General features: G+C 73.2%; 44 protein-coding genes and 2 pseudogenes (1 of these 46 running past the window's edge). 23 read left to right on the forward strand and 23 right to left on the reverse strand.

Going from position 1 to position 57,671, the window contains the following annotated elements; genetic code table 11:
- Window positions 1-111, reverse strand: a pseudogene (locus AB0P03_RS30040) (transposase); the annotation flags it as partial.
- The gene (locus AB0P03_RS30045; protein WP_363631868.1) at window positions 78-416 is read right to left on the reverse strand and encodes a hypothetical protein; all 339 of its coding nucleotides are present in this window, start codon (window positions 414-416) and stop codon (window positions 78-80) included. The pseudogene AB0P03_RS30040 and the gene AB0P03_RS30045, both read right to left, overlap by 34 nt.
- A gap of 297 nt (window positions 417-713) precedes the next feature.
- Between AB0P03_RS30045 and AB0P03_RS30050 the strand changes: the two are divergent.
- A pseudogene (locus tag AB0P03_RS30050) lies at window positions 714-887 on the forward strand (alcohol dehydrogenase); the annotation flags it as partial.
- Window positions 888-965: 78 nt separating this feature from the next.
- Here AB0P03_RS30050 and AB0P03_RS30055 read toward each other — a convergent pair.
- Together AB0P03_RS30055 and AB0P03_RS30060 are read right to left on the reverse strand one after the other, a co-directional pair.
- On the reverse strand, window positions 966-1,544 hold the full coding sequence (locus AB0P03_RS30055) for a hypothetical protein (RefSeq protein WP_363586223.1): 579 nt from the start codon (window positions 1,542-1,544) through the stop codon (window positions 966-968).
- A 294-nt stretch (window positions 1,545-1,838) separates the two neighbouring features.
- A complete protein-coding gene (locus tag AB0P03_RS30060) occupies window positions 1,839-2,702 on the reverse strand; it encodes a helix-turn-helix transcriptional regulator (protein WP_363586222.1) in 864 nt (287 codons plus the stop codon).
- A 173-nt stretch (window positions 2,703-2,875) separates the two neighbouring features.
- Here AB0P03_RS30060 and AB0P03_RS30065 point away from each other — a divergent pair, with 173 nt between their 5' ends.
- Window positions 2,876-3,877, forward strand: coding sequence for an alpha/beta hydrolase (locus AB0P03_RS30065; protein WP_363631816.1), 1,002 nt, complete (start codon window positions 2,876-2,878; stop codon window positions 3,875-3,877).
- Between the two features lie 88 nt (window positions 3,878-3,965).
- On the opposite strand, the gene AB0P03_RS30070 is transcribed toward AB0P03_RS30065, so the two are convergent.
- Complete coding sequence (locus AB0P03_RS30070; RefSeq protein ID WP_363631817.1) at window positions 3,966-4,211, reverse strand: hypothetical protein; 246 nt, start codon at window positions 4,209-4,211, stop codon at window positions 3,966-3,968.
- Window positions 4,208-5,338 (reverse strand): inorganic phosphate transporter, encoded by a 1,131-nt coding sequence (locus AB0P03_RS30075; protein ID WP_363631863.1) that lies wholly within the window; start codon window positions 5,336-5,338, stop codon window positions 4,208-4,210. Before AB0P03_RS30075 ends, AB0P03_RS30070 begins: the two co-directional genes overlap by 4 nt.
- A gap of 283 nt (window positions 5,339-5,621) precedes the next feature.
- Here AB0P03_RS30075 and mdlC point away from each other — a divergent pair, with 283 nt between their 5' ends.
- The 4 genes from mdlC (at window position 5,622) to AB0P03_RS30095 (ending at window position 9,590) form a co-directional block, all read left to right on the forward strand.
- Window positions 5,622-7,232, forward strand: coding sequence for a benzoylformate decarboxylase (gene mdlC, locus AB0P03_RS30080; RefSeq protein WP_363631819.1), 1,611 nt, complete (start codon window positions 5,622-5,624; stop codon window positions 7,230-7,232).
- A gap of 780 nt (window positions 7,233-8,012) precedes the next feature.
- Window positions 8,013-8,570 carry a hypothetical protein gene (locus tag AB0P03_RS30085; protein WP_363586218.1) on the forward strand — a complete coding sequence of 186 codons (558 nt, stop codon included), beginning with the start codon at window positions 8,013-8,015 and terminating at the stop codon, window positions 8,568-8,570.
- An 80-nt stretch (window positions 8,571-8,650) separates the two neighbouring features.
- Window positions 8,651-9,211: a hypothetical protein gene (locus AB0P03_RS30090; protein WP_363586217.1), complete on the forward strand. Its 561-nt coding sequence runs from the start codon at window positions 8,651-8,653 to the stop codon at window positions 9,209-9,211.
- Window positions 9,212-9,326: 115 nt separating this feature from the next.
- A complete protein-coding gene (locus AB0P03_RS30095) occupies window positions 9,327-9,590 on the forward strand; it encodes a hypothetical protein (RefSeq protein WP_363631870.1) in 264 nt (87 codons plus the stop codon).
- 97 nt (window positions 9,591-9,687) lie between these two features.
- Here the strand turns inward: AB0P03_RS30095 and AB0P03_RS30100 are convergent, their stop codons facing one another.
- Both AB0P03_RS30100 and AB0P03_RS30105 read right to left on the reverse strand, forming a co-directional pair.
- Window positions 9,688-10,053 (reverse strand): darcynin family protein, encoded by a 366-nt coding sequence (locus AB0P03_RS30100; protein ID WP_363631821.1) that lies wholly within the window; start codon window positions 10,051-10,053, stop codon window positions 9,688-9,690.
- 80 nt (window positions 10,054-10,133) lie between these two features.
- Window positions 10,134-11,027 carry an NAD(P)H-binding protein gene (locus tag AB0P03_RS30105; RefSeq protein WP_363631822.1) on the reverse strand — a complete coding sequence of 298 codons (894 nt, stop codon included), beginning with the start codon at window positions 11,025-11,027 and terminating at the stop codon, window positions 10,134-10,136.
- 104 nt (window positions 11,028-11,131) lie between these two features.
- Between AB0P03_RS30105 and AB0P03_RS30110 the strand changes: the two genes are divergently transcribed.
- The 3 genes from AB0P03_RS30110 to AB0P03_RS30120 all read left to right on the forward strand — a co-directional run bounded on the left by AB0P03_RS30110 (window position 11,132) and on the right by AB0P03_RS30120 (window position 13,302).
- On the forward strand, window positions 11,132-12,115 hold the full coding sequence (locus tag AB0P03_RS30110) for a LysR family transcriptional regulator (RefSeq protein ID WP_363631824.1): 984 nt from the start codon (window positions 11,132-11,134) through the stop codon (window positions 12,113-12,115).
- 171 nt (window positions 12,116-12,286) lie between these two features.
- Window positions 12,287-12,739, forward strand: coding sequence for a hypothetical protein (locus AB0P03_RS30115; protein WP_363586213.1), 453 nt, complete (start codon window positions 12,287-12,289; stop codon window positions 12,737-12,739).
- A 188-nt stretch (window positions 12,740-12,927) separates the two neighbouring features.
- Window positions 12,928-13,302: a hypothetical protein gene (locus tag AB0P03_RS30120; protein ID WP_363631825.1), complete on the forward strand. Its 375-nt coding sequence runs from the start codon at window positions 12,928-12,930 to the stop codon at window positions 13,300-13,302.
- Between the two features lie 165 nt (window positions 13,303-13,467).
- Here the strand turns inward: AB0P03_RS30120 and AB0P03_RS30125 are convergent, their stop codons facing one another.
- Both AB0P03_RS30125 and AB0P03_RS30130 read right to left on the reverse strand, forming a co-directional pair.
- On the reverse strand, window positions 13,468-13,671 hold the full coding sequence (locus AB0P03_RS30125; RefSeq protein ID WP_363631827.1) for a hypothetical protein: 204 nt from the start codon (window positions 13,669-13,671) through the stop codon (window positions 13,468-13,470).
- Between the two features lie 7 nt (window positions 13,672-13,678).
- Window positions 13,679-14,173 carry a discoidin domain-containing protein gene (locus AB0P03_RS30130; RefSeq protein WP_363631829.1) on the reverse strand — a complete coding sequence of 165 codons (495 nt, stop codon included), beginning with the start codon at window positions 14,171-14,173 and terminating at the stop codon, window positions 13,679-13,681.
- Between the two features lie 417 nt (window positions 14,174-14,590).
- On the opposite strand from AB0P03_RS30130, the gene AB0P03_RS30135 reads away from it, so the two are divergent.
- The gene (locus tag AB0P03_RS30135; RefSeq protein WP_363631831.1) at window positions 14,591-15,073 is read left to right on the forward strand and encodes a universal stress protein; all 483 of its coding nucleotides are present in this window, start codon (window positions 14,591-14,593) and stop codon (window positions 15,071-15,073) included.
- A 180-nt stretch (window positions 15,074-15,253) separates the two neighbouring features.
- On the opposite strand, the gene AB0P03_RS30140 is transcribed toward AB0P03_RS30135, so the two are convergent.
- From AB0P03_RS30140 to AB0P03_RS30155, 4 genes are all read right to left on the reverse strand, one after another.
- Window positions 15,254-16,450 (reverse strand): cytochrome P450, encoded by a 1,197-nt coding sequence (locus tag AB0P03_RS30140; protein ID WP_363631832.1) that lies wholly within the window; start codon window positions 16,448-16,450, stop codon window positions 15,254-15,256.
- A 31-nt stretch (window positions 16,451-16,481) separates the two neighbouring features.
- A complete protein-coding gene (locus AB0P03_RS30145) occupies window positions 16,482-17,855 on the reverse strand; it encodes an FAD-dependent oxidoreductase (RefSeq protein ID WP_363586206.1) in 1,374 nt (457 codons plus the stop codon).
- Window positions 17,845-18,054, reverse strand: a complete 210-nt coding sequence (locus AB0P03_RS30150) for a ferredoxin (protein WP_363586205.1) — start codon at window positions 18,052-18,054, stop codon at window positions 17,845-17,847. The genes AB0P03_RS30145 and AB0P03_RS30150 overlap by 11 nt, the downstream gene beginning before the upstream one ends.
- A 234-nt stretch (window positions 18,055-18,288) precedes the next feature.
- A complete protein-coding gene (locus AB0P03_RS30155; protein ID WP_363586204.1) occupies window positions 18,289-18,813 on the reverse strand; it encodes a MarR family transcriptional regulator in 525 nt (174 codons plus the stop codon).
- Between the two features lie 98 nt (window positions 18,814-18,911).
- On the opposite strand from AB0P03_RS30155, the gene AB0P03_RS30160 reads away from it, so the two are divergent.
- Complete coding sequence (locus AB0P03_RS30160) at window positions 18,912-20,417, forward strand: MFS transporter (protein ID WP_363586203.1); 1,506 nt, start codon at window positions 18,912-18,914, stop codon at window positions 20,415-20,417.
- A gap of 71 nt (window positions 20,418-20,488) precedes the next feature.
- Here AB0P03_RS30160 and AB0P03_RS30165 read toward each other — a convergent pair whose 3' ends face one another.
- Entirely contained in the window at window positions 20,489-21,256 is a 768-nt protein-coding gene (locus AB0P03_RS30165; protein ID WP_063352162.1) for a GntR family transcriptional regulator, read from the reverse strand.
- A gap of 202 nt (window positions 21,257-21,458) precedes the next feature.
- Between AB0P03_RS30165 and AB0P03_RS30170 the strand changes: the two genes are divergently transcribed.
- Entirely contained in the window at window positions 21,459-22,991 is a 1,533-nt protein-coding gene (locus tag AB0P03_RS30170; protein ID WP_363631834.1) for an alkaline phosphatase family protein, read from the forward strand.
- Window positions 22,992-23,085: 94 nt separating this feature from the next.
- On the opposite strand, the gene AB0P03_RS30175 is transcribed toward AB0P03_RS30170, so the two are convergent.
- On the reverse strand, window positions 23,086-23,523 hold the full coding sequence (locus tag AB0P03_RS30175; protein ID WP_363586200.1) for a VOC family protein: 438 nt from the start codon (window positions 23,521-23,523) through the stop codon (window positions 23,086-23,088).
- A 144-nt stretch (window positions 23,524-23,667) separates the two neighbouring features.
- Here AB0P03_RS30175 and AB0P03_RS30180 point away from each other — a divergent pair, with 144 nt between their 5' ends.
- The 3 genes from AB0P03_RS30180 (at window position 23,668) to AB0P03_RS30190 (ending at window position 30,971) form a co-directional block, all read left to right on the forward strand.
- Window positions 23,668-24,198 carry an AAA family ATPase gene (locus AB0P03_RS30180; RefSeq protein ID WP_363586199.1) on the forward strand — a complete coding sequence of 177 codons (531 nt, stop codon included), beginning with the start codon at window positions 23,668-23,670 and terminating at the stop codon, window positions 24,196-24,198.
- 336 nt (window positions 24,199-24,534) lie between these two features.
- Window positions 24,535-30,717 carry a DNRLRE domain-containing protein gene (locus AB0P03_RS30185; protein ID WP_363631865.1) on the forward strand — a complete coding sequence of 2,061 codons (6,183 nt, stop codon included), beginning with the start codon at window positions 24,535-24,537 and terminating at the stop codon, window positions 30,715-30,717.
- Window positions 30,714-30,971, forward strand: a complete 258-nt coding sequence (locus tag AB0P03_RS30190) for a hypothetical protein (RefSeq protein WP_363586197.1) — start codon at window positions 30,714-30,716, stop codon at window positions 30,969-30,971. The genes AB0P03_RS30185 and AB0P03_RS30190 overlap by 4 nt, the downstream gene beginning before the upstream one ends.
- A gap of 196 nt (window positions 30,972-31,167) precedes the next feature.
- On the opposite strand, the gene AB0P03_RS30195 is transcribed toward AB0P03_RS30190, so the two are convergent.
- From AB0P03_RS30195 to AB0P03_RS30205, 3 genes are all read right to left on the reverse strand, one after another.
- Window positions 31,168-32,085, reverse strand: coding sequence for a phosphatase PAP2 family protein (locus tag AB0P03_RS30195; RefSeq protein ID WP_363586195.1), 918 nt, complete (start codon window positions 32,083-32,085; stop codon window positions 31,168-31,170).
- Between the two features lie 167 nt (window positions 32,086-32,252).
- Window positions 32,253-32,915: a response regulator transcription factor gene (locus AB0P03_RS30200; RefSeq protein ID WP_363586194.1), complete on the reverse strand. Its 663-nt coding sequence runs from the start codon at window positions 32,913-32,915 to the stop codon at window positions 32,253-32,255.
- Window positions 32,912-34,033, reverse strand: a complete 1,122-nt coding sequence (locus tag AB0P03_RS30205) for a histidine kinase (RefSeq protein ID WP_363586193.1) — start codon at window positions 34,031-34,033, stop codon at window positions 32,912-32,914. The genes AB0P03_RS30200 and AB0P03_RS30205 overlap by 4 nt, the downstream gene beginning before the upstream one ends.
- Window positions 34,034-34,543: 510 nt before the next feature.
- Here AB0P03_RS30205 and AB0P03_RS30210 point away from each other — a divergent pair.
- On the forward strand, window positions 34,544-36,043 hold the full coding sequence (locus AB0P03_RS30210; protein WP_363631867.1) for a hypothetical protein: 1,500 nt from the start codon (window positions 34,544-34,546) through the stop codon (window positions 36,041-36,043).
- Between the two features lie 101 nt (window positions 36,044-36,144).
- On the opposite strand, the gene AB0P03_RS30215 is transcribed toward AB0P03_RS30210, so the two are convergent.
- Window positions 36,145-36,633 (reverse strand): SRPBCC family protein, encoded by a 489-nt coding sequence (locus tag AB0P03_RS30215; RefSeq protein ID WP_363631836.1) that lies wholly within the window; start codon window positions 36,631-36,633, stop codon window positions 36,145-36,147.
- A gap of 63 nt (window positions 36,634-36,696) precedes the next feature.
- On the opposite strand from AB0P03_RS30215, the gene AB0P03_RS30220 reads away from it, so the two are divergent.
- Window positions 36,697-37,293, forward strand: a complete 597-nt coding sequence (locus tag AB0P03_RS30220) for a TetR family transcriptional regulator (RefSeq protein WP_363631837.1) — start codon at window positions 36,697-36,699, stop codon at window positions 37,291-37,293.
- A gap of 41 nt (window positions 37,294-37,334) precedes the next feature.
- Here AB0P03_RS30220 and AB0P03_RS30225 read toward each other — a convergent pair whose 3' ends face one another.
- The 3 genes from AB0P03_RS30225 to AB0P03_RS30235 form a co-directional block, all read right to left on the reverse strand.
- Window positions 37,335-38,267, reverse strand: a complete 933-nt coding sequence (locus tag AB0P03_RS30225; protein WP_363631839.1) for a glycosyl hydrolase family 18 protein — start codon at window positions 38,265-38,267, stop codon at window positions 37,335-37,337.
- A gap of 228 nt (window positions 38,268-38,495) precedes the next feature.
- Complete coding sequence (locus AB0P03_RS30230; RefSeq protein ID WP_363586189.1) at window positions 38,496-38,921, reverse strand: VOC family protein; 426 nt, start codon at window positions 38,919-38,921, stop codon at window positions 38,496-38,498.
- Between the two features lie 122 nt (window positions 38,922-39,043).
- Window positions 39,044-39,862 (reverse strand): LLM class flavin-dependent oxidoreductase, encoded by an 819-nt coding sequence (locus AB0P03_RS30235; protein WP_363631840.1) that lies wholly within the window; start codon window positions 39,860-39,862, stop codon window positions 39,044-39,046.
- Window positions 39,863-40,691: 829 nt separating this feature from the next.
- Between AB0P03_RS30235 and AB0P03_RS30240 the strand changes: the two genes are divergently transcribed.
- The 6 genes from AB0P03_RS30240 to AB0P03_RS30265 form a co-directional block, all read left to right on the forward strand.
- A complete protein-coding gene (locus tag AB0P03_RS30240; protein ID WP_363631842.1) occupies window positions 40,692-47,174 on the forward strand; it encodes an amino acid adenylation domain-containing protein in 6,483 nt (2,160 codons plus the stop codon).
- The gene (locus tag AB0P03_RS30245) at window positions 47,171-50,149 is read left to right on the forward strand and encodes a beta-ketoacyl synthase N-terminal-like domain-containing protein (RefSeq protein ID WP_363631844.1); all 2,979 of its coding nucleotides are present in this window, start codon (window positions 47,171-47,173) and stop codon (window positions 50,147-50,149) included. Before AB0P03_RS30240 ends, AB0P03_RS30245 begins: the two co-directional genes overlap by 4 nt.
- Entirely contained in the window at window positions 50,146-54,708 is a 4,563-nt protein-coding gene (locus AB0P03_RS30250; protein ID WP_363631846.1) for an amino acid adenylation domain-containing protein, read from the forward strand. Before AB0P03_RS30245 ends, AB0P03_RS30250 begins: the two co-directional genes overlap by 4 nt.
- A 136-nt stretch (window positions 54,709-54,844) precedes the next feature.
- On the forward strand, window positions 54,845-55,744 hold the full coding sequence (locus AB0P03_RS30255; protein WP_363619761.1) for a phytanoyl-CoA dioxygenase family protein: 900 nt from the start codon (window positions 54,845-54,847) through the stop codon (window positions 55,742-55,744).
- A 2-nt stretch (window positions 55,745-55,746) separates the two neighbouring features.
- Entirely contained in the window at window positions 55,747-57,153 is a 1,407-nt protein-coding gene (locus tag AB0P03_RS30260) for a cytochrome P450 (RefSeq protein WP_363631847.1), read from the forward strand.
- Window positions 57,150-57,671, forward strand: the 5' end (the start) of a protein-coding gene (locus AB0P03_RS30265) for a non-ribosomal peptide synthetase (protein ID WP_363631849.1). It continues 1,335 nt past the right edge of the window; only the first 522 of its 1,857 coding nucleotides appear in the window; the start codon lies at window positions 57,150-57,152; its stop codon lies off the right edge, out of view. The genes AB0P03_RS30260 and AB0P03_RS30265 overlap by 4 nt, the downstream gene beginning before the upstream one ends.

Genomic DNA, 57,671 nt, shown 5'->3' on the forward strand with positions numbered 1-57,671 from the left:
GATGTGGCGCTTGCGGCCCTTGACCCGTTTCCCGCCGTCGTAGCCCTGGCTGTCGGCCGGGGCGTTCGGTGAGGCCTTCACGGACTGGGAGTCGATGACCGCGGCGCTCGGCAGGATCCGCCGGCCAGCTCGGTCAGGCCGTGCACCGCAGCGTCCATCCTGTCGGGGCTGTCCATCCCGGCGACCCAGGTCACCATCTGTCCTTCCAGCTCCGGGTAGTGCCCGACGTGGTGGACCCGGCCCGGCTCGTACAGCTGCGTCACCGGCCCCGCGCGCAGCCGCTTGCCGACCTTGGCGTTGACCTCGACGATCAGCGGCATCAGCTGGCCGTGTGTCTCCCCTTCGCGGGCGAGTTGGTCCCATGCCTGGCTGAGGATCTGCCGGGCCATGTTGCCGCCGTAGTTCGCCTCGACCACGATCGCGTCCGCGCGCAGCCGCAGAGCGAGCCGGCAGGCGGTGAGGCCCCAGTCGTTGGCGCCGAGAATGTCGGACTCGTCGGCGACGACGTACAGGTGGTCCTGGTAGTCGAGGCCGAGGCCGACGACGCCGGTCTCGTCGTTGAGGGAGCTGTCGCCGCCGGACGGGTCGACGCCCGGCTGCGTGGCGTCCTGCGCGGCTACACCACCGAGCGGACCACCGCCGACGAGGTCCGGGCGAGTGGTATGGGCCCCTACCTCACCGAGCAGTACCGCACCGTGTCCGCACGGCTGGAGTACCCGCGTACCGCGAACGTCGGCATCATCCGGCTCCTCGCCTCGGGCGCCCTCGACCTCGCCCCCGAACGGGTCCGGTCCTTCGGCATCAGTGCCGTCAACGACGCCGTCACGTACGCCACCTCACACGGTGGCCCGTTCGACCGCGCAGTCCTCACCCCACCGGCTCGCTGACAAGGGCCGACTGATCTCCACAACCCGGCGCCACGGCCCACCGCCCGTCAGGAGAGCCGAGCCGACGCGTTCAGGTGGCTACTGGGCCAGCACCACGGTGAAGGCGAAGAGGACGACGGCGAGGACGACGGTGCACAGCACCGCGGTTCTCACGGGCGTCAGCCGGTCCCGGAACTTCTTCTCCGGCAGGACGCGCAGGCTCGGACTGGTGCTGTGCTTCCACCAGTCGACGACCCGCCGGAAGTCGGCGTCGAAGTCCTCCGACGGGTGGAGGTCGCTGGCCATCACGGTGGACATCCAGTGGCGCCGACCGTCGGTGGTGTGGATCCGGGCCACGCGTGTGGGCGCGCCGCGGCCTTGGATCTCCGACACGTCGATCCAGGAGATCTGTTGCCAGGAGTAGGTGCGGCCACGGCCGAACCCCCAGCAGATGGTGACTCCGTCGGTGCCGACCCTGCTCCAGTACCGCATGGAGAGGAGGCGGCTCGCGGCGGCCAGCACCACGGTCCCGCCGACGAGGAGGACCATGGGGCCGAGGCCGAGGTGGAACTTCAGGTGGCCGGCGACGAGTTCGACCGTGACGACGATGAGCACCGGCCCGAGATCGGACCAGTCCGGGCGGAATCTGTCTTTCCCCCGGAAGATCAGTTCTTTCACACCGCGCACACTACGCCTCCCTCGGCCCGGCCTCGCAGGGGGATGGGTGAACGGCCGTGCGGCTCCCGTCAGAGCAGGTCGAATACCGACAAGTCGGCTGGTACCGCACCTGGTTGTGCCGGCTCGCACTGAAACTCGCGCTGAACGAGGACGCTGCTCGGCCTCCCGCCCTCTCCGAGAATCCGCCCCAGGCCCGATCCGCCCGCCGCCGCGGGCGGGCGCGGGTGCGGCTGTAGGACTGCACGACTGCACCCGCGCCCAACGACGGTTCCGCGCGGGCTCCGCGCGCGAGCGTCATCCGCGCGGAGCAGGTGCCCACTGGAGGAGGAATCGCAGCCCCTCGTGGGCCGGGGAGCCGGGAGGGGCGGTGTAGGCGATGAGTTGCTGGTCGGGCCGGGTGTCGACGGTGAACTGCTGGACGTCGAGGGTCAGGGGGCCAGCCAGCGGGTGGACGTAGGTCTTGGTGAGCTGCCGGGGGCCGCGCACCCGGCGGTCGGCCCACCAGGCCCGGAAGTTCGCGTCTCGGGAAGTCAACTCCGCGATCAGGGAGGCGAGTTCACGGTCCTCCGGATGGCGCCCGGCTTCCATGCGCAGCGTGGCGACGCAGTCGCGCGCGGCGCGGGGCCAGTCCGCGTACAGCGCGCGGTAGGCGTCGTCGAGGAAGGTGAGGCGGATCAGGTTGCGCTCCCCGGGGGCGAGTGCGCCGAAGTCGGTGAGCAGGGCAGTGGCCGCGTGGTTCCAGGCCAGGACGTCCAGGCGCCGGTTGAGGACCATGGCGGGGACGTCGTGCATGGTCGCCAGGAGCTGCCGCAGTTGCGGGTCCACGGGTGGGCGGCCGGACGGTGGGGCAGCGGGTGCCGGGGCCGCGTCGGCCAGCGCGAACAGGTAGGCGCGTTCGTCCGGCGCCAGGCGCAGCGCGTCGGCGAGCGCGTCGAGGACCGACCGGGAGACCGTTCGGGTGCGTCCCTGCTCCAGGCGGACGACGTAGTCGACGCTCACGTGGGCGAGCTGCGCCAGTTCCTCGCGGCGCAGGCCCGGCACCCGCCGCAGCCGTCCGTCGTCGGGGAATCCGGCCCCGTGGGGGTCGAGGGCGGCGCGGCGGGCACGCAGGAAGTCCCCCAGCTCGTTGTCGCGGGAGGGCCGGTCGCGGACGGTCATGGTTCCAGTGTCCGGCACGGGAGCGGCCTCGTGCCTGGTACCGGCGTGCATAGGCAGCTTCCTCCCTGGCACCCCCGCACGCTCCGGCGCCACGGTGGGGAACGGCCACCGAAGAGAGCCGCCGGAGTCGCCCCGCGCCGACCCGCCCGTCGCACGACGACCAGAGCAGCACCGTGATCACCGATGTGACCTTCCCCAGCGCCGGCCTGAACCTCGCCGGCCACCTGTACACCCCCGACGACGGCGGCACGGGCGGCCCCCGCCCGGCGATCGTCGTCGGCCACCCCGGCGGCGGGGTGAAGGAGCAGGCCGCCGGCCTGTACGCCCGGCGCCTGGCCGAGCGCGGCTTCGTCACCCTCGCCTTCGACTCCGCGTTCCAAGGCGCGAGCGAGGGCGAGCCGCGCGGCCTGGAGGACCCGGCGCACCGGATCGAGGACCTCAAGGCCGCCGTCTCGTTCCTCACCACCCGCGCCGAGGCCGACCCGGGCCGGACCGGGGCGCTGGGCATCTGTGCCTCCGGCGGCTACGCCCTGGCCGCCGGCTCGACCGACCACCGGATCAGGGCCGTCGCCACCGTCAGCGCCACCGACATGGCCCGTCAGTTCCGCGACGGCGCCGACGGCACCCAGGACCCGGCCGTCTTCCGGGCCATGCTCGAAGGCGCCGCCGCGGCCCGCACCGCCGAGGCCCGGGGCGAGGGCGTCCGGACCTTCCCGATCTCCCCCGCGACCGAGGAGGAGGCCCGCCGCGGCGGCCCGCACGTCCACGACGGCTGGGAGTACTACTGCACGCCCCGCGCCGAACACCCCCGGGCGGCCAAGGCCCTGACCTGGTCCAGCATCGACCGCATCGCGGCCTTCGACGCCTTCGCCTCCCTGCCCCTGCTCGCCCCGCGCCCGCTGCTCATGGTCGCCGGGCGCGAGGCGGTGACCGCCTGGATGAGCGTGCGGGCCTTCCAGCGCTCGACCGGGCCGAAGGAACTGCACTGGATCGACGGCGCCGCGCACGTCGACCTCTATGACAAGGACGAGTACGTCACCCCCGCCGTCGCGAGGCTGACCGACTTCTTCGGCACCCACCTCGCCGCGACCACTGACACCCGCTCAGGACCGGATACGGCACCCGAGGCCTTGCACGGCCGGGGCGGAGCCGACGCCGTGGGCGATCGGTCATGAAGGCTCGGGTTCTCGGGTGCTCGGGTGCTCGGGTGCTCGGGTGCCGGGTGCTCGGGTGCCGGGTTCTCGGGTGCCGGGCGCCGGGCGGTCAGTGGTGGCTGACGATGACGGAGATGCCCCAGCCGATCGCCGCGAGCACCACCGCGAAGATCAGTCCCGCCAGGGTGGAGCCGACCGGCCCGGCGGCGGGCCGGAGCGCGGCCGGCTCGCCGGCCGCGCCGGACGGGTTGAGCAGGCGCAGGCCGAGGGCGAACAGCGCGGGCAGTCCGGCGCCGGTGAGCAGGCCCACCACGACGATCTTCCACACCGCGTCCAGGTTGATCCAGGAGTTCACGGGCTCACCTCGTCCTTGGCCTTGGCGGGCTCCGGGGCCGCCGAACCGGTCCACGCGGCGTTGACGTTCTCCGGCGTCACGGCCGGATGGCGGGAGGCGGCGAAGAAGGCGACCGACGCCGCCACCAGCGCGCCGACGATCACCACCACACCGGCCGTCCCGCCGATCCCGTTCGCGGCCCAGTAGGCCAGCGCGCCGGCCAGGGCGGAAGCCGGCAGGGTGAGCAGCCAGGCCGTCACCATCCGGCGGGCGAGCTGCCAGCGCACCACGGCGCCGCTCCTACCGATCCCCGAGCCCAGGATCGACCCGGTGGCCACGTGCGTGGTGGAGAGCGAGTAGCCGAAGTCGGTGGAGCAGAGGATCACGGCGGCCGAGGCCGACTCGGCGGCCATCCCCTGCGGCGGTTCGATCTCCACCAGCCCCTTGCCCAGGGCCCGGATCACCCGCCAGCCGCCGATGTAGGTGCCCAGGGCGATCGCCAGCGCGCAGGAGAGGATCACCCAGGCCGGTGCCTTCGCCCCGGCGGGCAGGGTGCCGTTGGCGATCAGGGCGAGGGTGATGGCGCCCATGGTCTTCTGCGCGTCGTTGGTCCCGTGGGCGAGCGAGACCATGGAGGCCGAGCCGATCTGGCCGAGCCGGAAGCCGCGCCCGCGCGGGCCTTCGGGCACGTCGCGGGTGAGGCGGTAGACCAGGAGGGTGCCCACCACGGCCACCCCACCGGCGATGAACGGCGACAGCGCCGCGGGCACGATCACCTTGGAGACCAGCCCCTGCCACTTGACGGCCGAGGCCCCGGCGGCTGCCACCGTCGCCCCGACCACCCCGCCGATCAGCGCGTGCGAGGAACTGGAGGGGATCCCGAGGAACCAGGTGGCCAGGTTCCACAGGATGCTGCCGACCAGACCGGCGCAGATGACCGTCAAGGTCACCTCTCCCGTGGCGACCAGGCCGTTGGCGATGGTCGCCGCCACGGCGGTCGACAGGAACGCGCCCACCAGGTTCAGCACCGCCGACACCGCGACCGCGACGCGCGGCGGCAGGGCGCCGGTGACGATCGAGGTCGCCATCGCGTTGCCGGTGTCGTGGAAGCCGTTGGTGAAGTCGAAGCCCAGCGCCGTGGCGACCATCAGCGCCAGGACCGCGTCGTTGCCGGTCACGGACCCGAACCTAGCCCGCGCACCGGCCGAGGCGGCGGCCGACCCGCCCTGCCCCAGGGCCCGGCACCCGTTCGTCCGGTTGCGGGGCCCTCGGTGCCGATGCTCTCCTGCAAGAGCCGGCCGGCGTGACGATCGGAACCGATGTGCCGTCCCCCGTCGCCGTCCCGCCCCAGGAGGCTGCTGGTCGGCTGGACCGAGACCCGTCCCTGCGAGCCCTGAGGCCCTGGTGCCCCGGGTGAAAGCGTTGGCACCCATGGCTGAGCACCCCACCGTCCGCACCGTGACGTACGACCTGCTGCGCACGCTCGGACTCACCACGGTCTTCGGGAATCCGGGCTCCACCGAGGAACCGTTCCTCCAGGACTTCCCCGCGGACTTCAGCTATGTCCTGGCGCTCCAGGAGGCGTCCGCCCTCGCGATGGCCGACGCCTTCGCCCAGGTCACCGGCCGCCCCGCGCTGGTCAACCTGCACTCCTCGGCCGGCACCGGCAACGCGCTGGGCAACCTGGTGGCGGCCCACCACGGGAACACGCCCCTGATCGTCACCGCCGGCCAGCAGCACCGGGAGCTGGTGATCGGCGAGCCGTACCTCGGCAACCGCGAGGCCACCCAGCTGCCGAAACCCTGGGTGAAGTGGTCCTACGAGCCGGCCTGCGCCGAGGACGTCCCCGAGGCCTTCATGCGTGCCTACGCGCAGGCGCTCCAGCCGCCCGCCGGCCCGGTCTACCTGTCGATCCCGATGGACGACTGGAAGCGGCCGCTGTCCGGCTTCACCCGGGTGCGGACGGTGAGCGAGCGGGTGGCCCCCGACCCCGGGCGGCTGCGCGCCTTCGCCGAGCGCATCACCGCCAGCCGCCGGCCCGCACTCGTCTTCGGGCCCGAGGTCGACCGCAGTGGCGGCTGGGACGCGGCCGTCGCCCTGGCGGAGAGACTGCGCGCCGCCGTCTACGGCGCCCCGCTGGGGGACCGCGTCTCCTTCCCCGAGGACCACCCGCTCTTCGCCGGCCCGCTGGGCATGTCGGTGAAGACCATCAGCGACCGGCTGGCCGGGCACGACCTGGTGGTGGTGATCGGCGCGGAGGTGTTCCGCTACTACCCGTACGTGCCCGGCGACTACCTCCCCCCGGGCACCGGGCTGCTCCAGATCACCGGCGACCCGGAGGCGGCCGCGGCCGCGAGGGTCGGCGACAGTCTGCTCGGCGATCCCCGGCGGGCGATCGAGCTGCTGCTGGACCTGGTCGAGGAGGGTTCGACGCGGACCGCTCCGGAGCCGATGCCGCGGCCCCGCGTGCTGCCGTCCGCCCCGGACCGGCCGCTCACCCCGCCCGAGGTGTACGCCGCCCTGAGCAGGGTCCGCCCGCCGGACGCGGTCTTCGTCAACGAGTCGACCTCGACCATGGCACAGCAGCTCGAATGGCTGCCCACCACCCGAGCGGGCTCGTTCTTCGCCACGGCCAGCGGGGGCATCGGCTGGGCCGTCCCGGCCGCGGTCGGCGTCGCGCTGGGCGACCGGGACCGGGGAGTGCTGCGCCCGGTGGTCGGCCTGATCGGCGACGGCTCCTTCCAGTACTCCGTGCAGGCCCTCTACACGGCGGCCCGGCACCGCCTCCCGATCGTCTACGTGGTGATGCGCAACCACGAGTACTCGATCCTCAAGTCGTTCGCCCTGCTGGAGGACACCCCCGGGGTGCCCGGGCTCGACCTGCCCGGGCTGGACATCGCCTCGGTGGCCCGCGGCTTCGGCTGCCGCGCCGTCGACGTGGAGACCACCGAGGACCTGGAGCGGGAGTTCACCGCGGCCCTGACCGCCGGCACCCCCACCGTCATCGTCGTTCCCACCCGGCCCCAGCGGGCCGCGCTGTAGCCCGCGCGGCGGGGCCGGGCCGGGCCGGGCGGCGGGAACTCGACAACGCCGTCGCCGGCGGGAGCTACCTCGGCGAGCACCTCGGCGACCAGCGGGGGAAGGTGTCCGACAGCCGGGCACCTTCCCCTTTCGGCACCACGGACCTCTTCGGCCCTCACCGTCGACCACCCCCTGACCACCCCCGAACGATCGCCGCTGCGGGCGGCTGGTGCGCTCGCGGACCGGGGCCGGTGTGCTGTGGGCCAAGTCCGGCACCACCCCTGCGCCTGACGTCTCGTCAGGCGCCCGAACGGGGCGCGGCTGCGACCCCGGCCCGCGCGGAAGCCTCCGCCTGCCGCCCGCACCCGGGCGGCAGGTCGATCCCGTGACAGGAGGCCGTCGAGGTGCCTGCAATACCCGTCGGTGGGCTGGTCCCCCGCGCCGCCGAGGACGCCCTCGAGGACGCCGCCGACGTCGTCGTCCGCAACGCGAAGATCCACACCGGCGACGCCCGCCGCCCCACCAACCCCGGAACCCGCCCGTCCTCCGCCGCCCTTGCCCCCTCGGGTCCGCCCGGGTCACTCCACGGGCAGCCCCGTCAGCATCTCCGGGCACGCCGTCGATCGCCCCCTGGAGGAGCCCGCCCACCCGCGAGGTGTGTGCGAACCAGAAGCCGACGCTGCGTCTCGGGCACGTCCGCGTGGCACATCGTTCGACTTCTTCGGTTCGTCCGTGTTTTGGCTCCGGGCAGCAGGGCACGCGCCGTTCAGGGAGGTCTGGAGCTACAAGCGGAGGACCCAAATGTCAACAGGGACCCTCATCGCAGTCATCGCCATCGTCGTCGTCCTTCTGGTCGTGTGCGCGCTGGTGGCGACGTTCGTCATCCGCCGCCGCCATCTGCAGGAGCGGTTCGGCCCGGAGTACGACCGGACCGCGGAGGCGAAGGACGGCCGTTTCGCCGCCGACCGGGAGCTGCGCAAACGCGAGTCGCGCCACGACTCGCTGAACATCAAACCGCTGTCACCGGGTGCCCGTGACCGGTACGCCAAGGACTGGGCACGGGTGCAGGAACAGTTCGTCGACCGGCCCGACGACACGGTGCACGAGGCGGACCGGCTCGTCACCACGCTCATGAGCGAGCGCGGATACCCGACCGAGGGGTACGAGCAGCAGCTCAAGGACCTCTCCGTCGAACACGGGAGCGTGCTGACGCACTTCCGGTCCGCTCACGAGGTCAACGACCGCAGCAGCCGCCACCAGGCGACCACGGAAGAACTGCGGGGCGCCATGGTGCACTACCGCACCCTGTTCGAGGAACTGCTCCACAACGGTGACCGTCCGCAGGGCAGCCGTGCGTGAGCCCCGGACCGGCGAGTTGAGCTGACGGGACGCACCCGGCGACGGCCGCCGACCGGAACTGCCGAGAGGGAAGTGAAGAGATGCACAGCCGAGCAACATCCGAACCGCGCGAGGGCGGCCTGTCCACGGAGGATCTGGCCGGCGCCCGACAGGACACCGACGAACAGAGCGATACCTCCGGGGCGGATTCGCCACCGGCGTTCCCCGGGGAAGCCACCACCGAACAGCGGAGCGGTGAGCAGGAGTTCACGCTCGAAGGCCGCGACCGCGAGCAGGACTACGGGCAGGAACGCGGACAGGAAGAGGAGCAGGAAAGGGGCTACACCCAGGCATCCGAGCCATCCGAGCGCACCGAGGACCCGGAAGCCGCCGAGAACGAACCCCTGCTGGGCGGGCAGCAGGAGGAGTTCCGCTCCCGGTGGCAGAAGATCCAGGGCGAATTCGTCGACGACCCGCGCCATGCCGTGTCCGCGGCCGATAATCTGGTCGCCGAGACGATGCAGGCACTCGCCACCACCTTCTCCGCGCACAAGCAGGACCTCGAAGGCCAGTGGCACCGCGGCGACGAGGTGCCGACCGAAGAACTGCGCGTCGCGCTCCAGCGCTACCGCTCGTTCTTCAACCGCCTGCTCAACACCTGAAGCAACGGGGCCGAAGCCACGCCCCCGACCTGCGGTGATCGAGTTCCATTCGGTCCTCGCCCAAGAAAACCGAACAGGTTCTTCGGGCCTCCTGCGAACTTCAGGAGGCCTGCTGGTGGACCGGACCGGGCTCGCCCCGGGCCCGTTCCCGTCCGAGGACGGCTTCGAGCCCTTGCTCGCGCTCTCCGCGGCACGCCGCGGCACCCTGTTCTCCGCCCGTGCCGATGGTGGCCCGCACCAGGGCGAGGGTGTCCGGGTCGCGGTGCGGCTCAAGGACGCCACCGGACTCGCGGTCGCCGCCGAACTCAACGGCCGCCCATGCAAAACGCTCGGCTGGGAAACCCCAGCCGAGCGCCTGCATAAACTCATCGCGGCCTGATCAAACCGACCACGTGTTGCAACGACCCCTAGAAACCGCCGACCGGTCAGGGGGCATCGGCGCTCGTGCGCAGGTGGGTGGGTGGGCGGGCGGTGTGTCAGGTGGCGATGGTGGCGACGGGTTCGAGGCCGTAGGTTCGGGCGTAGCCGTTCTCGGTGCCGACGAGGAGGTCGACGACCTCGAAGTAGCGGTCCCAGAAGGGGGTTTCGCGCAGTGCGTCGACGAGGAGCTGGTAGGCGTGGTGGTCGTCGGCCTCCCACACCCAGACGTCGGTGACACGAGCGGAGTAGAACTCCGTGTCGTAGAAGCGTGACCGGACGCCGGTGGTCTTGGCCTTGATGGCCGGCAGGACCTGGGTGGTGAAGGCGTCCACGCGTTCCTTGACGGTCAGCGCGAGCCACTCGGGCGTGGTCTTGACCAGCATGAACGCCGTGACCGGCGGTTCGGACATTTCAGCGGACATCGGGGTGCCTCCAAAGCGGCAGGTGGGTAGTGGTCTTGGTTCGCCGGGCTCCGTGCTGCCCCGGCGCCGGGTGCTGGACTTCAGGAGAGGACCGCGGGCTTGAGGGTCCGGGCGCACCACTGCTCGAAGCCGGTGGAGGAGGCGGTGTCCGGGGTACGGGCAACGCCGGCGTCGAGGCCCTCGTCCTTGGCCCGCTTCATGTCGACCACGCCCTGGGCGAACGCCTCGTTGAGGCCGTAGCCGACGAGGGTGGTGTACAGCTCGTCGAACGACTGGCGTTCGTAGCGGACGGGGCGGCCGAACTGCTCGGTCATGATGCGGGCCAGGTCGTTCGGGGACAGGTCCCGCGGCCCCAGGACCGGGACGCTGCCGGTGCCGGTCCACGAGCGGTCCAGCAACAGGCCGGCTGCGGCCGCCGCGATGTCGGCGACGGCCACGAACGGGGCCTTGCGGTCGGCGTCGACGGAGTCGGTGAAGACGCCCTTCTCGCGGATCGAGTCGGCTTCCTCCAGGAGGTTCTCGAAGAAGGACGGGTTGGCCAGGGCCCGGTAGGCGACGCCGGTGCCGGCGATCAGGTCGTCCATGGCGAGGGAGGCGGTGACGAGGCCGGCCCGGTCGGCGAGCGGGGTGCCGCGGCCGAGCGCGGAGACGCCGACGACGTGGCCGACGCCGTGGGCGACGAGCGCCTCGGTGGCGGGGTGGGTGAAACCGCTGTAGGCGTCGTACGGGGTCAGGGAGGCGTCCGGGGGGACGAGCCAGAAGACCGCGTCCGCGCCCTCGAAGGCCCGGTCGAGGACCTCGGCGTCCGCGTGCGAGCCGGTGACGACCTCGACGCGTCCGCGCGCCGCGTCCGGAAGCCGGGCGGGATCGCGCACGATCACGCGCAGTTCCTCGCCCGCGGCGGGGGCGGACTCCAGGAGCCGGGAGAGCAGGTGGCGGCCGATGTTCCCGGTGGGACCAGTGATGACGATCATGAAAACCTCGTAGCTGGTGCTGGTTTCGGTACGCCCTCATCCTGCTGAGGTCCGCCGTGCTGCCACAATGGGAACTTCAGCACGGAATCATTGACTGAAATGGAATGATGCTGGTGAGCAGCCCGGATCCGATCATCGACGCCAATCTCGCCATCGCTCTGGATGCCTTGCTGGCCGAGCACAGCGTGACCCGCGCCGCCGCACGACTGCACACCTCGCCCGCCGCCATGAGCCGCACCCTGGCCCGGCTGCGCCGCATCCTCCAGGACCCCCTCCTGGTCCGGGCCGGACAGACCATGGTTCCCACCCCGCGCGCCCAGGCCCTGCGCGAGGAAGCCGCCACAGTGGTGCGCAGCCTCGGCGCGCTGCTCAGTCCCGGCACGAGCGTCGACCCCGCCGGCCTCCGCAACACCTTCACCCTCCAGGCCGCCGACCTGGTCGGCGCGGCGCTGGCGCCCGGGCTGCTGCGACTGGCCCAGCGGGAGGCGCCGGGGGTCTCGTTCCGGATCCGGGCCGAAGACCTGGAGGCCGGGCCCGCCCTGCGCGACGGCCGGATCGACCTGGAGGTCGGATCCATCGACCACGTGGACCCCGAAACCCAGGTCGAAGAACTGGTCAGCCTCCGCATGGTCGCGGCCGTCCGGCCCGGCCATCCGCTCACCGAAGGACCGCTGACCCCGGCCCGGCTCGCTGCCGCCCACCACGCCGCGGTCAGCCGCCGCGGCCGGTTCACCGGCCCCCTCGACGCCGCCCTGGCCGAGCAGGACCTCCACCGGCGGGTCAGCGTCGTCCTCCCCAGCCACCTGGCCGCGATGACCCTCGCCACCCGCAGCGACCTCGTCTGCCTCGTACCCGCCGCACTCCCCGGCGCCGCTCCCTCGCCCCTCACCCACGACGCCGGCGCCCTCGGACTGCACCTCCTCGACATCCCCCTGGCCCTGCCGCCCCTGACCATCGGCATGGCCTGGCACCCCCGGCACACGGCCGACGGGGCCCACCGCTGGCTCCGCGACACCGTCCGCCGGGTCCTCCGCACGCCGGCGGCAGCTTCTGAGCCCACCGCGGCGGACGGGATCGGCCCCGCATAGGACGACGCCGCCCCGGCCCGCGATGCTCCAAGGGGCGGACCCGAGCTGAGAGGCCATCAGCACATCCCCACCACATAGCACGCTTTCGGCGGTTCGTCCCAGCTCAGGGGCTTGATCGACCATCCGGGGTCAGCAAAACGTCAGCAGGACGCCCGGGGAGCGAGATCGATCATGGCAACCACCAGCCTCATCCGCGGCATGGGTTCCTTCTTCAAGGAGTGCGAGCACCCCGGGTCCCGGTGGCCCCGGTGCCCGCGCGAGTACAAGATCCGGTACCGCAACGCGGCCGGAAGGCAGGCGGAGGAGTCCGGGTTCACCACGCAGGACAAGGCCAAGGCCCGGCTCGCCGAGGTCTACCAGGCCCGGAAGAACGCTCCGCAAAGCCGGCGCAAGGCGGAACGGATCCAGAAGTACAGCCCGATGCAGGTCGGGGACTACGTCGAGGAGTGGAAGGCCCACCAGCGCGACCTCAGCCCCGCGTCGCTCCGGCACCTCGAATCTCTGCTTGAGCACCATCTCCACCCCGCCTTCCACAGCCGTCGGATGGACACGTTCGACCACAGGGTCGTCGAGGCCTTCACACTCCTCGCCAGTCTCACGGACCTCCTGCACCCGCAAGACTGACGCACCATCACGATCCCAGGCGGCCGAACACCAAGATCACCGACAGAGCCAAGCTCAGAATGCCGCAGCTGATTACCCAAAGAGTCTCACCCGGACCTTCCTGCCGGGATACGCTGAGGAAAGGTCGGGAGATCCCGAACTTCCTGCACGACAGCGCGAGGGGGAAGAGCATGGCGTCACCTGCCGCAATGTCCGAGATGGTGGTCATCAAGAGCGATGGGACTCAGACCAGTCCCATGCGCCAGCCGCAAGCCCAGTCCTACCTGGAAAACGTCCTCAATGAGGCAGGCATGGGGAACAGGCTCGCAAACCTGAAGCAGTCCCTGAACCAGGCATTTGACGGCCAGGGAAAGCCCACCGGATCGCACAAGTTCAACAATCAGCCGGTCCTGCACGCCAGTTCGGGTAACGGGCAGCAGAGTGTCACCCTTTTCTTCTATGCGAACGGCAGCAAGCTGATGCTGTTCGCCATGGGGGAGCACGTGTCGAGCACGCAGTACAGGATCAGTATTTACGGGCAGCAAGGCACGGATTTCGCGAAGGGCAAAGTCATCTCCGTCTGATCCTGCGACCTGTGGCCGAGCCCCGCGGTCGGCTCGGCCACAGGCAGCCAGGTCGGTACACCTTCCCCACGTGGCGGCCCGCTCGTCGCAGCGGGCGGACCTCAACGGTCGCACGCAGGGAAGGTTGCCAACGGAGGGCCAGCCGCTGACCTCGTGGGGCTGCGCCTACGGCTCGGCTCCCAGGTAGAACCTCCAGACAATCAAGTCCGCTGCTCCGTTCGGAGAGGTCTTCTGAGAAACCCATCCCTTCTTGAGTGGCACGGTCGCTACTTCCCAGGCGTCAAGGCCGATGTTGAACAGCTCATTTCCGCCGAACCAGGCGTTGATGAACTGCTTCTTGTTGGATTCGTTCCCGACCGTGGTGATCATGTCGGCGTCAACGGAGACCGAGTATGACGTTTGTGACCACCTGACTGGTGACGCCGTTCACCTTGAGCTTCCCGCCGTCCAGCACGGTGACGTTGCCGGTGACGACGAGGTCTCCAACGATTTCTACCTTGCCCGTGTGGAAGGTGGCGCCGTCGGGGGTGATGGTGGCGCCGCGGGGTTTGGTGGTGATCTGGAAGGAGCGGATGGCGATTCGGGTGCTGCGTGAGATCAGAATTCTCAGGCGCATGTAGCGGGTGGTTCGGGCTGTGGTGCCGCGATACTCCGATTGATATGCCACGACGGGTGCGTAATGGGTCCAGTTGGTGCCGTCTGTTGACGATTCCAGGTTGCAGTCGGGCAGGGTGAAGCTGCCGTCGGGTTTGCCGAGATAGATGTCGATCTTGGTGATGTCGCGTTGGCTGCCGAGGTCGATCTGGATCCAGTCGTTGAACTCGGGGGTGCGTGCGCTCCAGTAGTACGTGTCCAGGTTCCCGTCGGTCATATCGGACGGGAGGCGTCGGGTGCCGTCCGGGTCGGTGGTGAAGCCCAGGTTGGTGGTCGCGGCGCAGTTCGTCGTCCGACAGCCAGCAGTCCTCGTGGACGAACATGACCGAGAAGTAGGTACTCTCCGCCGGTAACAGCGGGTGGCTGAAAGGACCGCCGCCGTTGTGGGTTGCGGCCCTTGCCGTGACTGGTCAGCGACCACGGCCCCTGCCGGAGATCGCCGTGACCACCGTGGCGTTCCTCGTGCACCGCGGCGGGGCGGCCATGGGACCCGACCGCGTACAGCTCACCCGTGCACTGGTGCCCACCGGCGGACAGGAGCAGGCTTGAGAGGCGGCTCGCGCAGGCCCCGCCACCGGGCACGTGGAGAGGGCCCCACGCGTCTCCGAGCCCGCCGACTCCTTGGAGGTCCCCCGTGACCGATCCTCCTGTCCCCCACCCGGCCGGCCCGATCGTGGTCGGCACGGACGGCTCGACCCCAGCCCGGCACGCTGTGACCTTCGCCCTGCGCGAGGCCCAGCTGCGCGGTACAGGCCTGCGGGCCGTCTGCGCGTACGAGTACACCCCGACCCAGCACTCCGGCTTCGAACGGACGGTCGACTCCGGTCCGATCCCCCAGCAGCGCGATCTCGTCACGCAGGCCGTGGCGGACTCGGTCGAGGAACTGCAGCAACAGCTCGGTGGGCCATCCGTGGAGGTGGAGATCGTCTGCGAACGCGGCCGCCCTGCGCAGGTCCTCCTCGAGGCGAGCAAGGACGCCAGCCTGCTCGTGGTCGGCTCCCGAGGGTCGGGTGCCTGGGGCCGACTCACCCTCGGGTCGACGAGCACCGAGGTCGTCCACCACGCCGGCCTTCCCGTGGTCGTCGTGCCGGCGGAGCACGGCACCGCACGTTCGTGACCGTCGACTTCAGCCGCCCTCTGAGCCGGGTCAGGTGAGGACGACAGGCTGGCGGTAGTCGCCGAGCAGGCGCACCGTCGCTCCGCGGTCGGCGGCGATCTGGACGAGGTTGTCCAGGTTGAGGGGTCCTGACCAACGGCATCCTCCACACCCGGCCCGCCGGCTCCAGGCCCGCTGGCTTCAGAGGTGGACGGGCAGGTGGCGGGGTCCGCGGAGCATGGCGTTCTGCCGGTAGGGGGGCGGGTCCTGGACCAGGCGTGCCGGGCCGAGGCGGGGGATCAGCGCACCGAGCGCGGCCTCGGCTTCGATGCGGGCGAGTGGTGCGCCGTAGCACAGGTGAATACCGCTGCCGAAGCCGAGGTGTTGGTTGTCCGGGCGGGTGGGGTCGAACCGGTCCGGCGCGTGGAACCGCTTGGGGTCGCGGTTGCCCGAGGCCAGCGCGAGCACGACGGTGGCGCCTTGGGGGACGGTGGTGCCGCCGACGTCGATGTCGGCGAGGGGGATGCGCTCGCGCATGTGGACCGGGGGTTCGTAGCGCAGCAGTTCCTCCACCGCTCGCGGAAGCAGGTCCGGTTCGCGACGCAGCCGGTCCAGCTGCTCGGGCTGACGCAGCAGGGTGAGCACCCCGTTGGCGATCAGGTTCACCGTGGTCTCGTGTCCGGCGATGAGCAGCAGCACGGCGGTTTCCGCGAGTTCTTCCTGGGTGAGCCGCAGGGCCGGGTCCGGTTCGTTGACGAAGGCGGAGAGCATGTCGTCGCTCGGATTGCCACGGCGCTTCTCGGCGAGGCCCGCCAGGTACCGGCCCATCTCGCCCCGCGCCTGTTCGCCCGCCTGGTCGCCCGTCTCGTCCCGCTCGGAGGAGTCCTCTTCGGGCCGGACGTCGGCGGACGCGACGATCGCGTCGGACCACGCCCTGAAGAGCGGCTCGTCCTCGCGCGGCACGCCGAGCAGGCGGCAGATCACCGTGACAGGCAGCGGATAGGCGAGGTCGTCGACGATGTCGATCCGGCCGCCCGCCTGGAACGGCTCCATCAGTTCCCCGGTGAGCCGGACGATCTCGCCGCGCATGGCATCGACCCGGCACGGGCTGTGCGGGGGGCCGAACGGCCGCATGGCCAAGGTGCGCAGTCTGTGGTGCTCCGGGTCGTCGAGCCGCAGGAACGGCGGCTTGTGCGTCGTCTCGCCACAGGTGCGGGGATCGACGCTCATCCGTGGATCGTGGAGCAGGGCGGCGACCTCGTGGTAGGTGCCGATCAGGTAGCTGCCGTCGGCCTGCCGCACGACGGGACCGGCCTCGCGGAGTTCCGCGTACAGCGGGTAGGGGTTGGGGCGGTTCGCGTAGTCGGTGATCCGTGCCAGCAAGGTGTCGGAGTCCATGGTGGCTCCTCGTCGTTGGGCGGGACGTGGGTCAGCCGCGGGGCTGCACCACGGTCAGTCGACGGTCGGGCAGGTATCCGGTGAGCGCCACGGTGGGGCCGTGGGACAGCCCCTTCGGATCCGGCACGTCGGACGGAATCGGGATGTCCGCCGCGAGCGCGCGGTCCGCCGCGCCGGGCGGGGGCGGGAACGGCGCAGCCGTCTCGATCAGGTGCCGGTAGTAGTCGAGCGACTTGGCCATGTCGACGGTGACCGCCGCGGTGACCCGCCCCTGGTAGCCGTAGACCATCGCCAGACGGCGCGCCTCCAGAGAACCCTGGGCGATGACCACGTGGTCGGAGAAGGTGGGCACGCCCACCGACTTGATGTTGAGCCCGAACTGGGTCGACCAGAACGTCGGCAGGGCGAGGTGCGGGCGCCGCAGGGGCCCTGGACTGACCATGTTGTGGGCCGCCACCCCGGCCTGTTCGACCGCGTTCCCCCAGTGTTCGAGGGAGAGCATCTGGTAACCGAACAGCGGGTGGGGGAAGCGGGAGACGTCGCCGGCGACGAAGACGTCGTCAGTGACGATTCCGTACATGTTGAAGGCGCGGCACCCGGCGTCGCAGGCGATTCCGCGCGGGCCCGCCGCCAGTCCGGAATCCGCCAACCACTCGACGTTGCGGACCGCCCCCAGCGCGACGACGCACACGTCCGCCTCGACGCGGCTGCCGTCGGACAGCTCCGCGCCGGTGAAGCGCCCGCCGTCGTCCCCGCGCAGGGCGGTGACCGTCACGCCGGTGCGCAGGTCCACACCGTGGTTGCGCTGCATGGCGGCCGCGAGTTTCGCCAGGGTGCCGCCGAGCGCGCCCACCAGAGGTGCGGGACCGCGTTCGGCGACGGTGACGTCCAGTCCGCGTTCCCGGCAGGCCGAGGCGATCTCCGAACCGGTGAAGCCGCCGCCGATCACCAGCACCCGCCGTGGCCCGGCAGCCAACCGCTCGGCCAAACCGCCGGCGTCCTCGCGGGTACGCAGGGTGAACACCCCGTCCAGGGCGGCCTCCTGCGGATCGGGCCAGGGACGCGCCCGGGTCCCGGTGGCGATCAGCAACCGGTCGTACGGCAGCGACTCGCCATCGGCCAGCATCACCCGCTTCCCCAGGGGGTCCAGGCCGGTGGCGCGTACGCCCAACCGCCACTCGGCGTCCGGATCCCGGCGCATCGGCAGCCCGGTGGAGTCCGCCGCAGCGTGGCCCAGCAGCACCTGCTTGGACAGCGGCGGCCGGTCGTAGGGCGGATGAGGCTCGTCGCCGACCACGGTCAGTGAGCCGGTGAAGCCCTCCTCCCGCAGCGCCTCCGCGGCCCGCAACCCGGCCAGCGACGCGCCGACGACAACGATCCGGCCCTCGCTCTGGTCACCGGCCATCAGCGCTCACCTCCTCACCGAGGAGGATGGCCTGGACCGGGCACGCCGCCGCGGCCTGGCGCACGCGCTCGACCTGGTCGTCGGGGACAGCCGGGGCGTACAGCAGTCCCTCCTCGCCGTGCAGCTGGAACACTTTCGGCGCGAGGAACACGCACTGTGCGTAGCCCTGGCAACGCGTGAGGTCCACAACGGTCTGCATCCCCACCACTTCCTCTGCCGCCGTACCCCCTCTCTTCCAGCATGGGACGAGAACCGGACGCGCGCAGCACGGGCCGAGAACCGGGCGCGGGCGCGGCAACCGCTCGGGGATGCCGCAGGTGCGGAGCCCGCGTCGAGCTGTCCACCGGCATCGCTCCGACCAGCGGGCGTGCGGCACCGCGATCGAGCGGCGGGCGGCCCGGGCGCGGCGGGCGGCCTGGGCGCGGCGCGCCGCCTAGGGAGTGCGGTGATCCGGGGTTTCGGGAGAGCGGGGCGTGGTCGTGCTCGGCTCGGCGAGGTGGGTGTCCATGGTGGAGTTCAGGTCGGCCATGAACGATTCGAACTGTTCCAGGAGCTGCGGCGGGTAGTGCGACATCGCGGTGTCGAGGCGTCGGGCGAGGGGGCCGAAGAACTCGTCCGCCCGTTCCTGGATGTGGCGGCCGCTGCGCAGGGTGATGATGCGCCGGTCGGGGTGCTCGCGGACGCGGGTGATGTGCCCTGCGGCTTCGAGGCGGTTCAGGAGCGCAGTGGTGGCGCCCGTGGACAGGGGGATGCGCTCGCTGAGGCGCGCCGGCGACAGGGGGGTGTCGCGCTCCTCGGCGGCGGCGATCTCCAGGACCGCGGTCGCGTCGGTGGAGTGCAGGCCCAGCCAGGCGGCGAAGCGCCGGCTGAGCTCGGCGTAGTGGCCGCCGTAGGTCCTCAGCGACTCCATCAACCGCTCACGCTGCGCCGCCACGCCGTCGAGCATCGCTTCCTCCATGGCCTCGCGCCTTTCCGTGCTGCTGTGCGGTCCGCGTCGGCGGCCTGCTTTGACAACCTACCGCCACCAATTTACCTTTATCGTAAAACTACTTCACCATGGAGGTATCTGGCGTGCGCGGCTCTTCCCCCATCACCGACGAGACCGCGGGGCCCTACCGCCGGCGATGGCTGATCCTGGTGGTGATGCTCGTCGCGGAGATCATGGATCTCCTGGACGCCTCGATCGTCAACGTCGCCGGTCCGGATCTGGAGCAGTCCCTCGGCGCCGGCTCCGTCGGCCTGCAGTGGGTGATCGGGGGCTACGCCCTCACCCTGGGAGCCGGGCTCGTGCTCGGCGGCCGGCTCGGCGACCGGTACGGCCGGCGCCGGATGTTCCTGATCGGTCTGGCCGCCTTCACCACCGCATCGCTGCTGTGCGCGCTGGCGCCGGACACCGGGTCGCTGATCGCCTTCCGGCTGCTCCAGGGCGCCGCCGGGGCGATGCTCCTGCCCCAGGGCCTGGGCCTGCTGCGGGAGAACTTCCCCGGCCCCGAGCTCACCAAGGTCTTCGGGATCTTCGGCCCCGTCCTCGGCCTCGGCGGCATCATCGGCCCGGTCCTCGGAGGATTCCTCATCGAGGGCGACTTCTTCGGCCTGGGCTGGCGCTCGGTGTTCCTCGTCAACCTCCCCATCGGCCTCGCGGCCCTCGCCGTCGCCGCGAAGTACGTCCCGAAGAAGCCGGGGGATCGCACCGTGGACGTCGACAAAGCCGGCGCGGCGCTGGTCGCCGTGTCCTGCGCGCTCCTCGTCCTGCCGCTGAACCAGGGGCAGGAGGACGGCTGGCCGCTGTGGACGTGGCTGTGCATGGCCGCCTCCGCCGCCGGGTTCGCCCTGTTCGCGCTGCACCAGCGCCGCACCGTCGCGGCGGGCCGCGAGCCGCTGATCATCCCCGCCCTGCTGCGCAAGCCCGCCTTCACCATCGGACTCGGCGGCATCGCCCTGTTCTTCGCCGGGCTCGTCGGCACCCAACTCGTCCTGACCCTCTACCTCCAGATCGGCCGGCACTTCACCGCCGGCGACGCGGGATTGGGCAACCTGCCGCTCGCCGTGGGCACGGCCATCGGTGGCGCGGTCAGCGGCGCCTTCCTCGCCGACAGGATCGGCCGCAAGGTCCTCCAGATCGGCCCGCTCGTCCAACTCGCCGGCGCGACCCTCCTCTGGTTCGAACTCGACGGCCTCACACCGGCCTCGTTCTCGATCCGGGACATCGCCCCCGGCATCGCCGTCTCCGGCATCGGCGCGGGCATGGTCATCGCCGCCCTGTTCAGCTTCGTCCTCGCCGCCGTGGACGACGCCGAGATCGGCTCCGCCTCCGGGTTCCTGTCCGCCGTCCAGTCCATCGGCGGCTCCGTCGGCGTCGCCGTCTTCGGCTCCGTCTTCTTCGCCCAGGCCGGGACCGGCGACTTCACCGCCGGCTTCCACCACGCCCTGACCATCCAGGCCTGCCTGCTGGCCGCATTCCTCGCCATCACCTTCCTGCTGCCCGAGCAGGGGCGCCCCGAGGAAGAACACCACGGCATCACCACCGACACTCCCGCCGACACCCCACAAGCCGCCGCGTGACCCCCGGCCCGCCCCGTCCGGGCGCTACGGCGCCGATACGCGTACCTGTCGCGAGGAACGCAGGACTGGCTTCAGTCCCTGTCGGGGGCGTGCAGCGCGAGGGTGAAGCTGAAGCGGTCGCCGCGGTAGAGGGTGCGGACCTGTTCGAGGGGGTGGCCCTCGGCGTCGCGGCTGCGGCGGTGGAGCAGCAGCATGGGCAGGGCGGGCGGGGTGCCGATGAGCAGGGCTTCGCGGGGGGTGGCGAGGACCGTCTCGATGCGTTCGTCGGCGCCGCCGAGCCGCACGCCGCACTCGCGCAGGTACCCGTAGAAGGAGCCTTCGGGGTCGAACTCCCGCTCCAGGTGCGGGACTCGGGCAACGGGGACGTAGGTGGACTCCAGGCCGACGCGTTCCTCGTCGGCGCGCAGGACACGTTCCAGGTGCCAGAGCGGTTCACCTTCGGGGACGGCGAGGCGCTGGGCCATGGGCGGGTCGGCGGGGAGGCGGTCGAGGGTGATGAGGGTGCGGCCGGGGCGCAGGCCCTGGCGGGTGACGCCTTCGGTGTAGCTGGCGAGGGAGAGCGGCTGTTCGATCTTGGGGCCGGCGACGACGGTGCCGCGGCCCTGGCGGCGCAGGCGGCCTTCGAGGAGGAGGTCGCGCAGGGCCTGCCGGACGGTGGCGCGGGCGACGTGGTGGCGTTCGGCGAGGTCGGCTTCGGTGGGCAGGCGCCCGCCGGGACCCAATTCGGCGATGAGGTCTTCGAGTTGGGCCTTGACCAGGTAGTACTTGGGCACCCGGCCGTGGTCGGGGACGCCGGAGCGGGCGGGGGCGACGGGGGGCCGGGGGGTGCCGTGGTTCACCGCGTCACCTTATCGAGCGGCGGTCCGGCGCCATCGAGTGGTGGTTCGGCGCCCCCGAGGTCACGGAATGGTAACCGGTCTGGACTGAATTTCGGCGGTTGTTCATACAACCGTGGATCCGGGGAGGGCTCCTCCTCGTACGGGCGCCCCATCCTCGGTGCCGGTGCAACCGCACCGCGTCGCCCCCTAGTTGGGAGCCCTCGTGCGCATCCCCCGCTCCATCCGGACCGTCACCGCGGCCACCGCCGTAGCCGCCGTGCTGCTGCCGTCGGCGCCCGCCGGCGCCGCCCCCGCCGCTTCCGCCGTCGCAGCCGCCCCCGCCTACAAGGGCCTGCCGGACGGCACCAAGCAGGCCAAGACCCTGGTCATCGGCGTCGACGGCACCCGCTACGACAAGCTGGCGGCCGCCGACGCGCCCAACCTCAAGGCGCTGATGGCCGGCGGCATGACCGCCACCAGCAACCTGTACGCCAACCCGCTGGCGCCGACCCTGTCCGGGCCGGGCTGGTCGACCATCGCCACCGGCGTGTGGCCCGACAAGCACCAGGTCAAGGACAACGCGTTCACCGGCGCCCGGTTCGACCAGTACCCGGACTTCGCCAGCCGCCTGGAGGCCGCCGACCCGGCCGCCTCCACGCTGGTGATCGGCTCGTGGAACCCGATCACCGGCAACGTCTTCAACGGCAAGGCGGACCTGCGGATCGCCGAGAACGAGAACGACGCCAAGACCGCCTCCGACGCCGCCGACTACCTCGCCCACGGCAACCCGGACGCCGCCTTCCTGCACTTCGACGGGATCGACGAGGCCGGGCACGCCTCCGGCGGCGCCAGCGCCCAGTACGCGGCCGCCATCCACACCGTCGACGCGCTCGTCGGCCAGGTCGTGCAGTCCGTCAAGTCCCGCCCCACGTACGGCTCGGAGGACTGGCTGATCGTCGTCACCACCGACCACGGACACACCGACGCCGGCGGGCACGGCGGCAACAGCGCCAACGAGCGGCAGACCTTCGTGATCGCCGACGGCGCCGGCTACCCGGCCGGCTCCCGGCGCTACGACGTCAAGCCCGTGGACATCGCGCCCACCGTCCTCAAGCACGAGGGCGCGGCGATCGACCCCGCCTGGCGCCTGGACGGGCAGCCGATCGACGAGATCGCCCCGGACGCCTTCGACGCGCTGCGCCCCGCCCTACAGGGCCGGGCGGACGAGACGGGCATCCCGGCCGCGGTCCGGGGCTGGACGCACACGCCGCCCAGCGGCTGGAGCATCGACAACTCCCGGATGCCCAGCGGCGGGGTGACGGAGTGGCGCGGCTGGGCCTTCGCCACCGACGAGTTCTGGAGCGCCACCCAGCTCGGACAGGGCCGGGAGACCAACGTACGGGCCCGCAACGTCTTCGCGGTCGCCGACTCCGACGAGTGGGACGACAAGGCGCACGGCGCCGGCCAGTTCGACTCCACCCTGGTCAGCCCGGCCTACCCGGTCGCCGGCCTCGGCCGGGCCACGCTGTCCTTCGCGACGAACTACAAGGTCGACGGCCCGCAGACCGGCGACGTGTACGTGGTCTTCGACGACGGCGCCCCGCAGCTGGTGAAGTCCTACCGCGCCGACCTGAACACCGTCGAGCACCTGCCCGTCACCGTGCCGGCCGGCGCCACCACCGCGCGCCTGCAGTTCCGCTACACGGGCACCAACAGCGCCTTCTGGACGGTCGACCAGGTCTCCTTCGGCTCCTGACACCACCACCGGCCCCCGCCGCCCCGGCCCCCGGGGCGGCGGGAGGCGACGCCCACCATGCGGTACGGCGGCCTCCCGGAGCGGAGTTCGACTGTCAGACCAGGCAGAACTCGTTTCCTTCCGGGTCGGCCATCACCACATGATCGGGCCTGCCGTCCAACTCCTCCTCGCTGACCACGGTCGCGCCCGCAGCGGTCAACCGCTCCACCGCCTCGACCACGCGCGGCCATCGCACCTCCCACGGTGTCTCACGGCCGCCACCGACCTGGACGTCCACGTGCACCCGGTTCTTCACCGCCTTCGGCTCCGGCACCTTCAGGAAGGACATGGTGGGGCCCACCCCCTCGGGATCACAGAGGTACGCGCCGTCATCCCACTCGTCCTCCGGGATCCCGTAGTGGGAGAGCCATTCCTCCCAACTCCCGAATCCCACAGGTGCGGGCTTCTCCGCATAGCCCAGCGCCAGTGCCCAGAACTCAGCCAGCTTCGCCGGGTGCGCGCAGTCGATCGTCAAGCTCCACCTGGTCGCCATGCGGTCCTCCTCCGGTCGGATGCCGCGACGGTACCGCGCACCTCCGACACTCGCGGCCGGTGAGCCGTCCGGTGGCGGCCGGCGTCGTCAGGGCCCTCGGCGCGTGCCGGGCAGGTGCCTCCCGGCGGCCGGTACGGTACCGGCGTGACGGGAACTCAGGACACCGTGCTGGTGGTGGTGCGCGGTCCGAGCGGGGCGGGCAAGTCGAGCGTCGCCGCGCGGCTGCGCGCCGCGTACGGACGGGGCGTGGCCGTCGTCGCCCAGGACGTGCTCCGGCGCACCGTCCTGCGCGAACGCGACCTCCCGGGCGGGGCGAACATCGGCCTCATCGACCTGGTCGCCCGGCACGCCCTCGACCACGGCTTCCACACCGTCGTCGAGGGCATCCTCGCCGCCGAGCGCTACGGCCCGATGCTCGCCCGGCTCGCCGCCGACCACCGCGGCCGCAGCCACCTGTACTACCTCGACGCCGACTTCGACGAGACCGTGCGCCGCCACGCCACCCGCCCCCAGGCCGCCGAGTTCTCCCCCGAGGACATGGCCGACTGGTACCAGCCCCACGACCTCCTGCCCGGCGGCCTCGAACGCGTCGTTCCGCAGCACAGCACCCTCGACGAGACCGTCGAGCGGATCCTCGCCGACACCCGTCTCACCCCGCCATTTCGCCACCGGTGAGCGGCGCTACGACAGCTGAGCCCGTCCCCCGCAGGAGGCCGGGGGTACGGAACGGCCCCGCCCTACCGGCGGTGGCGGCCGGTAAGTGGTCGGCGCAGCCGGCGCCGCTGACGTAACGCGCGGGGCGCGGGCGCGGTTGCCTACGCCATGATCACGATCACGTGAATCTTGTCGAAACAAGATCATTATTTGATGATCCTTTGGCGTCATTTGACCCCATCTTTGATCTTGCCGCCCACTCCTATGCTCCGAGAGCGCCGTCGAGCGACGGTGTCTCAAGGAGTCGATATGAACAGACGGATGACCACACGACGCAGACCCGGCAGGCCCGTTGGCATGCGGGCGGTGAGCGGGTCGCTGGCCCTCGCCGTGGCGGTGTCGCTGCTGGCCGGGTCCGAGACGGCCCTCGCCGCGTCACCGAGCGCGGCGGCGAAGGCGGGCAGGGGAGCCGGGCAGTGGGCCACGTCCGCCGCCGACGTGCCGTCGGCGAGGGTCGCCGCCCGGCTGTCCGGGCAGCGGGTGGAGGCGCTCTCCGAGCGTACGGAGACGTCGACGACGTGGGTGAACAAGGACGGTTCGCTCACCACCGAGCTGTTCGCGGGCCCGGTCCGCTTCCAGCGCGACGGCCAGTGGGTGGACGTCGACCTCGGCCTCCAGGCGGGCGCGGACGGGTCGGTGGCGCCGAAGGCCCACCCGAACGCGCTGCGGCTCGCCGGTGCCGGCGGCACCCGGGCGAAGTCGCTGCTCCACGCGCAGGCGGCGGCCGCGGACGACGCCCGCACCCTGGTGACCCTCGGACAGGGCGACCAGCAGGTCGAACTCCAGTGGCGCGGCGGCCTGCCCAAGCCCGCCCTGGACGGTACGAAGGCCACCTACCGGGACGCGATCGCGGACGGCGCGGCCGACCTGGTCGTGGAGGCCACCCGGACCGGCTTCGAGCAGTACACGGTGCTCAAGCAGCGCCCGAGCGCCGCCGGGTTCTCGTACACGATGCCGCTGAAGGCCGACGGCCTGAAGGCCGAGGTCCAGCCGGACGGCGGCGTGCTGTTCACCGACAAGCGCACCGGCGAGCGGCGGGCCGTGCTCCCGGCGCCGGTGATGTGGGACGCGACGGCCGCCGCCGAGGGCTCCGGCGAGCACGCCCGGCAGGCGAAGGTCGGTCTGAAGGTCGTCCAGCGCGGCGACGGCATCGACCTGGTGTTCACGCCGGACGCCGCGTTCCTCGCGGACCCGAGGACGCAGTACCCGGTGACGGTCGACCCCTCCACCACGGCCCTCGGCAACGTCTTCGACACCCGGGTGCAGCAGGGCGAGACGGTCGACTGGTCGGCCGACACCGAGATCTACTGGGGCAACTCCGGCACCAAGAACGCGGACGGCTCCTCCCGCCAGGCCCGGTCGTTCATCAACTGGAACACCGCGCCGATCGCGGACGCGCTGATCACCAACGCCAGCCTGTCGCTGTACAACTTCCACTCCGGCAACAGCGACTGCCAGCCCTACGCGTGGGACATCTGGGACACCGGCCTCGCCTCGACCGCCTCGCGCTGGACGGCGCAGCCCTCCTGGAACGCCAAGAAGGCCACCGGCACCGAGACCAAGGGCCGGGACGCCTGCGGCGGCGACGGCTGGATCACCGCGGACGTCACCAACCTGGTGCAGACCTGGACGTCGGCGAAGAACACCACCTCGGGCATGGGGCTGCGCGCCCCGGACGAGACCAACACCAAGTACTGGAAGGAGGTGAACTCCGCCAACGCCGCGACCAACGTCCCGAAGCTGACGGTGACGTACAACTACCGCCCCCGGACCGGGACGGACCAGCAGGCCGGCTCCCCGTTCTACAAGGACGCCGCCGGCACCTGGTGGGTCAACTCCACCACCCCGACGCTGCGCGACACCTTCGTCGACCCGAACAACGACAAGGTCGACGGCACCTTCCAGATCTTCGACGCCGCCACCGACACCCAGGTGGGCAACGTCCTGGTCTCCCCGTACGTGCCGAGCGGGGCCCCGGCCTCCGTCAAGGTCCCGGCCGGTGTGCTGGCCAACGGCAGGACGTACAAGTTCCGCACCTCCCCGTACGACGGGCTGCACTACAACAACAACTGGTCGGCGTGGGCCACCTTCACGGTCGACACCTCCGCCCCCTCGGCGCTCGCCGCGCTCTCCTCCTCCGACTACCCGTCGGGCCAGTGGGTCAAGGGCCCCGGCCAGGCCGGTTCCTTCACCGCGACCCCGCCGGCCGGTGACCAGAACGCCCTGGAGTGGACGCTCGACGGCGCGACCTGGACCAAGGTCGCGACGAACGGCTCCGCCGCGCCGGTGACCTTCACCGTGACCCCGGCCAAGGCCGGCACCAACACCCTTCAGGTGCGGGCGGTGGACCGGGCGGAGAACAAGTCCGAGGCCCGTACCCACACCTTCCAGGTCGGCGCGGGCGGTGTCACCTCCCCGAACGACGGCACCCGCACCGCGGCGCGCCTGCCGCTCACCGCCGAGGCCGACGCCGCCCGGTACGACCAGGTGGCCTTCTCCTGGCGGCGCTCCGACGCCGACGCCTGGACGCGGATCCCCGCCGGCGACATCACCAACGGCGGTGCCGCACTGGCGGCCTGGCCCGTGCCCCTCGCCGCGGGCAAGAGCCCGGCGCTCACCTGGAACGCCACCTCCACGGTGACCCCGGACGGCACCGTCCAGCTCCGCGCGGACTTCACCGGGCCCGGCGCCGCGGCCGTCTCCTCCGAGCCGGTGCGGGTCGTCGTCGACCGCAAGGCCGACGGCGCGGCGACGGAGAACGTCGGCCCGGGTGCGCTGAACCTGCTCACCGGCGACCTCAGGGTCCCGGCCACCGACGTGTCGCTGTTCGGCATGACGGTCGGCCGCACGCACTCCTCGCGTGACCCGCGGGCCGCCGCCGGCCAGGACGGCCAGGCGGCGGTCTTCGGCCCCAACTGGGTGTCCAGCGTGTCGTCGAGCCTGTCCGCCTCGGAGTACACGGAGATCCGCAGGACCTCCGGCACCTCGCTCAGCGTGATGGCCGCCGACGGCTCCGCCGTCTCCTTCACCTCGAACGCGGCCGGCAACGGCTGGGCGCCCGAACCGGGCAGCGAGGACCTCACCCTGAGCGGCTCCTTCGGCGCCGACTTCACGCTCTCCGGCACCGAGGGCACCGTCACCACCTTCGCCAAGGCCGATCCGGCCGCCGCCACCTGGACGGTGACCTCCACGCTCCAGGGCGGGCTGGCCAACACCACCACCAGCGTGGTGTCGGAGACGACCGTGGTCGGCGGCAAGACGCTGGCCCGGCCGAAGCTCGTCATCGCGCCGACCTCCGCGGCCACCCCGGCGGTGTGCGCGGCGAACGTCGCCGCCAAGGGCTGCCGCGTCCTGCAGTTCGTCTACGCCACCGCGACCACCGCCACCGGCGTCACCACCGGCACCGAGTTCGGTGACGTCGCCGGGCAGGTCAGCGCGATCAGGCTCTGGAGCACCGCGCCCGGGGCCGCCGCGGCCACCGCCACCGACGTCGCCGTCTACCGCTACGACTCGGCCGGGCGGCTGCGCCAGACCTGGGACCCGCGGCTCGGCCAGAGCAGCCAGAACCAGTACGCCTACTACACCCAGGGCGCCGACGACGGCCTGCTCTCCTCCGTCCAGCTCAGCGGCACCCGCGCCACCTCGCTGGCGTACGGCACCGTCACCGCCAACCCGGCCGCGGGCCCGGGCATGTTGACGAAGACCTGGCACGACACCCTCGCCCCCGGCACCACGGGCACCGTGAACGGCACCGCCACCACCACCGTCGTCTACGGCGTCCCGCTCTCCGGCGCGAAGGCACCGGAGGACCTCTCCGCGCCCGCCGCCTCCGCGTGGGGCCAGAGCGACCTGCCGACCGACGCCACCGCGGTGTTCCCGCCGGACCAGGCCCCCGCCTCCAACAACGGCACCGACCTCGGCGCCGGCGACTACACCAGGGCGAGCGTCACCTACCTGAACGCCTCCGGCCGCCAGGTCAACCAGGCCACCCCGGGCCACCACGTCACCACCACCGAGTACGACAACCAGGGCCACCAGGTCCGCAGCCTGACCGCGGGCAACCGCGAGCTCGCCCTCGGGGCCACCCCCGCGGCCAAGGCCGAACTGGCCGACCTCGGCATCGACACCCTGCCCTCCGCCGAGCGCGCCCGGCTCCTGTCGAGCAGCAGCGCCTACAGCGCGGACGGCCAGCAGGAGACCGACGTCTACGACCCGCTCCACCGCATCACCCTCGCCGCCGACGCCACCTCCGGTGCGACGGTCCTGGCGAAGGCCGGCACCCAACTGCCCGCCCGCCAGCACACCGTGAAGACCTACGACGAGGGCCGGCCGACCGACGGCACCGCCAAGATCAAGAACCAGATCACCCTCACCACCACCGGCGCCCGGCTCCGCGCCTGGCCCGACCTGCTGGTCGACGCCCGCCAGGACCGGACCACGTACAACTGGGCGCTCGGCGTGCCCACCGCGCAGATCAAGGACAGCGGCGGCCTCGCCCTGACCACCACCACCGGCTACGACGGCCAGGGCCGGGTCGTCTCGACCCAGCAGCCGGCCTCCACCGGCTCCGACGCGGCGGCCGGCTGGACCACCTACTACACCGCCGGCGGCACCGGCACCTGTGGCAACCGCCCCGAGTGGGCCGACCTCGTCTGCCAGACCGGGCCCGCCGCGGCCATCACCGGCGGCGGCGCCAACCCGGCACAACTGCCCACCAGGACAACCCAGTACGGGCAGTTCGGCCAGGTCACCCGCACCACCGAGACGGCCAACGGCGTCACCCGCACCACCGTGACCGACACCGACACGGCGGGGCGCCCCACCACCGTCACCGTCACCGACGGCCTCGGTACCCCGGCCCCCGCCGCCACCACCACGTACCACCCGGGCACCGGCGCCGTCACCCGCCAGACCTCCGCCACCGGCGGCACCATCACCAAGGGCTACGACGAACTCGGTCGCCTGATCTCCTACACCGACGCCGACGGCGCCGTCACCACCACGGAGTACGACGCCCTCAACCGCCCCACCAAGGTCACCGACACCTCCCCCTCCACCACCACCTACACCTACGACACCGCCGTCGACCCGCGCGGCCTGGCGACCTCGGTGACGGACTCCGTCGCCGGCACCCTCACCGCCCGCTACGACGCCGACGGCACGCCGCTCACCCAGGGCCTGCCCGGCGGCTACACCCGGACCGACGACAAGGACCCGGCCGGCACCACCACCGGCCGCACCTACACCCGCGACAGCGACGGCCTCGTGCTGGTCTCCGACGGCATCACCGAGACCATCCACGGCCAGCGGGCCACCCACACCGGCACCCCCGGCGTCACCGCGGCCCAGACCTACGCCTACGACCGGGCCGGCCGGCTCCTCCAGGTCCAGGACACCTCGACCGACGCCGTCTGCACCACCCGCACCTACACCTTCGACCGCAACACCAACCGCACCGCGCTGGCCACCGCCGACGCCGCCCGCGGCCAGACCTGCACCACCACCGGGGGCACCGGCCAGACCAGCACCTACGACACCGCCGACCGCCTGGTGAACCCCGGCTACACCTACGACGCGTTCGGCCGCACCACCGCACTGCCCGGCAGCACCGTCGCGTACTACAACACCGACCTGGTGCAGCAGCAGACCAGCGGCACCAACCGGCAGAGCTGGACCCTCGACTCGGCCCAGCGCTTCCGCGCCTGGACCACCGAGACCAACACCGCCGGCGCCTGGGCCCAGACCGGTCTGCGGACCAACCACTACGGCTCCGACACCGACAGCCCCCGCTGGATCACCGAGGACTCCGCGGGCACCCTGACCCGCAACGTCACCGGCCCCGCCGGCACCCTCGCCGCCACCACCGCGAAGACCGGCGGCACCGTCCTGCAACTCGCCAACCTGCACGGCGACATCACCCTGCGGCTGCCGCTGGACACCGCCGTCGCGCCCACCGTCCTCGACTACGACGAGTACGGCCAGCCGCGCACCGGCCAGCCCGGCACCCGCTACGCCTGGCTCGGCGACAAGCAGCGCTCCGACGAGACCCCGAGCGCCCTCACCCTCATGGGAGCGCGCCTCTACAACCCGGCCGCCGGCCGCTTCCTCTCCCCCGACCCGGTCCAGGGAGCGAGCGCCAACGCCTACGACTACTGCAACGCCGACCCGGTCAACTGCACCGACCTCAACGGCCGGATGCCCGGCTGGCTGAAGGCCGCGCTCAAGGCCGCCGTCGCCCGTGCCGTCCAACTGTCCGTCACCGCGGCCGTGGCCGCCTGGATCCCCTTCCTGGCACCCTGGGCGCTCCACATCGGCAACTGCGCCGGCGGCGCCTGCGCCGGTGTACTGTTCGGGAGCGGCGGCTGGAAGCAGCGCATCGTCTGGGCCGTCGCCGGCTGCCTCGCGGGTTTCGTCTTCGACCGCGGCGTCTCCCAGCGGATCGTCGACAAGGTGATCGGCGTGGTCAGGAGGTTCGTGTGACATCCACGGAGTCGGCGGAGTCGGCGGAGGAACCGGCAGCGCGCCGGGTGAGCCCGCTGCGCCTCGCCGCGACCAACGGGGCCTGGCTCGCGCCGTCCTTCCTCGCCGCCTACCTGCTCGCCGACCGCCTCACCGCCGACGCCACCACCCGCACCTGGTGCACCCTGCTCCTCGCACCGGTGATCGGCCTGGCCCTGCGTGCCGCGGCCACCCTCGTGGCCCGCCGCCGACGGGCGCGGACCAGCCGGCGATAGCCCGACGCACACTCCCGCAACAGGCCGACCCGCCGGCGCCACCGGCGGGTCGGCCTGTTCCGTGCTCGTTCCGTGCTCGTTCCGTGCCAGCGGGGCACACCGATGGTCACGAGGCAGACGGGGCGGCCGATGGCGAAGGCCGAGGCCAACGGCCTCGGCCTTTCGGCCGCCCGACGCCGAACGGCGCGCCGGGCGGTCAGCCCACCGCGGGCCGCGTACGACGCGCGGCGCGGGCAGGCACCTCCACCACGGTGAACCAGACCAGGACCGCGCACAGGAAGGCCGCCGCCGCGAAGACCAGCGGTCCCGTGACGGAGTCGTCCCGCGCGCCGGCGGCGAGCGCGGCGACCGCCGACAGGACGAGGGCGACGGCCGCCAGCGCACGAGGGCTGCGCGCGACGCCCGGTGCGGCGGAGGACGGCAGCAGCCAGAGCGCGAGACCGTAACAGGCGCAGCCCAGCAGCGCGGCCCCCAGCACGTCGCTGGGCCGGTGGTGGTAGAGCGCCTGCACGGCGCCGGCGGTGACGGTGAGCCACAGCATGCCGACCGCGGTGACGTAGAGGCGCAGGCGCGGGGAGGCGACGAGGGCGGCGCCGAGGACCAGCCCGATGGGGACGGCCGCGTGCCCGCTGGGGAAGCTCACCTCGGTGAGCATGTCGGGCGCGTTCACCAGGTCGGGGCGGGGCAGGAGCATCTTGCTGCACACCTCGGTGCCCCCGAACGTGCCCAGGACGACCCCGATCGCCGCGCAGCCCTGCCACCAGCACCGCCGCACCAGCGCGACGACCACGATCACGGCCATCCCCACGACCAGGGTGGGAAGGGCCGTGAACTCCAGCGGCGGCATGGCCGCCGAGTCGTAGACCGACCCCGACCAGTCGTAGATCCACGCCGGTTCGCCGCCGTTCCCGTTCATCAGGGAGTTCTCCCCCCGCTGCCCGAACGGGGTCCAGACGGCGAGCAGGTAGACCGCCACGAACCCCAGAGCGCACAGCAGAGCCGGCAGCCACGGCCGTATCGACCGCGAAGGGCCCCCTCCGGCCGGGGTTCCCGGGGCCCGGCCGGGAGCGTCCGGCCCGGGTGCGGACAGGGCCGGGTGATCTTGCTGAGTCATCACTGTCTTTCTGCTCGCAGCTCTGGGAACCGCGAGCCCTGGTCGTAGACGACTTGGTTTGAACGGGGACGCCGACGACGACGTCACGGTTCCCGTCCCGACTCGGACCCGACACCGGACCCGGGCCCGGACCCGGACTGAGGACATCGCCGTCGGCTCCTGCGGCGTCATGCCGGGTGGATGAGGCGGCTCTCGTAGGCGAAGACCACGGCCTGTATCCGGTCGCGGAGTTCGAGCTTGTGCAGGATTCGCCCCAGATGGGATTTCACGGTCGCCTCCGCGAGGAACAGGGCGGCCGCGATCTCGGTGTTGGACAGGCCGCAGCCCACCTGGACGAGCACCTCGCGTTCACGGGCGCTGAGCCGGCTCAGCCGATGGTCGGGGCCGGCGCTGCCGCCGTCGGGGATGTGCGGGCGCAGGTGCTCCAGCAGGAGGCGGGTGATCCGCGGGGACACCACCGCGTCGCCCGCGGCGACGCTGCGTATCGCGGTGAGCAGTTCCTCGGGCCTGGTGTTCTTCAGCAGGAAGCCCGAGGCTCCGGCGCTGAGTCCGGCGAAGGCGTATTCATCCAGGTCGAAGGTGGTGAGGATCAGCACTCTGCTGTGCGGGGAGGCCCGGATGACCTGCCGGGTCGCCTCGATCCCGTCGATGCCGGGCATCCGGACGTCCATGAGGACGACATCGGGGCGCAGTTCCCGGGCGAGGCGGATGGCCTGGGCGCCGTCCGCGGCTTCGCCGACCGGTGTCATGTCGGGCTGGCCCTCCAGGACCGTGCTGAAGGCCATCCGGAGCAGTGCTTCGTCGTCGGCGATCAGGATGCGGATCGTCATGCGGACGCCGCTCCGCCGCTGTCGAGGAGGAGACGGGTGTGGACTCCCCAGCCGCCACCCGGAAGCGGTCCGGCCCGCAACGTCCCCCCGTAGGCGGCCGCGCGCTCGCGCATGCCGGGGATGCCGTGGCCGGACGGTGTGGCGCCGGGAAGCGGCGGGCGGGGGCCGCTGTCGGTGACGTCCACGGTGACGGTCCCGGTCGAGCACCGTAGCCGGACCTTCGCGCGTGTGCCGGTGGGTGTGTGCTTGAGGGTGTTGGTCAAGGCTTCCTGTACCAGGCGGTAGACGGTCAGTTGTGCGGTGGCGGGTATGTGGGTGTGGCCGCCCTGGACCTCGATGCGGGTCGGCAGCCCGGCGGCGCACATCTGGTCGGCGAGGGCCTCCAGTTGGGCGATGCCGGGCAACGGGTGGCGTTCCGCGTCCGGTTCGTCGGTCCGCAGGATGCCCAACGAGCGCCGCATGTCGGTCAGGGCCTGCCGGCCCGTCTCGGAGATCTGGAGCATCGCGGTGGTCGCCTTGTCGGGCGACCGGTGCTGCGCGTAGACGGCGGCGTCGGTGAGCGCGACCATGACGGACAGGTTGTGGGTGACGATGTCGTGCATCTCCCGGGTGATACGTGTCCTCTCCTCGGCGACGGCCAGTCGCGCCTGCTGTTCCTGTTGCTGCTCCAGGCGTGCGGCCCGTTCCTCCAGGGCCGCGAGGTAGGCGCGCGTGGTCCGCACGTTCACACCCAGGACGGCGGCGGCGACGACCATCGCGGTGACCGCGACGAAGGGGGTCAGGAACGCGCCTTCCGTCGCCCAGCGCAGGCAGGCCAGCAGGGCCCCCGCCTCCACGACGGCACCGGTGACGAGCGTGCCGCGCCGGCCCGAGTTCGCGGCTGCCGTGTAGAGGGCCACCAGCAGGCAGACGTCCGCCGGAAGTTGGACGTCCGTCAGCCACTGGACGAAGGCCGCGGCTGCCACGACGCCGAACACCGTGAGCGGGGCCCTGCGCCGCCACACCAGGGGCAGTGCGAGGGCGGCGGTGAGGGCGACGGCCACCGGCAGCTCGTGCGGTGCCCGGGTGGTGATGATGTTGAGCAGGAGAAGCGTCGGCAGCAGCGAGTCCCACGCCATGGGCGGCAGCCGGGAGGACCGGCGCCCGGCGGCTGTCACCAGTCGCGCCGCTCGTGCGGAGGCCAGGTCGGCGTACCTCGTCAGCCGTGAGGTCGTCCCCGCCCACCGCACCCGTGTCAGCACCCACACCCTGCCCCGGACCCGGCCCCGGTGGGCATCGCCGGGTTCCGCGGCCGCCTCGGTCATCGCACGTCCCTGTCGGTTCAGCGTCATGGTGGCCCCGGCCGGGGCTGCCACCGCGTGCGGCCGGATCCGAGTGGCGTACGGGGAACGTACGCCTCGCGCTGCCCGGCACTCCCGCGGCCCTGTCACGGTAGGCGGCGGCCCCCACGGAGCACATGAGTCCACCGTCTGATGGCACCGTGCCCGGGTACGACCGCAGGAGGAGTCCCGCTACCTCCCGTGGTCGTAGGGCGGCCGCCGATCCGGCGTGCCCGATTGCCACTCCGGTCGCACCGGGACCTGCCGCGGATTGCGACCCCGGTGGCACCCGACGGCGACCCGGGATCGATGTGGCAGCGCGTGCCCGGCGCCGAACATGGCCTGGTGACCGAGATCATCACGGGGCTGTACATGTCCCCCCTGGAAATCCTTGTCCTGCTGGGCGCCGTCGCACTGGTGGTGGCGCGCTGGCTTCCCCCCTCCGCCCGCCCACGCGTCACGATCGCGGCGGGGGCGGTTCTCGTGCTGTCCGCGATCCTGCTGAGCGTGGCGGGGATCCGCTGGCAGATGCTGCCGGTACTGGCAGGCGCCGCCTTCGCGTCGCCGTTCGCCTTCTCCCCCCTGCTGCGACCGCTTCGACGCCGTCCCGGCCGGCCGGCGTGGCGGGCCCGATGGTGGCTGGCGTTGCCGGGATCGGTGGCCTGTGTCGGCCTGATCGCCACGGGCGCGGTGGCCGCCTGGGCCCTTCCCGTACCCGAGTTCCCCCAACCGTCGGGCGACTTCGCGGTCGGCACCCGCGTGGTCCAGTGGACCGACCCGCACCGCCCCGAGACCTTCACCGCCGATCCGGACGACCGGCGCACGGTCGTGGTCCAGCTCTGGTACCCCGCGCAGAAGAGCCCCGCCGGCGCGCAGCGGGCCCAGTACCTCGGACGTACGGAGCACGAGGCGCGCACCGTCTCCGACGCCCTCGCCCGCCAGGTCGGCCTGCCGGGTTTCCTGGTCGACGGTGTTCCGCGTGCCCACACCCATGCGGTCTTCGACGCCCCGGTGGACGGCGGGCGGGGGCGGTTCCCCGTCGTCCTGTTCTCTCCCGGGTCGGGCGGAGTGCGCACCCAGAACACCGCCTGGGCGGAGGAACTGGCCAGCCACGGCTACGTGGTCGCCGCCCTCGACCACCCGTACGACTCCGCCGCCGTCGTCCTCGCCGACGGCCGGACGATCACCACCGAGACCTCCTCCACCGGCGACCCTGACCAGGACGAGAAACTGGCGGCCGACTGGACGGCGGTTCGGGCCGCCGACCTCGGCTTCGTCCTCACCCAACTGGACGGCCTGGACCGGGGTGAGGCCGCCGACCCGCTGAGCGGACACCTGGACACTGGCCGGGCCGCGGTGGCCGGACACTCCATGGGCGGCGCCGCCGCCCTCCAGGCAGCCCGGCAGGACCGCCGCTTCCACGCCGTCATCGATCTGGACGGCTACCCCCACGGCCCCGCCTCCCCCTCCCTCGACCAGCCGACGCTCGCGCTCACCCAGGCCGTCACCCCGGCAACCGACCCGCGCTACCTGCCCCGCCTCACCGAGGCGCTCAAGTCCAGCACCGCGACGAGCTACCGGCTCACCATCCCCGGCGCCGCGCATCTCACGTTCATGGACGGCCCCCTGTATCTGCCGCCCGTGCCCTCGATCGTCGGCTCCCTGGGCCGCACGGAGAGCCCGCGCGTCGTCGCCGCGGCCACCCTCGCCTTCCTGGACGCCACTCTGCGAGGCAAACCCGGCGACCTGGCCGGCGTTCTGCCGGCCTACGGCAACCTCAGCGTCCACCGCCCGGACAACAGCGGCTGACCAACTGTTCCGGGGCACGTACGCCTGCCGGACGAGGACGACGGGATCATCGGCCGGACGGTCGCGCCCGAAACCGCTGGTAGGCGGCCCCGCGTCGTTGTTCACCTGTGGGCGAACGCGCGGAGCAGGCGTACGTACGGGGTCCAGCGGGCCGGGCGGGCCACCGTGCCCGTGCAGGCGAGCTCGGCGCGGTCCAGGCCGTCCTCCAGGCAGGCGTCGTGCATCGGGCGCCAGGCCGCCGGCCAGGTCAGGCGTGCCAGGCCGCCGGCCTTCATCGCGAGGGTGTGCCGCAGCACGGTGCGTTCTTCGTCGACGGGCAGCACCGTGAACTCGTGGAAGCCGTGGAATCCGCGCGGCCCGCTGAAGGTGAAGCGGACCCAGACCCCGGGCACGTAGGCGGTGACCGTGTAGCGGACCGGGCCGTGGCCTCCGGTCGCGCCGACCGCCAGTGGGCGGTCGAACTCCATCGCGGGCCAGTCCGGGTGCGGCCAGAGCCGGTCCGCCGGGCCGCCTGACAGGTTGTCGACGAGCGCGCCCACCTCGCTCGCCTTGGCGGCCAGCAGGCGCTCGTGCACGTTGTAGACGCCCATGCGTCCTCCCCTTCAGATTATTAGAGACCAGCCTCTAATAATCTGGAGGGTACCCTCTGATTCATGGCGAGACCACCCCGCTTCGACACCGACCAGATCCTCGACGCCGCCGTCCGGCTGGCCGCCTCCGCCGGGCCGGCCGGCGTGACCATGTCCGCCGTCGCCCAGGCGATCGGCGCGCCGAGCGGGTCCATGTACCACCGCTTCCCCGGCCGTACGGCACTGCTCGCCGAGGTGTGGCTGCGCACCGTGGAGCGTTTCCAGGAGGGGTACTTCGCCGCGCTCGGCAGCGCGCCCGACCCCCACCCGGCCGCCCGCGCGGCCGCCCGGCACGTCATCTCCTGGAGCCGCGCCCACCCGCAGGAAGCCTCGCTCCTCCTCTACGGCGCCGAGGAGTTCGGCCGCGCCGACTGGTCCGAGGAACACAAGGAGCGCGCGGACCTCGGCAGCCGACGCGTGCTCGACTCCATCGCCTCCCTCGCCGAAGCCCTCGGCGCGGCGGGCCCCCAGGACCACGAGCGCATCACCCTGGCCCTGATCGACCTGCCGCTGTCCGTGGTCCGCCGCCATCTGCGCGCCGGGCAGCCGCTGCCACCGCACGCAGAAGACCTCACCGAGGAATGCACGACGGCTCTGCTGGCCGACGCGGGGGCTCCGTGATCGGACTCCCCGAAGCCGGAGTCCTCCGCGGAGCTACACCGTCAGGCCCTGGCCGCCGGGACGACGAGCGCCTGACGGACGGCGCAGTACCAGCTGGCGGGGCCGGTGGGGCAGTCGGGGCCGTCGACGTTGCGGGAGAGCGCGTATTCCCAGCCCGCGGCACCGGCGAAGTCCGGGTACTTGTCGGCGAGAGCGCGCAGGGTCCGCTGGAGGACCGGCATGTCGACGTAGCCCCCGCAGTCCAGGTTGTCGTTGGTGATGCCGGCGGCGACGACCTTGGACGCGGGGAACTGGTTCTGGATGACCGCGTCGTAGTCGGCGGTGTCGGCGAGGCTGCCGTTGCCGCAGTAGAACTGGGTGTTGTACCAGCGGATCAGGGGGCCGACCTGCTTTTCGAGCGTGCGGTAGTCGAGGAAGGGAAGGTTGCCGCCCTCGGGCATGGTGAGATCGCCGGGCCCCGGGGCAAGGGTGATCAGAAAGTCCGGCCCGAAGTCGGAGCGCAGCTGACGGATGAGCCGCTCGGCGGTCGCCTCGCGGAACGCTTCCTCGACGTCGAGGTCGATGCCGTCCAGCCGGTACGTCCTGAGGGCGTCGCGGACGGGCGGGTAGTACGTGCCGAAGTCCTTGTCGAGCAGCCCGTACGTCCCCTGCGCGGCGCCGCCGAGAAGAGCGGTGACCTTGACGCCCTTCGCCTGCACCGAGGCGATGTCACGCCACATCGGAACGTACTTGGGCGCGGAGGGCGGGTCGTCGTTCAGGGTGAGGATCGGGTACTGGACGGGGTCGTTGAGGTGGAACGCGGCCACCTCCACCACGTCCGCGTGACCGATCAGGGGCACCGGGGAGACGTAGTGGCTGTCCGGGTCACCTGTGGTCGTGCCGGTCTGGTAGAACGCGACGACGTGGCGGGTCGCCGACGTCTTCGCCGCGGGAGAGGTGCCTCGCACCCCATCCGGGTGTCCGTGACTGCTCATGGACGGGTTCCTCCTGGTGGTCGGCCACAGACCTGCTGTGGGTCACCAGGAAGCGTGCCGTTCCACCCGGGAGGGCCTCGCGCATTCCCACCACGCGTCCTGGAATTCCACTCCGCCAGCCCCGTACCACCGCCGCCGCCCATCGGCCCGGCCCGCCGGGTCGAGGCCGGCGAGGTCGGTGTCGCGCTCGGCCCGACGAGCTCCCCGCCTCGCCGGCTCGGGGGAGGCTCAGTCGACGCAGAACTCGTTGCCCTCGATGTCCTGCATCACAATGCACGAATCGTGGCCGTCGTAGAGCAGTTGCACGCGTACCGCGCCGAGCGCGACCAGCCGGGTGCACTCGGCTTCGAGCGTGGCGAGGCGCTCTTCGCCCACGAGCCCGGTGCCGACCCGCACGTCGAGGTGCACCCGGTTCTTGACGACCTTGCCTTCGGGAACGCGCTGGAAGAACAGTCGCGGGCCCTCGCCTGAGGGGTCGCTGCAGGCGGACCACGAACCCCGGTCCTCAGCAGGCTGGGAGCGGTCGTACTCGTCCCAGGTGGCGAACCCCTTCGGCGGCGGCGATTCGTACCCCAGCACCTCGCACCAGAAGCGGGCGACGCGCTGGGGTTCCGCGCAGTCGAAGGTGACTTGGAACTTCTTGATCAATGACATAAGCGCACCATAACAGGGGTGCTGTCGCTCATCTCCGGCCCAGGAGCCGCACGTTGGCGCTCCCGAAACGGCAGGGGCGCGGGTCCTCCAGGAGAACCGGGAGCCACGCAGCCGCGGGAGTGCTAGCCGAACGACGTGGTGACGGTGTGGTGGAGCCGGGCAATCTCGTCCTCCCAGTCGGGGACCGCGCGGGCGGGGACCAGGATGACGTGTTCGACGCCGACGTCCGCGAACTCGGCCAGGCGCTCGCGCAACGCCCGGTCGCCGCCGACGGCATAGACATCGCGGCTGGTGCAGCCCTGCTTGTGGGCCGAGACCTCGGCGTCCAGCTCGCGCCGGAGTTCGGGGGTGTCGATGGCGGGCGGCACGTAGACGAGCTGCACCGCGCGGGTGATGTGCTCGGTGCGGCCGAGGTGCTGCCGCTCCTCGTCGAGGACCTTCAGGCGCCGACGGTACTCGGCAGGGGTGATGAACGCGGGGACCCAGCCGTCCGCGAGGGCGGCGACGCGCCGTACGGTCCCCTCCCTGCCTCCGCCCAGCCACACGGGCGGCACCCCGGTCGGGCCGCTGCCGCTGGATTCCCCGGCGGACTCCCCGACGAGGCGGCGCAGGCGGCGCAGGATGTCCTCCAGGGCGGCGGCCGCTTCGGCGGGGTCCCGGATGAGGGCCTCGCGGGGGCCTCCGATGCCGAGCTGGGCGACGAACCGGCCGTTGGACCGCCGGTACAGGTCGGTCAGTTCGCGGACCACGGCGGAGGGTTCCAGGCCGGCGGCGACCAGGACGTGCGGACCGAATACCAGGGCGGATGTCCGGTGGGCCACTTCCCGTGCCAGCTCAAGCGGCGGGGGCATGTCGTCCCCGTTGTTGTTGTAGAACCAGAACGAATCGAATCCGTGCTGCTCCACCGCGTCGAGCAATTTCCACAAGTGGTCCCGCGTCACGTCATGACGCAACGAGGTACCGAAACAGAAGCCGAATTGCAGACCCATGAGACCTCCCTGTCGAGATATTGCCTGCGGGGCACGGCCGCCTGCCAGGCGGGCGGTCGATGAATTGGCGGGAGCCATATGAATACCGACTTCAGGTCCGCGATCCACAGGATTTTCCACTCCTGTCGAACCCTTTCGAACCCTGTCGAAATAAGGGATCTCCGCTCACCGTGCGCAGCCGACGAAGCAGATCAGATACACCTTCGTCTGGAACGTACCACAGGGGTCAAGCCTTCGAGAAGTGCGCCAATCCAGGCCCGGAGCTCATTTACCGAGCCATATAACATCCTTTAACCAATCTTCGCAAGGTCCACAGGTTTCACTCAAACCAACGGTGTGATTCGCCCCAAAGTGCGCTCTTGCGCCGCCCCCGAGGCGGCAGGGGCGTCGGCGAAAGCACTGGATCCGGTGTCGGGAGAGGCGGGCATAGCCCTATGTCCAGAAAGTCGCCTTCCCTGCACCTTCGAGAATGAGACATTCCGTTTGCTCGTTCTTGAAAAACTCCCAGGGTACATACAGACTCGTTTCGTGAACGGACCCCGGCGTGCCGGAGGTCCGACCCGGGGCACCGATCCCCGAGGGCGCCGACCGCACCTTCACGTACGCGCCCCTGGTTCCCCTCTCAATTCGCCGTCGCCGGCATCCGCCCGCTCACGGGCGAACTCTTCGAGTTTGCAGAGCCCCATGCCCGGATGGCCGCACAGCTTCATTCTTCCTCTCGACACCCCGCGCTCGGACCACCGGCCGAGTGCCGCCAGCACGTACGGAAGGGGCAACCGAAGTGAACAGGAGCGACCTGGTTTCGGATTCGGGTCCGGCGCCGGATGCCGAATTCGCGTTCCCGCTCTCGGCCCCGGAGTTCGGTATCTGGCTCACCTGTCGGGACCAGCCGGAGTCCTTCAACATCCACCGCGTCTGGGAACTGCGCGGGCAGCTCGACGAGCAGGCCCTGAAGGGCGCCGTCGAGGAGACCGTCGCCCGGCACCCCGTGTTCGCCCGCCGGCTCGTCGACGAGGACGGCGTGCCCTCCTGGGTTCCCGGCGTGCCGCAGCCGCGATGGACCGCGATGGACACGGCCACGACGGTCGACGCCACGCCCTGGGCGCCCGTCGGACGCCACCGGTTCGACCTGAGACGAGACTGCCCCGTCCGCGTCGACCTGTTCCGGCACCGACCGGACCACCATGTGCTCTCCCTCCTGGTGCACCACATCGCGTGCGACGGGGCGTCGCTGGAGAACGTGCTGGCGGACATCGGTGCCGCGTACAACGCGCGCACCGGCGGCGGGCCCCCCTTCACACCGTCACCGGCACCGCCCGCGGTGTCCGACCCGCCCGCGCCGGCGGAGCCCTCCCGCTTCTGGCCCCTCGAACTGGCGGACGCCCAGTGGCCGGAGGCCCTGCCGCGCACCCCGGGCCCCCGGACGGCCGAAGCCGACGTCCTGGTGCTCCCGCTGCCCCCGGACGAGGCCGACGCGGTGCGCGCGGCGGCCCGCCGCCTGCGCGTCACCCCGTACCTCATGGGACTCGCCGCCCTCTACGCGGCGTTCGCCACGCAGGGCAACGCCCCCGACGTCATGGTCGCCACACCGTTCGCCTCCCGGACACCGGCCACCGTGTCGCTGGTCGGCTGCTTCGCGCGGATGGTCCCGCTGCGCCAGCGGTGGCCCTCGGGAGCCTCCGGCACCGAGCTCTGCGACGGTGTGCGGCGGACCGTCGCCGAGGCGCTGTCCCACGCGCACGAGCCGATCCACGAGAGCGCGGACCTCTTCGACGCCGCGGCGCCCGGACTCACCGTCAGTTTCCAGCTGCGGGACCCCCTTCCGGGGCCGGCACTCGGCGGGCTCACCGTCCGTGCGATGGAAGCGGCGTGGGCGGCGGGCACCGTACCCGGGGCGGAAGCGGTGCGTGAGCCGGCGGCACCCGTCGCAGGTGCACCGGAGGCGCCCGGAGCGACTGAAGCGACTGAAACCCCCGGAGCCCCTGAAGCCCTCGAAGCTCCCGGAGCCGCTCCCCCGGCCGGGCACCCCGGCGGGACGAACGGCCTCACTCGTTTCGACCTCGAATTCGACCTGTGCTTACGGGCGGACGACGCCTCGGTGACGGTGACGCGCCGGGTGCGCGGCGGCACGACCCACGCGGCCGCCGCCGAACTGCTCGCCGTCTACCGCCGGGTCCTGCTCGCCCTCGCCCGCAACCCGGGGGCACCGCTGCCCCGCTCGACGAGCGCGGCGACGCCGTCCCTGATCGTCGCGCCGGCCGATCCGTCGGCGCACGCACAGCCCCTCATGGACCGGTTCGACGCCTGGGTGCGCACACAGCCCCGGCGGCCGGCGGTGCGGTGCGGCGACGACCTCCTCACCTTCGCCGGCCTGGACCGCGAGGTCGCCCGGCTCGCCGCCGCCCTGCGCCGCCACGGCGCGGGCCCGGGCACCGCGGTGGGCGTCCTGCGCGAGCGGGGCGTCGCCCTGGTCGCCTCCGTGCTGGCGGCGTGGCGGGTGCGGGCCCACGTCGTCGCCCTCGACCCCTCCCAGCCCGACTCCCGTCTCGCCTACGTCGTGGCGGACACCGGCACCCGTCTCGTGCTGTGCGACCCCGCGTCGCGCCACCGGCTCGACGCCTCGCTCACGATCGTCGACGAGGACGCGCACGCCGGGGCCCCGGACGCGGAGGACGCGCACACCGAGGCCCCGGACGCCGAGGACGCGCACGCCGAAGACGCCCGCCCCCACGATCTGGCGTACGTCCTGCACACCTCGGGCACCACCGGCCGCCCCAAGGGCGTCATGGTCGAGCACCGGGGTCTCGCCGTCCTCGTCGACGCGCAGCCGGCGGGAGCCGGGGCCGCCCGGGTCGGCGTCACCGCCGCCGTCTCCTTCGACGTCTTCTTCCAGCAGCTCCTCTACCTCTTCCGGGGCAGCTGCCTGGTGGTGGCCGACCAGGCCACGTACCGCGATCCGCAGGCGCTGGTGCAGTGGGTCGAGCGCAACGACGTGCGCCTGCTCAGCACCTCGCCGTCGATGTTCGCCGCCATGCGCCCCTTCGGCGTGGAGGAGATGTTCCAACGCACGGGCCTGGAGCTGGACTTCGGGGGCGAGGCGGTCGACGCCACGACCTGGCGCAGGCTGCGCGAGCTGGGTGTCAGGGGATCCAACGGCTACGGTCCGACCGAGGTCACGATCCAGACCACGTGGTGCGGTTTCGACGAGTACGGGACCCCCAGCATCGGCCGGCCCCTCGACGGCACCTCGGCCTACGTCCTGGGCCCCGACCTCCGCCCCGTGCCGGTCGGTTCCCGCGGCGAGCTGTACCTCGCTGGGCCGCTGGTCACCCGCGGCTACCTCAACGCCCCCGCGCTCACGGCCGAGCGCTACCTCCCGGACCCCTTCGCCCCGGCACCCGGCGCCCGGATGTACCGCACGGGGGACCGCGTCACCCTCGGTGCCGACGGACACCTGATCTACCACGGCCGGACCGACCACCAGCTGAAGGTGCGCGGCCAGCGGGTCGACCCGTACGAGGTGGAGGAGGTGCTGCGCGGCACGCCGGGCGTCCAGGACGCCCACGTGGCACGCCAGGGTCCGATCGGGACGGCGGGGCTCCTCGCCTGGGTCACCCCCCGCCGCCCCGGGCCGGTTCCGGTGCCGGGGGAGCTGCGCAGCCTCGCGGCCCGGCGGCTGGCGCCCGCCGCGGTGCCCGCGCACATCCAGGTCGTCGACGCGTTCCCGCTCACGCTCAGCGGAAAGGTCGACGAGCGTGCCCTGCCCGTGCCCGCACCCGTGCAGCCGCCGGACAGCGGCGCGGACCCCGCCGTCCGGCTCTGGACGCTGACGCTCGGCCGCCCGCCCGCCTCGAACGGGGACAACTTCTTCTCCTGCGGCGGGAGTTCACTGGACGCGGCCCGGCTCGTCGCCGAGGTCAACCAGGAGTGCGGGGTGCGCGTCGACCTCGCCTCGTTCTTCGGCGACCCGACACCGGAAGGGTTGCGGCACCTGATCGCGCGGGCCGCGCCCGCCGGCGGCGAGGAGGGCCCGTCCACGGCTGCGCCCGCCGGCCTGTCGGCCGCCCAGCGGCGGCTGTGGCTGCTGCACCGGGCGGAGCCGGACAGCCATGAGTTCACCGTGTACTGGGCGCTGCGGCTGAGCGGTCCGCTGGATCCCGGGCACCTGGAGGCGGCCTGGCACGACGTGCTCACCGCCCACCCCGAGACGCGGCTGCGGGTCATCGACGACGACGTGGCCCCCGGGCGCGGGCAGTGGCCCCTGACGGCGTTCACCGTGAGCGTGCGGGAGGTGCCCGGGCACGCCCTGGCGGAGCACCTGCGGCGCGTGGCCCACCGGCCCTTCGACCTGTTCGAGGAGCCCTTGGTCGAGCTGCGGGTGCTCAGGACCGGCCCCGGGGACCACGTGCTGGTCTTCGTCGGCCACCACCTCGTGCTCGACCGCCGCTCCACGGAGCTGATCACCGAGCAGCTGCTGAGCCGGCTGGCCGGCGGCCCGGCGCTCCCGCCCGCCCCGGCGGGCGCCGTCCCCGGGCCGTCGCCCGCCGAGGCCGAACGGCTGCGCCGGTTCTGGGCCGAGGAGCTCGCCGGCGTCTCCGCCCACTCGCCGGTCGCCCTCGGCGGGCCCCGGCCGGGCCCGCACCGGCGCACCGCGGCGACGGTCGGCGTCCCGCTGGACGCGGCGCAGTGGCAGCGCGTGGCCGAGGCGGCGCGTACCCATCGCACCACTGCCCTCGTCCTCGTCCTGTCGGCGTTCGCGGTGACGGCCGACCGCTACGGCGCGGCGGGCGACGTCCTGGTCGGTACCACCATGGACGTCCGACCGCCCGGCTTCAACGAGGCCGTCGGCCTCTTCGTCAACCCCGTCCCGGTACGGCTGCGCCCCCGCCCCGGCGGCACCGCCGGCGAGGCGGTCGCCCAGGCGCACGCGGCCCTCCTGCGGGCGCACGCACACCGCGCGCACCCCTTCGACGAACTCGTCCGGGAGCTCGGTCTGCGGGCCGGTCCGGGGCAGGCCCCCCTGTTCCAGGTGCTGGTCGACCATGAGCAGCCGGCCACGGCGACGGCCGCGCCGCCCGGCGTCCGCGCCCGCCCGGTGGAGATCCCGGCGGCCATCGCGAAGTACGACGTCGAGATCCTGCTCCGGGAGACCCCTGACGGCGCCCGGCTGGACGTGCTCCACCGCACCGACCGGTGGACCACGGACCAGGCCTGGCAGCTGGCCGAGCGGATCCGCGGGGCGCTGCTCGCGCTGGCGGCCGAGCCCTCCGCACCGGCCGCGCTCCCCGTGGCGCTGGACCCGGGGCGCCTCCCCCTGGAGTGGGGGCGGGGCCCGGAGCCGTTCGCGCCGGTGGTCCCGGTGAGCGAGCTCATCGCCCGGATCGCCCGGGAGGCACCGGAGCGGACCGCCGTGGTCGCCGGGGGCGAGCAGCTCACGTACGGGCGGCTGCGGGCCGACGCCCTGGACCTCGCCGCCCGGCTGACGGCCCGGGGCGCGGGCCGGGGCGCCCGGGTGGCGGTGCTGACCGAGCGGTCCGCGGGCCAGATGACCGCGCTGCTCGGTGTGCACTTCGCCGGTGCCGCGTACGTCCCGCTCGATCCCCGGCACCCCGACTCCCGCATGACGGCGTGCCTGGCCGACTGCGGGGCCTGCGCCGTCGTCGCCGACGCGGCCATGGCCGGGCGGGCGGCGTCCTTCGGGCTGCCGCTGGTCCCGCTGGTCCCCGTGGTCCCCCTGCGCCCGACGCCCGAGCCGGGGGCCGACCGGAGTGCCGCGCCGACGGCCGGGCCGGCGGCCGACCGGAGTGCCGAGCCCGCCGTCCCCCTCCCGCCCGGACCGCACGACCCCGCGTACGTCATCTACACCTCCGGGACGACCGGGCGGCCCAAGGGCGTGGTGATCGAGCACGGCACGCTGGCCGCCTCCACGGCCGCCCGCCGCACCGTCTATCCGGGGCGGCCGGTCTTCCTGCTGCTCTCGCCCGCGGCGTTCGACTCGGCCGCGGCCGGGATCTGGGGAACGCTGTCGGCCGGTGGCCGCCTGGTCGTCGCGAGCGACGACGAGGTCCGCGACCCCGAGGCCCTGGTCGCCCTGATCGCCCGGCACCAGGTCACCCGGCTGCTGTGCGTGCCCTCACTCCACGCCCTGCTGCTCACCGCCGCCGACCGGGCCGGCCCCGACGCGGTGCGGAGCCTGCGCGAGGTCGTCACGGCCGGGGAGCCGCTCCCGGACGAGCTGCTGCGGCGCCACTTCGCCGTCCTGCCCGGGGTGGCGCTGGTCAACGAGTACGGGCCCACCGAGGCCACCGTCTGGGCGAGCTACCGCCGTTACCACGGGCCGGAGGCCGTCGACATCGGCGGCCCGGTGCCGGGGTACCGCCTCTACGTCCTGGACCACGCCCTGCGGCCCGTCCCCCCGGGGGTCGACGGCGAACTGTACGTCGGCGGCGCGGGGGTGGGCCGGGGGTACGTCGGCCGGCCCGCCGAGACGGCCGGCGCCTTCCTGCCCGACCCGTTCAGCGGCGAGCCGGGGGCCCGGATGTACCGCACGGGCGACCGGGTGCGGTGGCAGGGGCCGGAGGCGCTCGCCTTCGTCGGCCGGCTGGACCACCAGATCAAGGTCCGTGGCCACCGGGTGCAGCCCGCCGAGGTGGAGGCGGCGCTGCGCGGCGCCGAGGGCGTCCGGGAGGCGGCCGTGGTCGCCGACGGCGGCGCGCGCCTCGTCGGCTTCGTCACCGGCGGCGGGCGGCCGGAGGCCATCCGGCGCGAAGTCGCCGAGCTCCTACCGGAGTTCATGGTCCCCGCCGTGGTCCACGCGCTGGAGCGGCTGCCCCTCACCCCCAACGGCAAGGTCGACCGGCGGGCCCTGGAGCAGGAGGCGGCCCGGCGCCGGGCCTCGGCGCTCGCCCGGCCCGCCGGGGACGTGTCGCCCGGGCACGCGGCGGTCACCGCGGCGTGGCGGGAGGTCCTGGGCGTCGTCGAGGTTCCCGGCGACGTCAACTTCTTCGACCTCGGGGGGCATTCGCTGCTGGTGCCGGCGCTCCAGGAGGCGTTGCACCGGCACACCGGCGTCCGGCTGCCGATCCTCGACCTCTTCCGCCACAGCACCGTCGCCGACCTCGCGGCCCGGCTGGCCCGCGCGAAAACGGACCCGCCGCCCGCCCCCGGGACGGAACCACCGCCCTCAGCCGGGTCGTCCCGTCGCCGACGCGGCGACGCGGCCCGTACGCTCCGCGACCGCCGTGCCCAGGAGGCCGACCGATGAACCGCGACCGTTCCCTCGACATCGCCGTCACCGGCATGACGGGGCGCTTCCCCGGCGCGGCCGATGTGGCACAGCTGTGGCAGGCCCTGCGCGACGGGCGGGTGCTGACCCGGCGCCTGAGCCGGGAGGAGCTGTCGGCCCGCGGCGTCCCCGCGTCCCTCGCCGACGATCCGGCCTACGTCCCCGTCCACGGGTCGCTCGACGATCCCGACCGCTTCGACCACGCGTTCTTCGGCGTCAGCCCCCGCGAGGCCGGGCTGACGGACCCGCAGCACCGCCTGCTGCTGGAGTGCGCCTGGGCCGCCCTGGAGGACGCCGGCCACAGCGTCACGGCCGGCGACGGTCTGCGGACGGCGGTGTACGCGGCCGCCAGCGGCAGCGGCCACCTGCGGGCGCTCCTGGCCTCCGGCTCGCTGGCGCCCCCGGAGTTCGAGGAGGCGCTCCTCGTCAACGAACGCGATTTCCTCGCGACGCGCATCGCCTACAAACTGGGGCTGACCGGGCCCGCGCTCACCGTCCTCACGGCCTGCTCCTCCTCGCTCGTCGCGGCCCACCTGGCCGTCCAGGCGCTGAACAACGGGGAGTGCGACCAGGCCCTGGTGCTCGCCGCGTCGGCCAACGCCCCCCAGGCGGGGCACCTGCCCATGGCCGGCGGAGTGATGTCGCTCAGCGGGCACTGCCGCCCCTTCGACGCCTCGGCGGACGGCACCCTCGGCGGCTCGGGGGCGCTGGGCGTCGTCCTGCGCCGCTACGAGGACGTGGCGGACGGCCCGCTCCCCCTGCACGGAGTGCTGCTGGGCTCCGCCGTCAACAACGACGGCACCGCCAAGGCGGGCTTCCTCGCGCCGTCGGCGGCGGGCCAGGAGCAGGCGATCCGCGCCGCGCTCGCCGCCGCCGACGTCGACGCCGCGTCCGTCGGCTACCTGGAGAGCCACGGCACCGGCACCCGCGTCGGCGACCCCATCGAGTGGTCCGCCGCCTCCTCGGTGTACCGATCACTGGGTGCCGCTCCCGGCAGCATCCCGGTCGGCGCGCTCAAGGCGACCATCGGCCACCTCGACGCCGCCGCCGGGCTCGCCGGGCTGGTGAAGGCGCTGCTGGTGGTCCGGCACGGGTACGTGCCCGCGATTCCCGGGCTGAGCCGGGCCAATCCGCTGCTGGAGCGGGAGGACTCGCCGCTGTCCCTGCCCACCGAGGCCGGGCCGTGGCGGGGCCCGCAGCCGCGCCGGGCCGCGGTGAGCTCGTTCGGCGTGGGCGGGACCAACGTGCACATGGTGGTGGAGCAGCCTCCGGAGCCGGCCGCCCCACCGCCCGCCCCGCCGTCCGGGCGGGAACGGCTGGTGGTGCTCTCCGCGAAGGACCCACGGGCCCTCGCCCGCATGCGGGAGCGGCTCGCCGCGCACCTGGAGGACGCCGAAGCCGCCCCCTCGCTGGAGGACGTCGGCCGGACCCTCACCCGGCGGGCGGAACTCCCCTACCGCTCCTCGGCGGTGGGCGCGAGCGTGGCCGAGGTCGTGGCGGCGCTGCGCGCCCCGGCCGAGGCGGCACCGGAGCCCGTGGCGCACCCCGCCCCGGCGCTGCTGCTCTTCCCGGGGCAGGGGACGCAGTTCCCCGGCATGGCGGCGCCCTTCGCCGCCGCCCTGCCCCCGTTCGCCGACGCGCTGGACGCCTGCCTGGCCGCCTTCTCCCCCGGGCTCGCCCGCGAGGTGGACGAGGCGCTGCACGACGCCGCCTTCCCCGCCGAACGCCTCGCCCGGACGGCGCTCGCCCAGCCCGCGCTCTTCGCCGTCGAGTACGCCGCCGGGACGGCGCTGCTCGCCCTGGGCCTGGTCCCCTGCGCGCTGCTCGGGCACAGCCTGGGGGAGATCACGGCGGCGACCCTGGCCGGCGCGCTCGCCCTCGACGCCGCGGCCCGTCTCGTGGCACGCCGGGCCCTGCTGATGCAGGACTGCGCCCCGGGCGCGATGGTCTCGCTGGCCTGCGGCGAGGCCGAGGCCCGGGCCCTGCTGGCCGAGACCGGCGCCGAGCTGAGCATCGCGGCGGTCAACGCCGCCACGAGCACCGTGCTCGCCGGGTCCCCCGGGGCGGTGGCGGCCTTCCGGGAGCGGATCGGCGGCCGGTACGCGGCCAAGGTGCTGCGGTCGTCCCGTGCCTTCCACTCCCCGCTGATCGAACCGGCGGCCGACGCGCTGCGGGGCACACCGGCGGCCGATGAGGTGCGCCCCGCCGCCCTGGCGTGGATCGAGAACACGGAGGGGCAGTTGCTGCCCGAGGGCTCGCTCACCGACCCCGGCCACTTCGCCCGGGCCGCCCGCCGGCCGGTGCGCTTCGCGGACGCGCTGGCGACGGCCCGGGCGAAGTTCCCCGACGCCGTCGCGGTCGAGGTCGGGCCCGGCCGGGTGCTGAGCGGCTTCGCGGAAGCCGCCGGGCTGCCCGCGATCCCGCTGCTGGGCTCCTCGCCGCCGGCCCCCACCGCGCCGTCGCACGCCCCGGCCGCTGCCACCGCCCGCCCGGTGCTGGCGGCGATCGGCCGGCTGTGGTGCTCCGGCCTCCCCCTGGACCTCTCCCCGCTCCAGGCCCCGGGGCGCTCCGTCCCCCTGCCGACCTATCCGTTCCACGGCCCGCGCCACCCGGTGCCGGCCGCCCCGGCGCCCGGAGCACCGCCAGGACCACCGCCCGGACCACCCGTCACCGACGCGGCCGATCCCGTCGCGGACACCCCCGTCGCGATCCTCCGCGCCCTGTGGGCCGAACAGCTGGGGGTGACCGACGTGCCCGACACGGCCGACTTCTTCCAGCTGGGCGGTGACTCGCTCACCGTGGCCCGGCTGGCGCGCGGGATGAGCCGCCGGTTCGGCGTCGACGTCCCCGTCGGCGAGCTGCTGCGGGCCCGGTCCATCGGGCTCCAGTACGCGCTGGTGGAGCGGTTGATCGCCCAGCAGATCCTCGACGAGGCCGGGGAGGAGCTCGGATGACCGCCTCACCCCTCGACCGGCTCACCCCCGGGCAGCGCGCCGAACTGGCCGCCCGGCTCCAGGGGCGCAGCCCCGCGGCCGCGTCTCCGGCGGCTGCCGCACCGTCATCGGCGGATTCGGAACCGGCGCTCCCGCCCCGCCCGGAGGCCGCGGCCGGCAGCCACCCCCTCTCCGTCACCCAGTACCGGATGTGGCTCGCCGAACAGGCGTCCCCCGCCGCGTCGGCGGCCTACACCGTGCCCCTGGCCCTCCAGCTCGCGGGCCCGCTCGACATCGACCGGCTCCGCGCGTGCCTGGACGCCCTCGCCGGGCGCCATCTGGCCCTGCGCACCCGTTTCGGCCAGGAGAACGGGGTGCCCCGGCAGCGCTTCGACCTGCCCGCCCGCATCCCGCTGGAGGTGCGGCCGGTGCCCCCGGGAACGCCGGAGCGGGACCGGGCCCTCGACGCCGAGGCGGCGCGCCCGTTCCGCCTGGACCGGCCCCCGTACGTCCGTGCCGTCCTGCTGGCCCAGGGGCCGCAGCAGCACACCCTCCTCCTGACCTTCCACCACGCCGTCTGCGACGGATGGTCGTTGGGGGTGCTGATCGACGACCTGCTGGACGCGTACGCCGCCGGGGGCGGCCCCGGTTCCGCCCGTCCCGCGCCGGCCGCCCAGCACCTCGACTACGTCCACTGGGAGCAGTCGCCGGACGGGCGGGCCGCGCTGGCCGCCCACGCCGCCCACTGGGCCCGCTCCGGCGGCAGCGCCGACGACGGGGCCGAACTCCCCTTCGCCGTCGACCCGACCGCCTCGGAGCAGACCGCCTCGCAGCAGACCGCCCGGATGCCGCACGCCGAGCTGGCGCTGCCCCCGGACCTCACCCGGCAGGTCCACGCGTTCGCCCGGCGGTACGCCTGCACGGCGCACGCGGTGTGGCTCGCCGCGTTCGCGGCCACCTGGAGCGCGGTCACCGGCGCCCGGACGGCCTCCGTGAGCGTTCCCACCGCCAACCGGGCGGCGGAGCGCTACGACCTCACCGTGGGCGCCTTCGTCTCCGCTATGCCCCTCGCCCTGTCCCTGCCCCCCGCGCTGGGCTTCGCCGCGCTGGCCCGGCGGACCGGCGAGCAGGTCCTGACCGGTTCCCGACACCCGACCCTCCCCCTGACCTCCGACGACACCGCCGTGCCCGTACCCGCCGCCGCCTTCGTCCTGACCCACGAGGACAACCGGCCGCGCCCGGCCGGCCCCCTCACGGTCACCCCCCTGCCGGTGCGCGTCCAGGGCGACCAGGGCGCGCTGACCGTGCAGCTCACGGAACACGCCGACACCGCCGCCGTCCGGCTGACCGGCTCCCCGCAGCACTACACCGACGCGGCCCTCGCCCGGCTCGGACGGGCCTACCGACGCTGCCTCGCCTCCGTGCTCGCCGCCCCCGACGCGCCGCTGGCCGCGCTGGACACACGCGACCCGGCCGAGCGCGAGACCATCGCGGCCGCCTCCACGGCGCCGCCCGCGGCCGGGGCCCGCCTGCCCTACGACGCCTTCGCGGACTGGGCGCGGCGCACCCCCGAGGCCTTCGCCGTCTGGGACGCCGCCGGCGGTCACCTCACCTACCGGGCGCTGCACGAGCGCACCGAGCGCGCGGCGGCCCACCTCGCCCTGGCCGGGGTCGGCCCCGGCTCGGCGGTGGCCCTGGACGTACCGGCGGGCGCCGACTACCCGGCGCTGGCCCTGGCGGTCTGGCGGCTCGGCGGCTGGATCATCGCGCTGCGCCCCGACGACCCCGTGGAACGCCGCCGCGCCCTGCTACGCAGCGCCCGGGCGGACTTCCTCGTCCGCACGGCCGACGCCCCCGGGCACGATGCCGACGGGGACCACGCCGACGAAGACCGTGCCGACGGCGGCGCGCCGGGGAGGGTGCTCCGGACGATCCGGCTCCCCCGAGGGGGCGCGCGCGAGCTCCCGGCCACCGGGGCGGCGGTGCCGCCCGTGGCCCGCACGGGCCCGCAGGACCTGGCCTACGCGGTGTTCACCTCCGGCACGACCGGTACGCCCAAGTGCGTCCCGGTGCCGCTGGGGGCGCTGGCCAACGAGCTCGCCTGGCGCCGCGAGGCGATCGGCCTCGCCGCCCCCGACCGGGTGCTCCAGACCATTCCCCTGGTCTTCGACCCGTCGCTGTGGCAGTGCTTCGGACCGCTGGTCGCCGGGGCCGGCGTGGTCTTCCCCGGCGTCGACCTCGGGGCGCATCCGGCCGCCCTGGTGGAGGCCGCCCTGGAGCACTCCGCGACCGTGGTCGACGTCGTCCCGTCCCTGCTCGCGGCCCTGGACGACGAGGACCTGCGCCGGCTGCCGGCCCGGGTCGTCTTCTGCGGCGGGGAGGCGCTGCCCTCGGCGCAGGCCGACCGCTACCTGCGCGTCGGCCGCGGTGAACTGCGCAACCAGTACGGGCCGTCCGAGACCTGCATCGACGCCACGTCGTACCGGTGCGCGGCGGGGGCCGAGGGCGGCACCGCCCCCGTCGGCCACCCCATCTCCGGCGTGCGCCTGCACATCCTCGACGGCGCGCTGCGTCCGGTGCCCATCGGGGTCACCGGCGAGCTGTACATCGGCGGCACCGGGGTGGCGCGCGGCTACCGGGGCCGTCCGGCCGAGACGGCGGCCCGGTTCCTGCCCGACCCGGCCGGTCCCCCGGGCTCGCGGATGTACCGCACCGGGGACCGGGTGCGGTGGAACGCCGACGGGAGCGTGCAATTCGTCGGCCGCAGCGACAACCAGGTCAAGGTGCGCGGCCACCGGGTGGAGCTGGAGGAGGTCGACCGGCACGTCGTGGACGCGCCGGGGGTGCGGGAGGCGGCCACCGTCGTCGTCGGGGAACGCGTCAGCCGCCTGGTGGGCTTCGTCACCGGCGAGCCCGCCCCGGACCCGGCGGCGGTGCGCGCCCATCTGGCCCGTACCCTCCCGCCGTACATGGTGCCCGGCGAGATCCGGGTGCTCCCTCGGCTGCCGGTGACCGCCAATGGCAAGGCGGACCGCCGCGCGCTGCTGGCGATGGTGCGCTCCGCGCGCACGGCGGCGGGCCCCGCCGCCGCCCACGACCGGGTGGCCGCCGCCGTGGTGGAGGCGTTCGCGGCGGCGCTCGACCGGCCGTCGGCCACCCTGGACGACCATCTCTACGACCTCGGCGGGGCGTCGCTGGGGGCGGCCCGGATCGCCTCCGCGCTGAGCCGCCGCCTCGGGGCGGAGGTCCCCGTGCGCACCGTCCTGACGCATCCGCTGGCCGCCGAACTCGCCACCGAGGTCAGGACGTTGCTCGCAGCAGCAGCACCGCCGCCTCCCGCCGACGCCGGAGCCGGCGCTTCCCAGACACCCGAACAGCTCCTGGTGGCCCAGCAGGAGCGGGCCCTCGGACACCCCGCTCCCCCGATTCCGCTGCTGCTCGGGCTCGACGCCCCCGTGGATCCGCGGGACGTGGAGCGGGCGGTCCGCGCACTGGTCGCCCGGCACGAGGCCCTGCGGCCGGCGGCCCCGCAGGCCGTGCCCGGGACGACGGAGGCGACACCGGGGGCCGCCGGATCGGGACAGCACGACGCGTGGCAGCCCTGCCCCGTGGCCCCACTGCCGGACCAGCCCGCCCAGGTCCACTGGGACACCGCACTGATCGAGCGGCCACTGCCCGCAGGATCACCGGGGCTGGAGGTCGTCCTGCTGACCGGAGAGGACGGCACCGTCCGGCACCTGCTGCTGAGGCTGGCCCGCCACCGGGGCGACGGCGCCTCCGTGGGCATCCTCGCCGACGAGCTCCTCAACCTGCTCGCCGGACGCGACCTGCCCCGGCCGGCCCCGCGCTACAGCGACTACGCCCGCGCCAGGGCCTCCCGCCGCACGGCCCGGCGCGCCGAACTGGAACAGTACTGGCGCACCAGCCTGGGCCCGGTCCCCCCGGACCCGTTCGCCGAGCGCCGCACCGGCCCGAGGACCTTCCGCAACCACGGGGTGCGGAAGGTCCTCCCCGCCGACGCGTACGCGCGCCTCCAGCGGGCGGGCCGGACGGCGGGCACGACCACCACGGCCGCCTTCCTCGACCTGCTCGGCCGGATCGTCTCCCGGATGTCGGGCGGCACGTCCACGGTGATCGGCATGCCGGTCTCCCACCGCTCGGCGGCCACCGAGGAAACGCTCGTCGGCCGCGCCGTCGACCTGCTGCCGGTGGTGCTCGGCGCCACCGGGGCCGGCCACGCCCACCGGGCGCTGCTGTCGGCCCTGGACCACGCCGACCTGCCGCTGCTGCACATCGCCGAGCTCGCCGATCCGGTCGACCCCGCGCTCCGGCCGCCGGTCTGCGCGGCCGGGCTGGTCGTCCACGGGCAGGAGGAGAACCCGGCCGTGGTGCCGGACGACCCGCCCCACGACACCGTGCCCGAGCACTGGGCGGACCTCGACCTCGTCCTCCACGTGCAACCGGCCCGCTCGGGAGGGTGTTCGGTGCTCCTGACCGGAGCCGTCGGCCTCTTCCCGCAGGCCGAGCTGCGCGAGCACCTCGCCCGGGCCCTGGCGGAGCTCGAACCCGACCAGGGCTGAGGCCCGGCCCCCCAGCCGCACCCGCCCCAGCCCTACCCGCCCCGGCCGTACCCCCCGCGCGGTGCGCCCGTCGCGCCCGCGTCCCAACCGCCCGCTCTCCGACATATCCGACGCATCCGACACAAGGGGAAAAGTCATGGACGAAGAGCAGAAGTACCTGTTCGACCTGCGCGGCTACCTGGTCCTGGAGGACATCCTCTCCGCGCAGGAACTCGCCTCCGTCAACGCCGCCCTCGACGGCCACGGCCTGTGGGACGGCGAGAACAAGCTCGACTACCCGCTGCTCAAGCGGTACAACCCGTTCATCGCCAACGCCGGCCCCCTCCACACCACCCCGCGCCCGGTGCGCGACCTGATCAGCCACGAGAAGGTGCTGCCGCACCTGGAGGAGGTGCTCGGCCCCGACCTGCGCTACGACGAGGGGCAGGTGCTCTACGCCCGCAAGGGCGCCGGAGCGCTGATCCTGCACAACGGGAACACCCCGTGGGAGTACCCCCCGCTGACCTACCAGGTCCGCGACGGCCGGATCTACGGCGGACACCTGATCGTCGCGTTCTGCCTCACCGACGCCCTCGCCGACCAGGGCGGCTTCGCGGTGGTCCCCGGCAGCCACAAGTCGGCCTTCGAGATCCCGGAGGACTTCCAGACCTGGCAGAAGGTCGGCGACTGGGTCTCCCGCGTCCCGGTCAGGGCCGGCTCGGTGGTCCTCTTCGCGGACACCGCCACCCACGGCAGCTGGCCCTGGGCCGCCGACTTCGAACGCCGGGTCGTCTTCTGCCGCTACACCGCGGGCATGGTGCAGCACACCGCTCCCGCGCCCGTGCCCGAGGACCTCCCGGGCGAGGAGTGGACCCCGGTCGAACGCCGGCTGCTCCGCCCGCCGTTCGCCTGGCACTTCCACGACCGGGGCAGGGGCTACACGGAGCAGCAGCGCACCTCGGTGCGCACCGCCGAGGGCTGGACGATGAACGACCACTCCCAGCAGATCATCACGCTCGCGGAAGACGCGGAGAAGTCCGCCGAGGGGCGGGGCTAGCCATGGCGAGCATCACCGTGAGTTCGGTCGGCTACGAGGAGTTCGACCAGGAGCTCGGCAGCGACCCCCTGGGGCTGATGACGCGGCTGCGCGACGAGGGGACGGTCAGCGCCGTCCCGCTGGACGACGGCACCCGGCTGATCGTCGCGGCGGAGCCCGCCGTCGCCGCCGCGGCCCTCGCCCACGGCACCCGCAACCACCGCGGGCTGCTGCGCGAACTGGTGGGCAGCGGACTGTTCGTGGTCGCCTCCGGGGAGCAGTGGCGCCATCGCCGCGCCCTGCTGCGCCCGATGTTCTCGGCCCGGGCCGTGGCGGAGTTGCACACCCTGGTGCTGGAGAGCGCGGAGGACTTCGTGCGCCGTCGGCTGCTGCCCGCGGCGGGCCGCGAGTTCGACCTCGGACACACCCTCCAGCAGCTGAGCATCGAGATCATCCTCCGGCTCGTGGACCCGGAGCTGACCGGCGCCGAACTGGCCTCCCTGGCCTCGACGGTGGACACGGCCGTCCACTACCTGGACCGGCGGCTGTTCGCCCCGCAGACCGTCACCGACGCGGACGGCGAGGCGTTCGCACGGGACAGGGCGGTGCTGGAGGAGTTCATCGCGCACCGGGCGGCCCAAGTACCCGCGGCGGCCACGGCCGACGGGGTCCTGCCGTCGCTCGTCGCCGCCCTGCACCAGCGGGGGGACACGCTCGGCGACCGTCCCGAGGACGTGCTGCGCGAGGAACTGATGTCGATCTTCGTGGCCGGCGTGGAGACCATGGGCACCCTGCTCACCTGGACCTTCCACAACCTGGCCGGCTCGCCCCCGGCCCTGGCCCGCACCCTCGACGAGGTCCGCTCCACCGACCTCGGCGCCCTGCGCGCCGCGCCGTCGATCCCCCAGGGGACCTTGCCGTACACCCTGGCGGTGGTCGAGGAATCCCTGCGGCTGCACCCGCCCGCGTGGGCGCTCTTCCGCCGCATCGACACCCCCGTCGAAGCGGCCGGCGTACGGCTGGAGCCCGGCGACCTCGTCCTGGCCAGCACCTACGCCATCCACCGCGCCCCGGCCCTGTGGGAGGCACCCGAGGAGTTCCGCCCGGATCGCTTCCTGGGCCGGCGCCCGCCCGTCCAGCAGTACTTCCCCTTCGGGGCGGGCCCCCACCAGTGCCTGGGGCGGCAGTTCTCGCTGCTGGAGGCCCAGCTCGCCACGGCGACGATCCTCGCGCACGGCCGGTTCACCCTGCTGGGCGACCGGGCCGCGACCGGGCTCCGACCGGCCATCGCCCTGACGCCGGACCCCAGCCCGCGCGCCGTGTTCACCCCGCACCCCGACACCGCCAACGGCACCACCAACGACACCGGCACCGGCACCGCAACCATCGGCCTCAGCAACACCCGCAAGCACCCCTCGGGGGCACGATGACGACCGCGCCGCACGCCCGGATCGAGCAGTGCTTCACCGCCGTCGCCGAGGCGTTCCCCGAGCGCGTGGCGTTGGCCGACCGGTACGGCGAGATCCGCTACGGGGAGCTCCTGACGCGGGCGCGCACCGCGGCGGCGTCGCTGCGGGCGAAGGGAGTCGACTCCGGTACCGCCGTGCTGATCGTCGGGCACGGCGACCGCCGGACCGTCCTCGCCATGCTGGCCGTCCTGATCGCGGGCGGCTGCTACGTGCCGGTGGACCCCCGGTACCCGGCGGACCGCGTCCGGCTCATGGCCGGCACGGCCCGGGCGTCCCTGGCCCTGCACGCCGGCGACGGCGGTGACAGCGGTGGCAGCGCCGACAGCCCGACCGTGGCGGACCTGGGCATCCCCGTGCACGACATCGCCTCCCTCCTCGCGGAGCGGACCACCACGGCGGTGCCGTCCTCACCGGCCGGCCCCGACGACCTGGCCTACGTCATGTTCACCTCCGGCACCACGGGAGCCCCCAAGGCCGTG

This window comes from Kitasatospora sp. NPDC088779, from assembly GCF_040685395.1.
Classification (GTDB): Bacteria; Actinomycetota; Actinomycetes; order Streptomycetales; family Streptomycetaceae; genus Kitasatospora.

Bases quoted from the DNA above. Each gene is read 5' to 3' on its own strand.
- AB0P03_RS30100 (WP_363631821.1), bottom strand. From the start codon at position 10,053: ATGTCCGCTGAAATGTCCGAACCGCCGGTCACGGCGTTCATGCTGGTC.
- AB0P03_RS30245 (WP_363631844.1), top strand. From the start codon at position 47,171: ATGAACCGCGACCGTTCCCTCGACATCGCCGTCACCGGCATGACGGGG.
- AB0P03_RS30185 (WP_363631865.1), top strand. From the start codon at position 24,535: ATGCGGGCGGTGAGCGGGTCGCTGGCCCTCGCCGTGGCGGTGTCGCTG.
- AB0P03_RS30195 (WP_363586195.1), bottom strand. From the start codon at position 32,085: ATGACTCAGCAAGATCACCCGGCCCTGTCCGCACCCGGGCCGGACGCT.
- AB0P03_RS30060 (WP_363586222.1), bottom strand. From the start codon at position 2,702: ATGACCGTCCGCGACCGGCCCTCCCGCGACAACGAGCTGGGGGACTTC.
- AB0P03_RS30145 (WP_363586206.1), bottom strand. From the start codon at position 17,855: ATGGCCGGTGACCAGAGCGAGGGCCGGATCGTTGTCGTCGGCGCGTCG.
- AB0P03_RS30175 (WP_363586200.1), bottom strand. From the start codon at position 23,523: ATGGCGACCAGGTGGAGCTTGACGATCGACTGCGCGCACCCGGCGAAG.
- AB0P03_RS30205 (WP_363586193.1), bottom strand. From the start codon at position 34,033: ATGGCGTGGGACTCGCTGCTGCCGACGCTTCTCCTGCTCAACATCATC.
- AB0P03_RS30075 (WP_363631863.1), bottom strand. From the start codon at position 5,338: ATGGTCGCCACGGCGCTGGGCTTCGACTTCACCAACGGCTTCCACGAC.
- AB0P03_RS30260 (WP_363631847.1), top strand. From the start codon at position 55,747: ATGGCGAGCATCACCGTGAGTTCGGTCGGCTACGAGGAGTTCGACCAG.
- AB0P03_RS30215 (WP_363631836.1), bottom strand. From the start codon at position 36,633: ATGGGCGTCTACAACGTGCACGAGCGCCTGCTGGCCGCCAAGGCGAGC.
- AB0P03_RS30125 (WP_363631827.1), bottom strand. From the start codon at position 13,671: ATGATCACCACGGTCGGGAACGAATCCAACAAGAAGCAGTTCATCAAC.
- AB0P03_RS30150 (WP_363586205.1), bottom strand. From the start codon at position 18,054: ATGCAGACCGTTGTGGACCTCACGCGTTGCCAGGGCTACGCACAGTGC.
- AB0P03_RS30255 (WP_363619761.1), top strand. From the start codon at position 54,845: ATGGACGAAGAGCAGAAGTACCTGTTCGACCTGCGCGGCTACCTGGTC.
- AB0P03_RS30210 (WP_363631867.1), top strand. From the start codon at position 34,544: ATGTGGCAGCGCGTGCCCGGCGCCGAACATGGCCTGGTGACCGAGATC.
- AB0P03_RS30200 (WP_363586194.1), bottom strand. From the start codon at position 32,915: ATGACGATCCGCATCCTGATCGCCGACGACGAAGCACTGCTCCGGATG.
- AB0P03_RS30220 (WP_363631837.1), top strand. From the start codon at position 36,697: ATGGCGAGACCACCCCGCTTCGACACCGACCAGATCCTCGACGCCGCC.
- AB0P03_RS30110 (WP_363631824.1), top strand. From the start codon at position 11,132: ATGATGCTGGTGAGCAGCCCGGATCCGATCATCGACGCCAATCTCGCC.
- AB0P03_RS30250 (WP_363631846.1), top strand. From the start codon at position 50,146: ATGACCGCCTCACCCCTCGACCGGCTCACCCCCGGGCAGCGCGCCGAA.
- AB0P03_RS30115 (WP_363586213.1), top strand. From the start codon at position 12,287: ATGGCAACCACCAGCCTCATCCGCGGCATGGGTTCCTTCTTCAAGGAG.
- AB0P03_RS30160 (WP_363586203.1), top strand. From the start codon at position 18,912: ATGGAGGTATCTGGCGTGCGCGGCTCTTCCCCCATCACCGACGAGACC.
- AB0P03_RS30130 (WP_363631829.1), bottom strand. From the start codon at position 14,173: ATGACCGACGGGAACCTGGACACGTACTACTGGAGCGCACGCACCCCC.
- AB0P03_RS30105 (WP_363631822.1), bottom strand. From the start codon at position 11,027: ATGATCGTCATCACTGGTCCCACCGGGAACATCGGCCGCCACCTGCTC.
- AB0P03_RS30230 (WP_363586189.1), bottom strand. From the start codon at position 38,921: ATGTCATTGATCAAGAAGTTCCAAGTCACCTTCGACTGCGCGGAACCC.
- AB0P03_RS30120 (WP_363631825.1), top strand. From the start codon at position 12,928: ATGTCCGAGATGGTGGTCATCAAGAGCGATGGGACTCAGACCAGTCCC.
- AB0P03_RS30140 (WP_363631832.1), bottom strand. From the start codon at position 16,450: ATGGACTCCGACACCTTGCTGGCACGGATCACCGACTACGCGAACCGC.
- AB0P03_RS30085 (WP_363586218.1), top strand. From the start codon at position 8,013: ATGTCAACAGGGACCCTCATCGCAGTCATCGCCATCGTCGTCGTCCTT.
- mdlC (WP_363631819.1), top strand. From the start codon at position 5,622: ATGGCTGAGCACCCCACCGTCCGCACCGTGACGTACGACCTGCTGCGC.
- AB0P03_RS30090 (WP_363586217.1), top strand. From the start codon at position 8,651: ATGCACAGCCGAGCAACATCCGAACCGCGCGAGGGCGGCCTGTCCACG.
- AB0P03_RS30155 (WP_363586204.1), bottom strand. From the start codon at position 18,813: ATGGAGGAAGCGATGCTCGACGGCGTGGCGGCGCAGCGTGAGCGGTTG.
- AB0P03_RS30225 (WP_363631839.1), bottom strand. From the start codon at position 38,267: ATGAGCAGTCACGGACACCCGGATGGGGTGCGAGGCACCTCTCCCGCG.